The sequence below is a fragment of the Veillonella sp. T14073-2 genome (assembly GCF_002959875.1).
Classification (GTDB): Bacteria; Bacillota; Negativicutes; order Veillonellales; family Veillonellaceae; genus Veillonella; species Veillonella infantium.
This window is the reverse complement of record NZ_PPDC01000011.1, coordinates 1-57,671: the sequence shown is the minus strand read 5'-3', so window position 1 is coordinate 57,671 and position 57,671 is coordinate 1. Positions and strand designations below refer to the sequence as shown.

Genomic DNA, 57,671 nt, shown 5'->3' with positions numbered 1-57,671 from the left:
CCCAAATACCTGTTGGTTCGCCTTGTTGCAATACACGTGGACGATACATATTATCTGTCAATGTTCTCCAACCATTGATATTACTCATGATAGAAGAACGAGCGCCGCGCATATGAGGTGTATCAAAATCACCCATGATAACGTGAATATGACCGTTGTTCTCAGGTTTAGGCGTTGGAGCTGGAACCGGTTTCACCTCTGGTTTTGGAGTTGGTTGAGGTGTAGGTTTTACCTCAGGTTTTGGAGCCGGAGCTGGTGTAGGTTTTACCTCTGGTTTTGGTGCTGGAGCTGGCTCTGGTTTTACTTCTGGTTTTGGAGTTGGCTTAGGTTGAGGCTTAGGCTCAGGTTTTGGAGTCGGTTTTACCTCTGGCTCAGGTTGAGGTTTCGGAGCTGGTTTATTTTCACCATATACGTATTTACCTTGACCATCTTTATCTGCTTGCCAAGTAATGTCCCCTTCTTTAGCATGACCTGAAGTAATAACTGTAAAACGACCAGATTCAGAACCATCAGATGCAATAGCTACTGTGCCTTGAAGGTTTCTTTCACCATTTACATAGTTATGATAATACATCTTATGTGCCAAATTATCTAAGATCTTATTTACATTCTCTTCGGAAGACATGTCTAGACCTTTTTGAGTCGTGTACACATGAGCAGCCGCACCAGGAGCTGCACTTGTAATGTGGATATCACCACCCCAGAAAGAATCTGGTGTCACACCATTATAGGTTTTAGTTGGTGGTGTGTATTCTGGATCTTCCGTATCGGCATACTCACCATTCGCATCGTAGAAGAAGTTTACATGACCGACTAACTTATCAATGTGGATTTCATTGTGCTCATTTTGCACTACAGCATTTTCAAAACTACGATTTTTAGAACCTACCAAGCGATGTACACGGCTTGGTGTTGTCATTGTACTAAAGCCAGTACCATTTAACCCACCTTGATAAAGATGATCCCAATAGCCACGTTGACCAAGGTATACATTAATATGGTTTGGTTGTTTTGCATTTTTATCTGCTACATTAAGAGCAAAGCCAGTCCACATTACTTCATCACTATCTAAACCGATATTAATTACAGATGCATAATTAGGGTTGCCATCGATACGGACATCACCTTCAATAGACATATCATGTCCAGTAAAATTACCTGTATTACCATCTACGCCAAGATTTACAGTACCACCTTTAGAAATAACAACTGGATTACTGCTACGACCAACTTGAAGATCACCATTTTTAATATTCACAGTACTGCCATTTTGGCTAGTAATGATAGTATTACGTTCATCAATTAATCTACCGGTTACGTAATCTGCATTAATGGTACTCAAATTATCTGCATCAAGCCCATACATTGTACCTTGCGGTGTTCCCAAGTCTACAGTTTCACCCTTAGTCAAACTAAAAACAGGATATTCCGCCATTGCATACTGACCTACAGAGCTAGCAATCGTCAGGGCAATTGCTAAGGATAATTTCGCTTTACACATGCGTTTCATAAGAACCCTCTCTCTACACAATATAAACTATTATTAAATAATTTAATTATATTTAATATTTGCATTTTTGTAAATACGAGGAAAATTTACCACATATTGTATATAACAATATAAAAAGCAGTAACTATAGTTACTGCCAAGGTATACGTATATATATTTTTGTATATTTCTATTTATAGATTCTTATTGATTCGCTTATATGTTCGCCATATAATGGACTTAGGATAGCCAGTGAGGTCGGGCCTCTCTTCGTTAATGAAGGGAGGGTTGTCTATGAGTGATTATGAGTTAATCATGATAATTCTAGAGGCAATGACGGTTGTCATTGCCTTTGGTGCACTTGTGGCTCTTATTTGTCTTGGAAAAGACAAATAGCCCTTCGTTATCCCCTGGATAATTAGGTAACTGAAAGGCCATTTCATCAATTTTTTGTAACTGTGAGATGAGCCCGACGGAACCACTCGTTTGGCTATCTGTTTATATTATAGGGTTTATATCATATATCGTCAAATACAGATAAACAATACTAATATGTTGTATTATAAACCAAGAGGCAGCGATTATCTCGCTGCCTTTATTATTTCTATTATTTACGTACTAGACCTATTATATCTATTATTTACGCGCCACGCGCATGGCGGCCATCATGCCTGGGGATTTCCAGACGGATTGACCATTGTCTGAAACGAGTTTGTTGTTATAGTAGAATACATCTGCATTGTAATAATTACTATCGCTAGATGTTACCTTATAGCTAAGACCAGATGTCGTATATACTGTGAAATTAAGTACATCCCCTACTCTCTTTACAGAGTCTTGGTCTACATACCAGCTATTGCCGTTATAGGTCGTAGCATATACATCGGTACGAGCTTCTACGTCATGTGTATTAATACCGATTAACACGAGCAGAGTCGCTAACATATATAAGAATTTACGCATTAGAATTACCTCCGTTTTATCGTTCGAATACTTGTTTATTATACCAAAAAAACGGTGAAATTCACATTAAAATGGCACCTTCTGCGTCACTATTAACACAGCATAGAGCGGTAATAATGGTGAATTATAATATTGATACGTACTAAAGATAAGATCCCACATATACTGCATGACTAGCTTATTATCGTGCATATACACCATAAAATACAAAACAAATATGAGGGTGTTGTGACATATTTTATACATTTAACATATACTATACTTCAACTAATAAGTTAATTATTTCTATATAAAAGAAGGTATCAATTACAGTTGATACCTTCTTTTAATTCTACTATATACTTTATTAAAAATTATCCTAATATACTAATTCTCCATTAAATACGCGATATTCCTCACCGATTTTTGTTAAATCCTTTACAAATAATCTAGAAGCTTGATAGTCTAACTTCATAACTAATGTATATCCAACAGATTTAGCCTTATGTATTACTTCACCTAGGAAGTTAACAATGTTAAAGAATACCTCCTGAGGAGTACAATCTAAACATTTTAATAAAGAGTCATCTTCTTGTAATCTAATACTATATATAGTCTCTCGATCGTCTTCCAAAGTAAAGCTTAATAACACAGAAGATGTCTCTACATCATAATCCAAATGATATGTATTAAGACGACCACGCACTATAGTTTTGTCATCATCTAAAATATTTGTGATTTCAAGCTCTATTGGCTTATTCTTATCAACTGAAAGTACATATTTTCTCATAGCTAAATTCTCCCAAACCTATATATTAACTAATTTATCCCCAGAAATGAAAACTCCCAATATATTCATTCCATAATATTACTGTATAGATTATAACCAATTATGAGACAGAAAATCCATAAATAGAATATCAAATTTATTCGATTTAGTTTAAATATTAATTACAATATATATTTTGTACTTTCTAATACATTAACTCCCCATACTATTTATGCATCACTATGCTCATAAAATTTAATATAACAGATCAAAATCCCTACAAGTATTGGATATGCCAATAAAAATTCATTACTCATAAAGCATGCAATCTGCCCAAAGAATGCCACTAGTAGGTAGACTAATGTAGGATTATTAATATACTTTTTAATCTTATATGATTTGTACAATATATATATAATTGGAGTAATAAACAAAATTTCACCTATCAACCCAAACCAGGCCAATATAGCTGCAAATTCATTAAGCACTGGATATTCAAATGCTAGAAAGCCTTTTTGTAACACATCTTCCGTCCAACGTTTAACTTCGCCACTATCTTTAGCAAAATCAGGGAATTTATCAACCATATAGCTTGAGTGCAAGCCTCTACCAACGCCAAATGCTAAATGGTCTAGTCCAACGTTAAACATCGCAACTGTATTACCAAATCTAGCTGAATTAGATCTAGAACTAGTATTGCTAACCGACTTAACATTGCTATCAATATATTTATCTAAAGCTTTTTCTACAGATATAGCCTTAGGTGCTTCTTCGACAGCAGTCGTTTGAGAAATACTTGTCTTAATCATAGGACTTACTACAGAATCACCAACAATGGCGAAAGAATAGCTAAGAACACTGAGACCAATTGTAAATAGACACAGCTTCCACCAAGATTTGTATCTAAAGATTAGACTTAATACAATAAATGCTACGAGTTCGAATAGATAAACAACAACACCTGTGCGAGCTTTAGTTAAGAAAATCATGGAAACTAAGAGAAATGCTAATATAATATCAAGTTTATTTTTAGAATTCACATAATGAATACCTAATAATGGTGCCAAAAATACAGCAATCATACTAAAATAGGATGGTTCTAACGCAAGGCTTCTAAGTTGACCTGGCCATAATTCCGGAGGCCACCACCCACTTTGAACAACAGGATCATATAAGCTATTATTAATAGTTACTAATATACTAGCCAAGTAATCCGAACCACTCCATAGCCAAGAAACCTCTATAACAGAGTAGGCTATACATAGTATTGTTAATATCCTTGCAGCATTAACAATAGTATCAAGACCTTTTTTACAATCATCTTTATATAGATTAAAAATGATTAAGAATAGACCAATTAAGGGGAATATAAAGTTTCTAAACAGATACCAAACTAAAGACACCATTAGCTTTACTTGTAGGATAAATTCATTCCCTACAAACGAAGGAAATAGCGCATATAGTTTTTGGACAACAGATGTATTGATTAAATACGTGTAAATAACAGTATCATAAAAAGGAAAAGAGAATACCCCTAATATAGTACAAAAAACAATCCAAACGATAGATATAGCAAAATATGGTTTAAATGGAACCTCTGTTTTCTTGTTCCATATGCTATATACAATAAATAGTAAAATGGAAAAGAAAAGAAATATCATTGATAGATTATTACCCATTGAGAACAAAGTATACCGATCTGGTATCCGCATCAATGGTAATGAAATTATCATTGCACAAAGCAATAGCTCTTGAATTTTATAATATGCTGTATTAATCATATTAAGACAAACCTCACAAACTAGTTAATACATCTTACAAGAGTCGCTTCCATAATAAGCCTCCCATAACAATCATAATTAGAAATTCTGTTAGTAGCATTGTCATTGCTACGCCTTCTGCACCCCACATATAACACAATGGGAATATAGATAACAAACTAAAGAATGCTGCTAATACTAGAGTTCGACTATAAGCACTATTCATATTAAGGGGTAACATCGTTTCTTCACCAAATACAGTACTAATAGCAACAGCTAATGGAACAAATGACAAGATTCGTAATACATCAACTGTTAAATCATAATCAGCTCCGAACAATAGCTTAACGATAGTATCTGAGAATAAAAATAGAGATGTACAACCAACAAGGCCTACAACCAGATATAAGAATAATTGCTTTTTAATGAATCGTAATCCTTTAGGAATATCATCCTTCATCATCTTACTGATAAAGGGATATATGGCATCACTTACAGCATATATACCTCTGCGAACACAGGTAATTAATTTATCAGCAGCACTATAATAACCAACGATAACATTATTCGTAAGCATACCTAATACTACTACATTAGTTGCAGTATACAAGTTAACTGCCAACGAAGATACGAATATAGACCAGCCTTCTTTATAAGAATTAATAATCTCATCCATAGGTGGCAATTTGAATAATCCTGTATAGTGTTTTCTTAACCAAACTATTGAAAAAATACCTGCAATTAATGGAGTACAAGCTTGTAAAAATGCCGCAAGTATATAATCATCTGGAGATTTTACGAGTAAAAATATACCAAGCATTGTACAGATACGACCACTCATATTTAAGATAGTAATATACCGCATTTTCTGTATGCCCTGGAAAAACCATACAGGAAATAAAACATTGCCTATAATTCCACAGTACATAACCTGAAATAATACTATATCAATCATATTTCCTAGTAATATACGTTGCAAATTATAAATAGCAAAAAATACTATGGTAACAAATATTAATATACATACTTTTCCATAAAAATATTTGGCAAATAGAGATCCTATCTTCTGTTCTTCAGCCTGTGCTATTGCCTTTGGTGCTGTTAAGGAGTACCCAAAATCAACAAAAATTCGGAAATATTCCATAATACCTTGCATAAAGGCAATCATCCCGAAATGCAATGGTCCTAATACGCGAATCAAATATGGTACTAAGATAAATGCGAGTACATATTCTAAAGCACGCAGAGTCAGCAGAGAAAATATATTCTCTATTAATACGGAGTAACTCTTCCTCACATTACCCATCCTCTAACATTAATATCTATCAAACCTTACTAATCATGCTTTCATAATTAGAGAAAACCCCATAGTATTATCAATCTAAAAATATCAAGATAATCTCTATGGGTTTTAATCATATATAATATACAACCTTACAAATATATATAATTCATATTTAATAATACAATTTAACCAATACCCTCTTTATATATTGTTTGTATTTCCACAGTGGGTTATGGCTAGTATCAACTGTATGAGCTAATACATAGTGTTTATATTGTGTGAGTAAATCATTGTACTCTTTCTTACATTTATTTGCACAAACTCTACGAGACAATTCCACATAGGAATTTAAAAGATACAGTTGCAACTCATTCTTTACACTACTACAGTGATTCATAATATAATCACTCATATATATGTGGGACTCTACTGTATCTGTCATAAAACGTCTACTGAAATTAGCCATTATACTACCAGCGCGTTGTACATAATAATAAAGGGGTTCATTTACCGTTACTATAGTATTAGCATTTAAAAATAGCCTGAAAATAGTAAAATTATCCTCTTGAACTCTCCCCTTTGGAAAACGAACTAGTACTGTCCCATTGAATAACTCAGATTTAAAAAGTTTATTCCATACTACATTGAGATCGAATGGTTCCGTTTTTAATAGATAATATCTCAACATATCCATGCCTGTGAAAGTTCGTTTATCATCTTGAACAGACATAGTATGTATACTTATATCATCATCGCCTCTATAGATATAATAATTACAAGAAACCATATCAGCATTGCTACTATTCGCTACTGTAAATAATCTTTCACACATTGTATTTTCTATAAAATCATCACTATCAACGAATACAATATAGTCTCCTGTAACATGATCTAAACCATAATTACGAGCATCGGAAAGCCCACCATTTTCTTTGTGAAGAACCTTAATCCGTTTATCCTTCGCCGCATAAGAATCAGCAATAGAACCGCTGCGATCAGTTGCCCCATCATCAACTAAAATAATTTCTAAATTTTGATAGGTTTGATTAAGTATTGATTGAATACATTTATCAACATACTGTTCAACATTATAAATAGGAACAATAATAGAAATTAATGGCTCCATATACTTAATCCTTTCGATCTATCTTATATGCAACAATATTATGTCCACAACGTTGGTCCTCTGGAGGCATCTGCATATAATCATCATACATATTATCCAGGTATTCTCTCCAACAAGACATAACAGAGAATGATTGGTCTTCAAACTCAATGGTAGTCATCTTCTCAAAATCTTGTTTAGATAATCGTTCCTTTACACCTTCACCCCATGCAATTACACCAACATGCTCCGAGGTATTGTAATCATAGGATTTAGCCAATCGATCCATAATATCAATACAACGTTGTTTACCAAATAAACGACATAATGGTACAACAACTAATTTGCCTAAAGCATGGATGAGAGATTTTCCCTTAAATAGTTTAGCACTAGCTAATGTAAGTATTTTTTGATAAAAAATCGATTTATCATAAATCTCTTTCATAATGGACATATCTTCACTAAATCCATCAACAGGAAAAATATCTATCCACAAATACTTACTACGCAATGTATTAGAATATATATTTTCACAAGGGATATTTTTATTGATTATAGCCGCATAGGTTGCATCCAAACTATGATTGATAGGATTAGCAATTAGCTCTAATCCATCGTGATCGTAGTGCTCTTTTAACGTTAATAACCGTTCATAATCAGGTCTTGGCATGCAAACATCAATATCATCATCCCAAGGTATAAACCCTTTATGTCGAGCTGCACCTATTAATGTGCCATAACATAAACTATATTTTAAATTATATTTTTTGCAAAATTGGTCAAAATCCTTGAGAAGATTCAACTCTTCTAGCTGAACTTCTCGTAAAGATAATTGTTGCATACTCATCCAATCCCATACTAAATAACAGTAACATCTGTATCAGATACAAACTTATTGAGAACGCGTACCTCTTCAACTATATCTTGATGACTCATCAAGAAGCTTTCAGAGTCTTCTCTAATACATTTCAAAAACTCAACAATTTCGTATCGTAAACCTTCACCTTCAAATTTATAGAAGTACTTTTGATTCAAGTTTACATCTTCAAAGCGCATTTCAAAGAATTCTGTTTTCCACCAAGGTGCAGGTACATAGATATATCCTTTAGAACCAGATATGACTAAATCACCCTCAGCTTTAGCATTGATAGCCACTGTAGCAGAAGCCATCGCATCATCATAAAGGAAATTAATTTTCGATAAAATATCGACATCATCAACCTTATGGCTTATAAAATCAACGCGGTTATAATTAAAGCCTAAGAGTTTAAAGATAGCCAATAACGGATAGGATGCTAAAGATAAAATACTACCACCCGCTATTCTAACTTGATTAGCCAAATCATCACCCAAAACTTGTGTAAAATTAGCCTCTACATTAAAGATTTTACCAATTTTTCCACTACGAGCCATGGCAATTAACTTATTAAAAGCAGGGCTATACGCTGTTTTTAAGCCTTCCATTAATACTAAGTTGGAAGATTTCGCCAACTCTATCAAGCGTAATGTTTCATCAAGGTCACTACTAAATGGAAATTCTGTTAATACATGTTTTCTAGCTTGTAGTGCTTTTTCAATATACGCACCACGTTTAGATAAAGGCATGTTAATATATACCGCATCTACCTCATCTAGTAACTTTTCAGATGAACAAAATTGCTCTAAATCATTAAACTGATATGATTTATAGATAGTATCAGTCTCATCTGTCTCTGTGTACCCACCTATAATATCAATACCACTAACAAATTTAGACTCATCTAAAAATCTGTCCAAAATAACTTCATTACCAATAATACCTAATCTAACATTCTCGGAATTTCTGATTTGAGTACTAGAAATACCTTGTGTTCTTGGTAGATAAACTACCTTACAATACTCATTTAAATAATCAAAATAGCCTTCCCAATCAGATCCAACAGTAAATATATCTACATTAAAACGTTTGATATCATCTATTTTTTGGCCAAAATATTCTTCTACTACGATTTCATCTGCAAAACCTGTAGCACGCACATTATCAATGCGCGTCATTAAAGAATCACGAACATTAAATTTGCCTCTAGATTTATCAAAATAGTCGGATGTAACCCCAACAATAAGATAATCACCTAATGCTTTTGCATTCTTTAATAGATTATAATGTCCCTCATGAAACAAATCATATGTTCCATATGTTATCACTTTTACCATATTATTTACCTGTAATCTCTTTAATGACTGATTTCATTGTTTCTACGAGCATTTTATTATCCTCAATCGTTGTATCACCAATATGAGCAACGCGTAGTACAAAGTCTTCATTGACCCCACCCGTAGGATTTACAAAAATATCATATTTGTCCTTCAAAATTGTAAATACATCTTTAGCGATTGGTTGTTCAAAACGAATAGGTGTAACCGCATTACTGATAGTAAAAGTAGGAAGAGATACTGGTAGTTCTTTAATTCTATTTCTGAAATCTTTTGCCACACTATCAATACGAGATAAATAGTTTTCAAAACCTTCTTCTTCGATTAAATGTAATGCTTTATTCATTTCTAAGCATACTCCAACAGCAGGTGTGAATGGTGTTTGACCTCTTGTAAAGTTCTTTATATATTGGTTGAAATCAAAATAAAGATTCTTAATGTGATTATTTTTTACACGTTCCTCATATAATCTGTCACTAATTACAATAGGAGATATACCTGGTGCAATACAAAGTCCTTTTTGGGAACTCAAAATAGTAACATCAATATTATTACCAGCCATATCATAATGATCAATTAAAAACGAACTAATTGCATCAATCACTAAGTACGCTTGTTTCTTTTTAGCAAAGCTACTTAATAAATTAATATCATATAGCTGTGCTGTAGAAGTTTCATCAATATTAGCAATAACAAATGTAAATGATTGTTCTTCTACTGCATCAAAATGTTTAGCAGTCAACGCCTCGCCATCTTCTAGTTTAATCACAGTATGAGAAATCTCATGGAGTTCACATAAATCAACAAAACGTTGCCCAAAAGTACCACCATTAATAACTAGTACATGGTCAGTTTCATTCATACAATTCATAATAGTAGCTTCTAATGCGCCTGTACCAGAAGCTGTTAAGTAGATGGATTTATAGCTTTCTGGTGCATTCATAAACTTTTTGAGCAGTTTATCTGAGTCTAACATAACTTCAGAAAATTCTGCTGTTCTAAAATAAGGAACTTGTTGATGTCTTACATCAAGAATTTCCTTTCTCATTTGTGTTGGTCCTACTGTAAATAGTTTCATAATATAATCCCCTCTTATTGTTTCCAATATACTCTATAGTTATGATGCGGTACCTGGCGATCTTCAGGTGGTGCTTCCATATAATTATTGTACAAATGACTTAAATAGAAATCGCTATCTGTAAGTCCCCAAAACTCAGTATCCTCAAAAGGATATAAACTTCTATTATCAAACAAGGTCTTTTCATAGACCTCTCGTTTATTACCACTTGCACAGTCAACGAGAACACTTATATATTTCGCATCTGAAAATGGATACTGTTGTGCATCTTGGTTAATCTTTTTAATTAAACTTGTAGTTGGTAAAAAATGCATTAAGCTAATGGCACCAAATTTCAAGAATGTACGAACATAACCTTTTAGCTTAGCAAAGCTACCTTTAGAGTCTACGTAGCGATTACTAAATGTAAATTTCATAGACGATCCATGGAACAACAAATTTAAAAGTTGTTGGTGTCTAAAAAGTTTTTGTTGTGCCTGTGTATCATCTGGTAACCCATCCATAGGGAAAATATCTATAAATACACCTGCTTTATCAAAATTACGCCATAATGTATTATCAATCATAACTGTTTCTTGATCGAATACCTTTGCCATTGTATAGGTGTAACTATCATCGTTTTCAATAGAATATACTTGATATCTTGGATTATGGTCATTATATAGCTTAATAAAGCGATTATAATCATCCCGTGGCATCATAATATCAATATCATCATCCCATGGAATAAAGCCTTTATGTCTAACAGCCCCCAACATCGTTCCATAGGCTAATACATATCGAATATCATGTGTATCACAAAAATGTGCCACATCTTTTAAAATATCTAAAGCGACACGCTTAATTTCCGAAAAACCAATTTCTCGCATCAAAAAATTTCTCCATAATACAAATAGGTCTATTATTTAAAGAATTTTCTTTTTAAGAATAAGCCACCCTTTTTCAACCAATTTTGAGGCTCCATAAAGGATACATTTTGTTCTTTATAGTCGATGTTATTTGCTTCAATCCATACGTCAAGCAAGATTTCGCTTACAAAACCATAAATACGAGCTTCGTATGTATCGTAATTGGAAATATCGACGCGATGTTCGATTTCCTCCAAGATAGAGAACATCCACTGGCAGTATTGATCAAATAGGTCGCGACGCATGACAAACATGTTGAACATGTGCGCCCATGTGCGATTGCAAACCTTTGTGAAAGCAGCGCTATATTCTGGATATTTTTCAGCGATGATTTGCTCTGCCGCATCAAGACCGTCACTATGATGGGCATGATTATAGTGAGAACGGTTAGATTCAATATAATATTTACGCTTATCTGCTACCACAACAGGATACTCTGAAAGTAGTTTTTCCCATTCTGGACCTGTAAGAATTTGATTCTTTTTGTCCTCTACGGAACGCACCTCTTTGCGCGTAAAGTATCGTCTGTAATGAACGAGACCGATATAGTCCGCATCAAGGTTTTTCCAAGCCCAATAAAGGCCTGTTAATTCACAATAATTCGCATTTTTTGAGGATATATTATCTCCTGTATGATCGCCGGTATAACCAATATCAGCTTTACCTTCTCGCCCTACATGGATTGGCATGTACACGGAGTCCTCTGGCATCCAATATTGCTTATGTGTAGCTACTAAAATCTTAATATTCACTAGTACTCTCCTACATGATTGTTGTCTCTCAAGTCTATCTACTTACCATATGAAAACTTGGTTAGGCTAACTCCTTTTCTACTAATGCCAAGGCACTAGCAATAACCTTATCCATATCGTAATATTTATATTCCCCTAAACGACCACCAAAGATAACATTAGAAATCGTTTCAGCCTTTTTAACATATGTTGCGTAAAGATCTAAATTCTTTACATCATTCACTGGATAATAGGCCTCTTCGCCAATTTTCCAGTCCTTTGGATATTCCTTAGTTACATATGTAACAGGTTGTGTACCAAATTCAAAGTGTTTATGCTCAATGATACGAGTATACGGAATGTCACCTTCCGTATAGTTCACAACGGCCACACCTTGATGGTTTTCCTCTTCAAGACGTTCAGTTTCAAAGTGAAGACCACGATATTCCAATACACCTTCAGAGTAATCAAAATACTCATCAATAGGGCCTGTATAGATAATCTTATCTGCCAAGGCTTCATATTCATTGCGATGTTTGAGGAAATCTACACCTAGACGGACTTCAATCCCCTCTAACATGCGTTCAATCATCTTCGTATAACCGCCCATAGGAATGCCTTGGAAACGGTCATTAAAGTAATTGTTATCGTATGTATAACGGACAGGTAAACGTTTAATAATGAAAGCTGGTAATTCTGTACATTTACGGCCCCATTGTTTTTCTGTATACCCTTTGATGAGCTTTTCGTAAATATCTGTACCTACAAGACTAATAGCTTGCTCTTCTAGGTTCTTAGGTTCACTTGTAATAGCAGATCGTTGCTTGGTAATGATGTCCTGTGCCTCTTTAGGAGTTCGAATATTCCACATTTTGGAGAAGGTATTCATATTAAAAGGCAAATTGTACATTTCACCTTTATAGTTCGCTACAGGACTATTTACATAGTGATTGAACTCAGCAAATTGATTCACATAATCCCACACATGCTTTAAGGATGTATGGAAAATATGCGCACCATAGACGTGAATGTTAATATCGTCTTTGCTTTCACAGTACAAATTACCTGCTATATGATTACGGCGATCGATAACAAGTACAGATTTACCGCGCTTATGCGCCTCATGGGCAAATACAGCACCGAATGGACCAGCCCCAACTACTAAATAATCAAATTGTTTTTTCATATGTATATCCTTATTTTTTCATTCCAAGACATAGTAATCGTGAATAATGATTTTTTCTTAACATATAACCTATCAAGATAGATAGAATTGTAGATGCTAAGAAGCACACAATAAAAGCTTCATAATACAATCCTAATTTAGACCAAAGTACAATTCTGAATGGAATCTTAACGATATCACTAAAGATATAAACATCCATTGAGACAGTGCCTAAAAAGATTAGTAGTGTTTTATATAATCCGATTCTAGATGAGATTTGGTTAGCTATATAGTATGTAATAGTAATGCCAGAAACTGCTGTTACAAGAGTAAGTATTTTAAACACATTAATATCATGTAGTAATACATAATTACCTACACCAAAAACCACCATAGATATAAAAGCTATTCTTGCGGATTTCATATAATCCAATAGCGCATATTTCTTTATATATAATCCCAAGATAAAGAAGAATTGGAAGTACAATATCTCCGATACCATAGCTATAGAAAAGATATTTAATACATCAGATAGCATTCCAATAAGGAAAGATCCAATTAGTAAACCTAAATTTACACGCTTAACCAATACGGCAATCAAGATTGAAATGAAGAATAAACAATATAAGAACCATAGTTCCCCATCCGGATTAATACCTATTAATATTTTCCATATATCTTGCGGATTAATTTGCTGATTTGCAAATTTTGATAAAGCTAATTTGAAAGGAAAATATAATAAACCAATAGTGAAATAAGGAACCATTAACCGTATACTTTTATCTTTTACGAATTTCTGGAAGCCCTCTTTCAAAGGTATATGCATAAAATAGCCGGCTACAAAGAAAAATACAGGCATATGGAAGCTATAAATTATAGTCCGCATCAAATATAAAGGATAACTAGCAATGCCACTAGCACTTGCTTGGTCTGGAACAGAATGCCCTAAAACAACAAGCAAAATTGCAATTCCCTTCATAATATCAAAACTACTATCCCTCATAATACCGACTAATAAGCCCCTTTCGATTTAACGACAGCCAACACCGTTTTTAAAAGATATACAATATCAATCCACACGGACCAGTTATGAACATACCAAGAGTCCATTAATACACGCTCTTCATAGGTAGTATCGCTACGGCCACTCACTTGCCATACGCCGGTAATTCCTGGTGGCACAAGGTAAAAGTCATTGATGTAGTCACCGTATTTTACGATTTCATCACGCACGATAGGACGTGGACCTACGAGGCTCATATCCCCAACGAGAACATTCCACAATTGTGGCAATTCATCAAGGCTTGTTTTGCGAAGGAATTTACCAATACGAGTAACACGAGGATCATCCTTCAATTTGAAATCTCGTTCCCATTCCTCACGAGCTGCAGGGTTCTCTTTTAAATACATCTCTAATGCCTCTTGTGCATTCGGTACCATGGAGCGGAATTTATAGCATGGGAACTCTTTCCCACCTTGGCCAACGCGCTTATGACCAAATACGATTGGCCCTGGAGAGTCTAGATAAATCAGTACGGCTACAATGGCTAAAATTGGCAAAATTAAGATGCCCCCACATACAGTAGCTACAATATCAAATATGCGCTTCATAATACGGTTAGACTTACGAGCCAAGTTATTTTGTACACGTAATACAACGGCTTGCTCTTCCATCATGCCACGAGCCGTAATATTACTTGTGGGCAAACCAAATAATTCAGGCACAAAGGCTACTCGTTTTACTAGTAATTGCAATTGATTGATCAAAGATACCAACTTTTTAGGTTCTAGCCCAGGTGCACAAATAAGAACTGTTTGTACACCTGTATCTTTGATAACATCTTCAACATCGGAAAAAGCACCAAGACAAGGATATTCCTTAGCAATGGAAGAGGATTTAGGATTATCATCTACATAACCAATGATTTTATATGTAGCAATTGGCATACGATCTAAGGATTTCTTTACGAGCTCTGCTGTTTTACCTGCACCAACGAGAAGGACTGGTATAGTTAAGTATCCTGCCTTAGAAAGAATCTTACCTATAATAAAACGACCACTAAAGATAAAGAGCAACATAAATACATAAGCAAAGGCTACAAATAGACGAGATACATCATTAATTACATGTCCTGTGTACATGAGCACAATAGATACAACTACACCAATAGTGATGCTACGGAAAAGATTTTTCATAGTATCCCAATAAGGAGATACCACAGAATATGTATTATTAAGAAGTAATATAGACAAAAATACTAAAGGTATAATGCCATATACATAGATTTCATCTACCTTGAAATGTGGGCTGACCGGTAAAATTGGCAAATTTAACCGCAGATAGTAAGCTGCTAATGTTCCTAAAACAATAGAAACATAATCTGCTATAAGCACTATGATTTTGCTAAAAAGCAACTTGTTGTGATTGTTATATCCAGAACCATTCATACTAATACCCCAAACTATAAAAAAAGGTTGTTTTCTCAATACAATTTTCAAGAAAACAACCTCTAAAACATACGAATACAATGTACCAATATTTACTTATATTGTATCATATTCAATTATTTAAAACTATGAAAAAACATAGATTTTAACTACTTTTATTTAGTTTTATATTTTTACTAACTTTAATTAAACGAGAAATAAATTTCTCATAAAAAGTAATTAAATGCATTCTTAAATACCAATTTAAGGCTCATATAATTCTCAATTATCCCTCAATTGAAGCATGGTGGCTAACATAAAATACATAATGCGTATACCAGAGGAATTATCCAATGTATATTCAATCTGTCCAAAAATAAATACATAGGAAACTACAGCAATCATGGCACACAGACTATAGGGATCGCGCTTTTTAAACCAGGTCAAAAAATTATCTATGATAATAGTGCCATAGAAAATAAGAACACCAAGTAAACCTAGTATACCTACTTCACTTATAAGCTGAATAAAGTTGTTATGCGCATGATATAGATGTTGATTTTCCGATGGTAAACGATAGGATTCTTCATATTTAGTACGCCATTGACCTATACCGACGCCTATCACAGGATGATCCTTAAACATATTGATAGATGATGTCCATACTTCAAAGCGCCCTAAATTAGAACCATCTGTTGTCGTATTTGTAATAGACTCAAATCTAGCTACATATTGTGGCTGTGTACTGAATCCCCAAATGACACCACCTAATGCAGCAAGAACTGCTAATACATAGACAAAGCGTTTTATTAAATACGGTAAAGATACGATAGGAACCATAATCATATTAAATAACCATGATCCACGACTTTGGTTACCATACATGCCAAATCCAACACAGCCGAGAGCCCAAAGAGCTGAAACTTTCACATAGGTTGGAAATGCCTTATCTAATAATATTACACAGAATATAGGCACTAACATAACCATAATACCTGCAATGGTTAATACACTACTGCCAAAACCCCAGCCCCGTACAGCCATACCTGAATAATATTGATAAAAAGCTACTAAATTATCGATACCAAAGTCCACAAAAAATACGGCTAGCATGGTAAATAATGTTTTCTTATCCCGTATACAAAGGGCAATAATGAAAAATACAGGAATTCTCCATAGCCATACATTAATAAACTCTGGCAATCCAACAGATATATTATTTGTTAAAACCGCCGATGGCAATAACAATAACAACATGACTATCAATGATTTACTATATTTTTTTACATAAGATGGAACATATAAATCATGTTTATGTTTCCAAATATAGATAATACTTAATAGAATGGCAAGGACATAAAAAGCCTGACCTGCAGCCATAGATAGCCTAGTAAGGCAAACCATTAAGGTAATCATAATGGCTATCCATGATTCTAATGGTAACTTTGATAAAATTCCCAAGAAAATCCCCCTCAAACAGTAAGTCATACTGCTTACATAACAATATTTATACATTTATAATGGATTGAATCAATGCACGATGGCTGTAATCCTCGTTCGCATTCATTAATCCCTGGTTATATTGTTCCTTATTATATTGTAAATTCTCTACGAACCTTTGAATCCCCTGCCCAATAGAATTTACATTATCTAAATTTAATACTTCTCCAATGGAATATTGTTCTAATACCTCTGGATTAATTTCTGGAGATATGAGAACAGGCTTGTAAAAGCCTATAGCAGTAAATAGCATAGCCGCCCAATGATAGCGATAACGTTCCGCCCCATAAGGCAATAATAAAGCATCTACACTCAATAATGCTCTATCCCAATCTTTCCCAATCAGACTGGCATGGATGAACTGAATATTACTATATTTGCTGTATTGCTTAATGATGGACTCAAATAATTCCCCATCTTCTGGCTTTACCGTAGCCCCTTGCACGACGAGCTGTACCGAATCATCATAATTGAGCGATACAAAGGCATCGATGAAACGCTCAATATTTTTTTCTTTTCTAAATTGACCAAAGAAACCTAGTTTAATCGGCTTATCTACAGATATAGTGCGTTCTTCATTTGTGCCTATGCCATCAGTTGAATTCAAATGTTCAAGTCCTTGTTGATTAGCAGCACCTTGTGTAGTCGCATTCCCTTGTTTGCCACTTAATTCACTGGATGGCAAGAATACAGGCGGTAAGATTTTACGAACTCTTGGCAAATCAGGTCGCAACATATCATCCCGTAAGGAGATCACATCGAGATAGACATTTTTATAAGCATTAGCACGATGGGCTTGCTTAATAAAGCGATCCATTTCGCCCTTGCCAATACCGTGGAATATAACGTGCACTGCAGCCGGACTATCCTTTAACGGCGTATCGAGCAACGCTTTAATATAGCGATATGTCCCCGTCGGAATGATTAAAGCATCTATATTATGTTCTTTGATTTTTTGTGCTGCTGAAGTAAACCAACTACGACGACGGCGTTCTCGTAAAATGGATAAAAATGGCTTCTTCCATTTAGATGCGCCTGCGTAGGTCACAACCTCTCCACCTTCTAAGTATACTATATCTACGCCATAGTCCACTTTAAAAGGAAAGTTTTCCGGTACAAATAGTACAGGCTCATGACCTTGTTGTTTTAGTTCGTTAATGAGGATGCGATCAAATTCTACCTCATGACCAGCAGGCATGACGATACTTTCTAAAATTGCTACGCGCATACCACACCTCTAGGCCTTTATATATGGCTTAATATATTCTTGTATCATAGCCTCGTACTCATCTAATAAAGCATAGCGATTACGATATTGGCTACGTTTTTGTGATTTAATCTCTTCAATCGGTTTTCGTTCTTCTTCAAGAGGAATTGTAAAGTAGTTTGGATCGGACTCCAATACTGTACCCCCAATATCCTCCCATAAGGTATCTAAGATAGCTACCTTTGCTTTATTGCCCCGCACCATATGAGAGTTAGCATAGAATCCTTCATCAGATACGGCAAGGATAGACTCCACTTGCGCGGCACGCCCTATTTCGCGGATCAAGAAGGTAATGAAGTTCTTCGGACGGTATCCATACATTTTCTTCGTTATCTTCTTAGCTCGTTCAAGACCGTCTTTATAGCCTTGAATAGTACCAATAACGAGGGTGCGTTCCCCCTTAGGGCCCTTTGCAAAACGAATATTCGCGTGGTACACGCCCTTATCTTCGAGCAAGAGCATAACCGTTAGGAATCCTTCCTTCCGTTGACCTGGCTCGTAGTATAAATGAGCAGACATATCGAGCTCGTCAGAACTCCAAAGGGTAATTCCCCGTTTTTTATCGTAATAATCAAACTCTGCTTCGTCTACATACATGAGCTGAATGGCTTCATCCGTAAACACCTCTTGCAAGATGGTGAAATGCTGACAAAGTGCCTCTAAACGCCACTGAGGTGTAGAGTTTTTTATCAAAAACATACGGCTCATCAATTCATAGAGACTGGGATGTTTTTCCAACATCTTTGGATCTGCCGTATAGGATTTAAAAAAGTTTTCAAATTCAGTAACCGTTGAGTCATGACGACAAGAACGCAATGTATGTAAGAAGGTACGTCTCGTCTCACGCCATGTGCGCTTACCATATATAGTACGGCCTATGTGCCAATGTTTTCCAAAATTGCCTAACATAATGCTCCCCGATCTATTACAATTTTCCCTTAGATTTTAGTAAATAGTAAAACTTCACATATTTAGTCATCGTGTAAAAGTAGTGGTTTACAGATAAAATAAATCCCATCTTTCCATCAAGAATGCCACCTTGTAAGAAGTATACCTTGATGAAAGCCCACGTAGGACGGAAGATAATATCTTTAATGAAAGAACAGCCTTTACCATTATCTCGATATTTTTCAGCAGATAAGGTCGTATAGTTGTTGAATTTATTGAAGTATTGATGCCAATTATCGTACGTGTAATGGTACATCGGATGTTGTAATTTTTCTGTTGGATACGGCGTAATTATGGCAGGATGCACGTAGCCTTCTACATAACTGCCCTCTTTTGGCATGAGGCGAAGTACATAATCTGGGCGCAACACGCCGTGAGTGGCCTTATTATGATGGAATTTATTGCGACGTTGAATCCAGTACGCTTTATTTGGTTCGTTTACAACAATAGCTTGAATTTCTTTCGCTAGAGGCTCAGAAATGCGCTCATCCGCATCAAGGAACAAAATCCAATCAGATTTTGCTTGTTCAATGCCAAAGGTTTGTTGTGCCCCCCAGTCGCCATTCATAGCATGCTGAACAACGCGAGCACCCATTTCTTCGGCGATTTTTACTGTATCATCAGTACTGAAATCATCGATAACAAGTACTTCATCGGCAAACTGCACAGACTCAATGCAGTCATGAATATTATGTTCTTCATTTCTCGCTAGAATTATTACAGATACAGTTGCCATAGTTTCACCTTTCACTAACTAACGTACTTGTTTAGCTAAATACAAGAATTTTAATTATTATTTTATAACGAATGATATCTTCTTTGAGTTTTTATATTAAATGAAATCAATCTTATATTTTCAACAAAATAGAAATCTACCACTAACAATAATGTCATTAATTAAATCATCTCTTTATGGTTAATTAACCACATTGTTAGTAAAACCCAATCTCTTGCTTCATCAGCATGATTATCAATAGGGCGAATGGGCTCAATCGGTTTATAAGATGGTATGTTAGTTTCACCATAGTCCATACGAACATCTCCCATCATATGTGGAGTAATCCACTGATACGGCGTAACTAATGTATCTGGTTGTTCATCAAACAAGGACGGTACGATGGAATAATATTCGAAACCCTTTGGCGCAATGGCCTCAATAATAGTAGGCATGAGGCTCATATGCGTACCAATTGGCGCTGTAATCGTATCTTTAGTGAAAGCAGGATGCTGCAACAATCCTACGGTACAGAATGTGTCACGCAAGGTATAGTCTCGTTGAATTAAGGATGTATTATTCAAAGAGCCAAATAGATTAGAATGGTCACCAGTGACAACAAATAAACTATTTGGAAAAGCCTCTTTCATAGCATTTACAAAATTAAAAATTGCTTTATCGCTATAGCGATAGGTAGCCAATTCCTTATTGCGTCTCTTGTTAGATTTTAAATCATCTCCAAGGTTTGGCATGACCTGTTCAGGATCATAATCTAATAAGGAATCCTCCATCTTATAAGGGCCATGGTTCGATGTGGTGTAAATAAAATGGAATGTAGGATGTTCCAAGGATTTGATTTGCTGTTCAATATGTTCTAAAAATACATGATCATAAACGCCTACCCAAGTCTTAGGTGCATCGGGGCCACAAAAAACAGAAGCACTTTCAACGCGGTCAAATCCTTGAGCCTTACCAAAGTGATTAAAGTTACCGTACGATGCATTGCCTCCATACCAGTAAATCGTATCATAACCTAAGCGCTTCATTTGAGATGCCAAAGAAGTCGGAAATGGTTCATGCCAGAAGGCTTCCCGTTCATTGATTTCCATACCCGCATCATAGACGCCAGATAACAGACTCACAATGGATGGACGAGATACATTACCGGCAGGCAAGAAATTAGATACTTGCGCCGTATGTAGATTATCTTTAAAATCCCATAAACCAGGACATATATTGAGATTCTTATAAGGTTCATCAATAGACCACTGAGGGATACTTTCACCAACAATAAAGAAAATATGCTGTGGTTTATCAATACGAGGACCTGAAGCAACGCGCTTGAATGCATGAAGCGGTGTACTCAAATCCTGCCAAGTATCTTTATATTCCTTAGGAACAATACGGTGAATTGCGTCATCAATGTCCTCAGCAGATGCCGTATATTCATCACGAAGTGGATGTTTTAACACCGTTTCTAAGGCACATAGATCTGGCACCGTTGCACGAGCAAAGAATATATCTTCTTTTACCACTGTAGGAATCGTATCCCACTCAGGTTTATCATCATGAGATAATGTTCCACCATAGCGGAACCAATAAAATCCCAAAACAGAGGCAGCTACAAGCCCTATATTCCAAGCTATAGTAGGCCAAGTTCCTTCAATAGATGGATATGGTATAGATGGCAATGATAAAAAGAAATTTCCCATGTACCAGGATATACATGTAATAGGAATTAATCCTAGGATGACAAGCATTCCTCGATCTTGATTAAAGAATACATCAATTAAATTATGTTTTTCTGCATGATTTCCATAATGAACCATATAGTTATACGTATCATGGAAATGCTTGTAGAAAATCATTTTTCCTGCAAAGGCTGCATATAATACGCAAGAATAAATGGTTAATCCTACCAATCGTACAACATCTTCTATTTGATGATACCCATCAAAGAATAAGGCAGGGAGCGTCACCAATACTAAGGGTAGTAAGAATACATAAGCATCAAAATCCATGCCCCACCAGAAGCCGTAACGCAATGAACCCAATACAGATTTCCAGCGACCCTTCCATGTGGAATAAGGATTATACACAATCATGAATATGATTCTAAAGATGGTGCTTAAAATAGGAGCCCAAAGCATTAGTTTTATATTTTGTTGTAGAGATAGAAAAAATTGTTCACTCATTCATGCTTCCATATCTACTTAAAGAACAATAATTCTCCATAGCAATTTACTATACTAAATTACTAATTATAATTGCCCATTAGATTTGTTTAAATAATTTAGTAAATATTTTTTTATTTGATAACATCCCCGTGCTTAATACGCCATGCTGCTAGTTCACGCATGTTTTTAATCATATCACCATAGGCTTGAGGCATATTTGTGCCTTGGTCCATAAGTTTTCCACTGTTATCTAGATATAGTCTATGGTTAAAGACAAATTCCTCTTGTGTAAACAAGCTTGGTACCATGGCTTCATAGGTTTGACCAGGGCGTCCCACAAGTTCTGCCAATGTAGGAATGATTTGAATGCTCATACCGAAGGCATTAGGAGCAAGCCAATCTTTATGAATACCACGACCATAGAAGATAATTGGAATAGTAGACGCCACATTAGGACCTACTTCACGAGCAAAGGTAAAGCGTTCGCTATGGTCACCAGTAATAACGAAGAGTGCCGATGGATCTGCTTTTTCTTCCCTAGCGATATATTCGCCCATCACGTGGTCCGCATACCAAATATGACCCATTTCATTCAATTGCTTGTCAGTTTCTGCGATTGTATCAGGCAAATGGCCTTTTACCTTATTCACATCATAGCCTTCTTTAGCGACATTAACGCTATATGGAGGATGATTAGACGTAGTCATGATAACATTGAGAATTTTTTCCCCTCTATGTTGATCCATGTACGCGGAAATTGCTTTAAACATATCCTTATCGGCTACGCCCCACGCATTGCCGTCTTCACTAGGCATTTCGGAGGCATCGTGGAATTCATCGAAGCCTTGGGATAGAGCAAAGTTCTTAACATTTTGCCATGTACTAAAGCCGCCGTACCAGAATACTGTTTTATAGCCTAGCTTTTTCATAACAGAACCAATGCCTAAGCCATACGGTTGTTTGAAACTTTCACCTTCGTAATTAGGATATAGACCTGTGTCAGGCATACCTGTGAGTAAACCGTTGATAGCAGGCATGGTGCCCGTACCTTGAGCAAGAGCGAGCTGCGTGCTCATCGCTTGAGGACTAGCAGCGTATTTACGACCTTGTTCAACGAGGTACGCACCAGGTTCGTTGTATTCAGCGAGGAATGGCCACAAACCATAGGATTCACCGAGAACGATATTAATGGACTGCGGTTGCTCCGCTAAACGCTCTGTCGTAATAGTTCTTGTGAAAGAACCATCAAAATCCTTACCATTAAATGTGCCGCCAACAGCACTAATCTTTTCGCTCAATTCTTGAGGGGTTAAGTTGATAACCTCTAACTCCTCCGCGCGTTTTGCAATGCTTTTAACACGATAAAGAGCCTGCACATCGTCGAGGATGGTCTCGTTTAATAAATTAGAACTGAGGCGTGCCGCACTTTCCCAGTTGATAGAATTTGTATAGTTAAAAGCACCACCAAATCTAAAGAATAGACCTAATACACCAACAGCTACAGTCAATCCAATGCCTGTGATCCACTGCGTTTTCTTAGTCTTTGGATACCAAGTAGAACAAACTAATTGAGTATCAACGTAATCACTATATTTCTTTGTTCCCCACGCCAAAAATTTAACGAGGAAATAGCAAAGAGCTGCGCTCAATACTACGGCCCCAACGATATACATGAGTGCGTTATATTCGTTAATTGCCGTATTTACAATGGCACCGATATCATCGTTTTTACCATTGATAAGCATCGCATTGTAGGAGGAATTGAATATTTTATAGAACTGAATACGGCCTAAGAATAGGAAGGTCAACAGTACAGTCGCTATGGAGTAGAGGACTTGTTTAATGCGCAAGGAAGGCCATTTTGGTACAAAAGTATGTACCAATGTACCTCCTAAAAAGCCTAGTAAACACAAAGAACCGACGGTCTTGAGACTCAATCTAAAGCCTAGCCATAAGGACGTAAGAATATTCTCCATCGTCACAGAAGCTAGTTGTGATTGAAATACTGCAAGAAACACGATTCTAAATGCAGTCAATAAAGCAGAGAAAAAGATAAACACCTTAATCTCTGTTCGTATGCCTTCAAATAATCGTTGCCATCGGTTCATCATTAACCCCTACTGTTCTTTATATAACGTAACTACTCTATACTACCTAACTGTAATTATATTGGATATTTCTTACATTTAGGCCCCTTACATCGCTTGCATTTACCGCATCCACGGTCGATAGTTCCAGCACTTGCCGATTTCTTAGCACTAGTACTCTCCTTGGCTCTCTGTTCAGAGGCTTTACTATTCAATACGGAAACTATCGTTTTTGCTTTTTTTCGGATGTATCCTTTTCGGACTTTTTATCCTTTTTCTTGTCTTTCTTCTTATCTTTTTTACTGAAAGTATCTCCTAAAAAGACGGTTTTTAACTTGTCATTTAAGACCTTAAGCTTCTTTTCAGCCTTATCTTTCTTTTTCTTTAATTTTTCTTTGGATTTGGAATGTTTATCTTCTTTGGACTTTTTATCATCTTTGGATTTCTTATCGTCCTTGGATTTCTTATCTTCTTTGAATTTTTTATAATCCTTAGATTTTTTAGATGTATCGTCGGTTCCATTGATACGCGCCCATTCATCATCTACGCGTTTCAATTGTTTTTTAAGGAGCTTTTCCATCTTCTTATTGGCTTTATCTGAATCTAAGCCAGACTTACCGAATAATAAAGCATTTACTGCTGTATATGGATCAATAGAGGACATATCATTTTCATTTATATCATCTTTTTTACTAGATGCATCCTTATTTGTATAGGATATTTCTATATCTTTAGATTTTGAAAGTAATACCGAGTTTTCCGCATCAAATGGATTTTCTTCATCTAAATGATGGACTTCTAAGCTTTCCACGCCATCTAGTGGATTTACATCCATATGCTCTACAATGTCTTCATCAAGGTCCGATATCTCATGTTGGGAGCTTTCACCAGATCCTGTAAAAAGACCGCCCATAGAATGCAATTCACTCAATTTAATATGGTTCATGCCCACTGTAGAGTCATGCTGCGCAGGAATATCCGATAATTGGACCTGTTCCATAGCGTATACATCATTATTATGACTAGCACCCTTGCCAAGATAAGATCCATCAGAAATGATGATATTCTCTTTATCGTCGCCTAACACATTGCCAAACAAATCCTCTTCAAGAGAATCATAGGTATGCAACATGGACATCCGTTTTTGAACCTCTTCAATTTGATTCCACAAATCAACGAGAGAGGATGTATAGTATATGCGTTCCTTAACCTCTAAATAAGCTTGGTAAACAATAGCCAATTCAGACTCATTGAGTCCCTCTTCGGCACCAATTTCTTCAATCATTTGTTGAATTTGTTGATCTCGATCATATCGTTTAATTAAGGCCTTGCGAATACGTTCAATCAATGCTGTATCGATGATTTCCACGGGTACCTCCAGTCTTCAATACACTCAGCCCTATCCACTAACTTAGTGCATACGAATCAATGTATAGAACCATAAAAAATAATTTGATTTTATAATCTCTAATATATTATTATATCAGAATTTATCTGCTTTTTCCTTAATAATCTAGGTGAAAGTTTCTTAAAAATAGAATAAAACCTCAATTTGAATTATGTTCTAGTCGTACAAATTTAGAGCCCCTAAAACAAGCCTTCAACATTGAGGTTTCTTACATACTAAATAAAGTTAACTGAATACACTAAAATAAATTAACCGAATACACGAGAATTCGTTCCTTTGCATCCTTTTCTTCAAAGAGATCGCTACAATCGATAGGTTCTTCCTGTTCGAGTCGCACATGGTTATTTAAGAAGTTTTCTACCTCGTCATTTACGTAGTAGAAAAAAAGCTTAATCTCACGAGGATGATGGTATAAGGAATCAAAGATATTTCCTAGAACGCGCTTAATCGTATGGAGCGCAAAGGGATTAAAGAAAAAGCATCGATCTGCTTGAGCTGGTAATTCATAGAGCGCCGCATCACCATGCACAAAACTCACCCGATTCCGCGCTGCTGGGCTTTCACCATTGAGTAAAGCCTTTTCATATAATCGTTCATCGTATTCGATGCCGATGGAGTGACAGCCTGTTTGGTACGCCATAAAAATGCTAACACGGCCCTTGCCACTGCCATAATCGATGAGGGTATGTTTCTTGTGAATATGACCGCTGTTCTCCAACCGTTCTAGGACGCAATAATCTGTGGGCTCGTACGGATGATGCTCCGTATCAGACCGACTATCATCGCGGCCTGCTGTTTTTATTTGTAAAACCTGTTCCCATTCCTGTTCACTTGTCATAAATCTAATCCTATCATGAGGTCCAATTTATATGACCTAATAATTAATACTAATCTTAATTTATATATATACTATACCCTTATTAGAGCTATCTTTACAAATTAAGGGCAGTCATATATTATATTAATTAAGGAAATCAATAGTTCTAACATTTTAATGCATCCAAACAGAAAATAGGGTTGCAGCCCTGCTTTTTCTGTGCTAGTTACTGACGAAAGTATCTATCTAGCCACTTGCAGATGTAGTGACACAACAAAAGCACCTATAATAGGTGCTTTTGTTGTATTTAAACACGTATCGATGCTAATATGGTATACTAAAGAGTAATATTTCAATATTCTCATGTACAGAATGATATGTTATTAAAAAGGAGTATTTACTTACATGGAAAGTGATCTGACCTTAGATTTTATAATTATCATCGTATTAATCATTGCAAACGGCTTGTTCTCTATGACAGAGTTAGCCATCGTGAATGCGAAAAAACGTAAACTCGAAGAAATGGCAGAAGCAGGCAACGAGCGTGCTAAAAAGGCCTTTGAATTGTCTGAGAATCCAAACGCGATGTTCTCTACCATTCAAATCGGTATTACCCTCGTCGGCATTTTAACTGGTTTGTACTCTGGTGCGACCTTCTCTGGTCCTCTAGAGGAAGTATTAGTAGCTAATATTCCTAGTATCGAACCATATGCAGCTTCTTTGAGTTCTTTCCTCATCGTTGCAGTTATCACCTATTTATCCCTCGTTATTGGCGAGCTCGTGCCGAAACGTTTGGCTTTAAATAGTCCTGAAAGCATCGCCGTAGTAGTAGCAAAACCAATTTATTGGTTATCTGTAGCATTAAAACCTATTGTTAGCTTCCTCGGCGTTTCTACAGAATTCCTCTTAAAATTACTAGGCGTGACTGTGAAAGAAGAGGCTCCTGTTACAGAGTCTGAAATCAACAAGATGCTCACCGAAGGTGTTGCTATGGGTGCGTATGAAGAAGAGGAACCTATCCTCGTAGAAAATATCTTCCATTTAGCAGACATGAACGCTGGCGACATCATGACACCTCGTACGCAGCTCAAATGGATTGACCTTAATGGCACAGAGGATGAAATCATGGAAGTCCTCAAAAATGCTAACCATTACCGTATTCCTGTAGGTACCGATTCCTTGGACGAACTAAAGGGTCTCGTAACTGTATCTGACGTATTGGTACAGATCATGCAACGTCCTAGCGAACGCTCTATTCATGATATTATTGAATCTTGTTTGAAAGAACCATTACTCATTCCAGAATCCATTACGCTCATGAAATTGTTGAATGTACTCCGTACAGAAGGCGTTCATGAAACGATTGTTCTCGACGAGTACGGCGGATTCAGCGGTCTTGTAACATTACATGATATTATGGAAGAAATCGTAGGTCTCATGCCTTCTGGTGAAGAAGAAATCAAGGAAGAAGAAAATAAAATCGTCGAACGTGAAGACGGCTCCTGGCTTGTAGATGGCCTTCTTGACGTAGACGAATTTAAAGAATTCTTCCACATCGATGAAGAATTACCAGGCGAAGAAAAAGACTTGTATAAAACAATGGGCGGTCTATTAAACGTTCTCTTTGGCCGCATTCCAAAAGAATTAGACAAAGCAAAATGGAATGGATATACCTTTGAAGTTGTAGATATGGATAATACTCGTATCGATAAGATTCTTGTAACTTATGAAGAACCTATTGTAGTACAAGAAACAGAAGAAAAAGACTAATACCTACTAGCTTGTAGACTTATGAGCATTGTAGATTTATAAAGAGTGAGTTCTCCTATGGAGGACTCACTTTTTTTATATGTCCCTCTAGCCGTTTATATATAAATATAGTATTATTAAATTGTATAAAATTTATAATTAAATCTAATAGACTTAATAGAACTATTATCTACTATATATCTAATAGCTAAATTATATCTATTCTTATAAAATATAAAGTCCTATGAATACTACCTATATGTAGTTGTGTGTCATAGGGCTTATGTGTGGTAAAAGGAGAGATTCTATGAATCAAAAAGTCATAGCAACCATAGGCGCCCTCTTAATAGGGACTGCTATAATCAGTGGTTGCGGATCTGAAAAACAATCTGAGGATACTAGCCTCAAGGTGCGCACCATCACCATCGGTGAAGAATCTGGTACTACTAGTGCTGGCTATGCAGGCACTATCCATAATAAAACGGAAACAAACTTAGCCTTTCAAATTGGGGGGCGCGTCATCAACAAATTTGTAAATGTCGGTGATGCTGTACAAGCAGGCCAAGTAATTGCTCAAATCAATGGTTCTGATACGGCGGCGCAGGTGCAAAATGCTGAAGGGGCCGTAAAAGCGGCTCAATCAGCATTCGAGTTAGCAAAAACGAATGCCAACCGATACCGTGAGCTTTATGCACAACAAGCGATCAGTAAATTGCAGCTAGACCAAGCAGAAAACCAATTGAATGCGGCCTCTGCTCAACTACAACAAGCACAGGCAAGCCTCAATTTAAGCAGCAATCAAAATAGCTATACTAATTTGACCGCCCCTGATACAGGTATTATCACAGCTTTTAACATTGAAGCAGGCCAAGTTGTAGCAGCCGGTCAAAGCGTTGGCACCTTAGCGGCTGGTCACGACCCAGAAGCAGTCATTGCCCTTCCTGAACAAGAATTGACCAAGGTTCATGTGGGTAGCCCTGCTACTATTACATTCTGGGCTCTACCAGATATAACCGTGCAAGGTGTAGTACGAGAAATTTCACCGGTTCCTGATCCTGTAGCGAGAACGTATACCGTAAAAATTACCTTACAAAACCCTCCTAAAGAGGTACAACTAGGCATGACGGTCAATGTTAATTTGTCTACTACAGATAACACTAATATTTCTATTCCGTTAACGGCTCTTGTAAAAGACTCTAATGGCAATAATGCAGTGTATATTATTCGAGACAAAAAAGCTCATCTCGTACCTATTAAGACGGGTGAATTCGGTAAGAACTCCGTCATCGTCACATCTGGTTTAGCTAAGGGCGACATTGTCATCACCGCAGGTACCCAACAATTACAAGAAGGGACGGCGGTTAGTCAATGAAACAATTTAACTTAGCCGAATGGGCCCTCAAACACAAGTCCATTATCTACTACTTCATGGCTGTGCTACTCACCTTTGGTATCTTCTCATACAACCACATGGGACGTATGGAAGATCCAGACTTTACGATGCGCACCATGGTGGTCGGCGTTGCTTGGCCTGGGGCTTCCCCACAAGAAATGTCGGATCAGGTAACGGACAAATTAGAAGAAAAACTGCGTGACCTTCCGGGCGTCGATTATACAAAATCTTTCACAGATGGCAGCAAATCAGTCATTTATATTAATCTGAAAGAAAATCTACCATCTGACAAAATCCGTCCCGCTTGGGAAGAAGCGCGGAATATGATTAACGACGAATGGAAATCTCTCCCACAAGGCGTTCAAGGGCCGACTATCAACGACAGATTCGATGATGTATACGGAATTATCTACGCCATTAGTGGCGATGAATTCTCGTACGAAGAAAAAAGGCAACAAGCAGAAGACTTAAAACGTCAGCTTTTATCTGTTCCAAATGTAAAAAAAATCAGCCTCATTGGGGTTCAACAACAAACCCTTAATGTAACGATTAATAAAGATAAACTGGCATCCTATAAAATTAGTACACAACAGCTGTTAACAGCTATCAAACAACAAAGTATGATGGTACCAGCTGGTATGATTACAACGGATACAAATAATGTATATCTCCGAGTAAACGGTCTATTCGATAGTCCCCAAGCCGTACAAGATATGCCAATTCGCATCAATAATCAAACCTTGCGTCTAGGCGACATGGCTGATGTAACTATGACCTATCAAGATCCTAAGGATCCACAGTTCTACTTTGAAGGCAAACCAGCCATTGGCATTGCTATCTCTATGGATGCAGGGGGAAATAATATCGAATTCGGCGAAGCTATCGATAAAAAACTGGCGGAATTAAAGAAAACCATTCCTGTAGGCCTCGAACTCAGTCAAGTATCGAATCAGCCTCACATTGTTAAAGAATCCATTGGCGATTTCTCTCAATCCTTATTTGAAGCCATCGCCATCGTATTGCTCGTCAGCTTTGCCTCCCTTGGCTTGCGAACAGGTGTGGTAGTAGCCCTCACCATTCCTGTCGTTGTTTCTACTACATTCATCTTGATGTATGAAAGCGGCATTTACTTGCACAAGGTTAGCCTGGGTGCCCTCATCTTGGCACTGGGCCTTCTCGTAGATGATGCCATTATCGTTGTAGAAATGATGAGCGTTAAGCTCGAAGAAGGTTGGGGTCACTTTAGATCTGCTACCTTCGCTTACCAATCGACAGCATTCCCTATGCTATCCGGTACACTTATTACCTGTGCTGGCTTCTTGCCATTAGCATTAGCACAAGGTATGGTAGCAGAGTTTACAAAATCTCTATCTATCGTTGTATTTATGGCTCTCATCCTGTCTTGGTTCGCCTCTGTTCTCGTCAGCCCTGTTCTTGGCTATAAAATCATCGAAAACAAGGCTCCAAAACCTGAATCCGAATGGACCAAACGAGACCGTATTATGCACAATCTCAGTGTTACATTCTATGATAAATTTGAAAGACTGTTACATTGGGCCTTAGGTCATCATAAGGTAGTATTACTCATCACCTTAGGTACCTTTGTGCTATCACTACTTTCACTACCATTGATCAAGCAGGAATTTTTCCCATCATCAACGCGTAATGAAATCATCGTATCCATGCAATTTCCTCAAAGTTCATCCATCGAGTATACTGCAAACCAAGCAAAAATCATCGATGAACATTTACAAGGTAACGAACATATTTCAACCTTTACATCCTATATAGGACAAGGTTCTCCACGTTTCGTCCTCACCTTGGAACCTGAATTGCAACGAAATAACTTCTTGCAGTACGTTATCGTTACAAAATCCTTAGAGGATCGAGATAAACTATATGGTGAATTAACTTCATATTTAAATGAAGAATTCCCTTCAGCACTCGTAAATACTCAATTTGTACAAATTGGCCCACCATCTAAATATCCAGTGATGCTCCGCGTTTCTGGACCTGATCAAAAGGTGGTAAAAGAAATCGCCAATAAAGTAAAAGACAAGATGCAAGGCGATAAGGATTTACACAACATAGCCTTTGACTGGCCAGATACGGAACCAGTAGCTAACATTCATATCGATCCTAACAAGGCTCGCTTACTAGGCATCGATAGCTATGCTGTATCCTTAGACTTACAAAGTCTATTATCTGGTACAAAAGCTGGTGAATATTACGAAGGGAACCAAACTATCCCTGTTACATTCCGTTTAGGAGATAATGAGCAACATAATTTAAGTGCTCTTTCCTCCTTACCAATTCAAACAGGCAATGGTTCCTACGTACCGCTTAGCCAAATTGCAACCATCACCATGACACAAGAGGATGGTATCATCTGGCACCGAAATATGATGCCAACTATCAGCATTCACGCCAATGTAAAAGCCGGTGTATTAGGCAATGCGAAAACAAAAGAGATTTATAAATCCTTACAAGATATTCGCGATTCCTTGCCTACAGGCTATACCATTGAACTTGATGGTGCCGCTGAAAAGAGCGTAACAGCCGTACAAAATCTAGTAAAACCAATGCCAATTATGCTCTTTGTGATCATGACAATCCTCATGTTCCAATTGAAGCGTATTCCTCTCATGATTATGGCTTTGCTCACAGCCCCATTAGGCCTCATCGGTGTCGTATTAGCTCTGAATATTACGAGAACGCCGTTAGGCTTTATGGCTATTCTAGGTATCATCGCTCTTTCGGGTATGATCATTCGTAACTCCATCATCTTGTTAGACCAAATTGAAATCCACAAGGCAGAAGGCCAAAAACCACTTGAAGCGATTATCAACTCCGCTACACTTCGTTTCCGCCCTATCATGCTCACTGCTATCGCAGCGATTTTAGGCATGATTCCTCTTATGGGATCTGTATTCTGGAGTCCACTAGCTATCGCCTTTAGCGGCGGCTTACTAGTGGCAACGGTACTAACACTTATCGTATTACCAGTCATGTATGCAACATGGTATAAGATAAAATAAAAAAATCCTCCTAGTAAAGGTTTTATGCTTCTATTAGGAGGATTTTTTTTGTACAAGCACATATAAAAACAGTAGGGCTGCCACCCTGCTGTTTTTTTAGTCACAAAATATATTGCAACTTACTTATTTCCCTTAGAATTATATTAACAATAATATCTGACGTAGTCTATTACTTATTAAACTACAACAGCTGTGCCATTGCATGTAATCATAAGCATGCCGTTTTGTGCACCTACAGTGCTATATTGGAAGGATACGCCAATAATAGCATTAGCACCCAATTTAGAAGCGCGTTGAGACATTTCATCAAGAGCGGCTTTTCGCGCACTCATCAAAGAATCTTCATAGCTACCGCTACGGCCACCAACGATATCGCGAATACCAGACATAAAATCTTTCACAAAGTTACGGCCTTCTACGACCTCACCAAATACGATACCTTTATACTCTTGAACAGGTTTATTTTCAATATGCATAGTTGTAGTAATAATCATGATTATCTCCTCATATTATAAAAATAATTATCATATATATCATACAGTAAAAATAATATAAATACAAAAAAAATCCTACTTAATTTACTTTCACAGAAAAGCTCATTAAGTAGGATTTTATTATAGTATTGATTAACTAATGATTGAATCAACTATTATCGATCAAAGTCGCGGTCTAGGTTAACTTCTTTCAACGGCACAACTTTAGTTTTGTTGATATATTTGTAACCTAGGTAAACTGCGAAGAAGATTGGTAATCCGATGTACGCAACGGATACGCCATACCAGTCGATTGTATCGCCTGTGAAAGCGGAGTAGTTTTGGCCAGCAATGATGATGACGCAAAGAATGAACGCCAAGATTGGGCCAACTGGGAACAACCACGCTTTATAAGGTAATTCACTAAGATCTCTACCTTGTGCAATGAAAGCACGGCGGAAACGATAGTGAGAAACAGCGATACCAACCCATGCAATGAAGCCGCAAAGACCGGAAATATTAACAATCCAAGTGTATGCAGTACCTTCGCCGATGAAGCTTGTAAGGAATGCAAATAAACCGATTGCTGTTGTTAAGATTAACGCTGGCACTGGAACACCACGTTTATTAAGCTTACCGAAGATTTTTGGTGCTTGTCCTTCTTTAGCAAGTGCGTACAGCATACGCGTAGAAGAATAAAGACCAGAGTTACCAGCACTGAGTACTGCAGTTAAGATGATAGCATTGATGAAACTAGCAGCAAAGGCAAAACCAAAGCGGTCAAATACGAGTGTGAATGGAGAAATAGATACATTCTCTACACTAGAATTCAACAGATTTGGATCAGTGTACGGAATTAAGAAACCGATAACTATGAAAGCACCAATATAGAACAATAAGATACGCCAGAAGATTGTATTAATCGCTTTTGGCACGTTCTTTTCAGGGTCTTCTGCTTCACCAGCGGCTACGCCGATAAGCTCAGTACCTTGGAAGGAGAAACCAGCCACCATGAAGATAGCGAGGATAGATTCCCAACCACCTACGAATGGTGCTTCCCCTACTGTCCAGTTCGCAAATCCTGGAGATGTACCTCCAATGCCGAAGATGAGCATAAAGCCACAGAACAGGAATACGAATACAGTAATAACCTTGATGCTAGAGAATACATATTCACTTTCACCAAAGGAGCGAGTCGATAAATAGTTCAAGCCGAATAAAACGAGCAAGAACAGAGCAGACCATACAATGGCAGGCACATCAGGGAACCAATATTTCATGATGAGTGCCCCTGCTAAAACTTCAGCAGCCAATGTAATAGCCCAGTTAAACCAGTAGTTCCAACCTAATGCAAAACCAAAGGCAGGGTCTACATAGCGTTTTGCATAGGTCCCGAAGGAACCAGGAATCGGCAAGTATGTAGCCATTTCCCCAAGAGATGTCATGAGGAAGTACACCATGATACCGATTAGGCCATAAGCTACAAGCGCACCACCAGGGCCCGCTGTACTTACCACTTCACCACCGGCAACGAATAAGCCAGTACCGATAGCACCGCCAAGAGCGATCATATTCATATGACGCGCTTTTAGGGAACGTTTTAAATGTTGATCTTTATTAGAGGTAAACTCTACATTATTATTTTGATTTTCAGCCATGGGTCACCTCTTATAAATCTAGATTACGCACATATTTTGCATTATCTTCAATAAATTTACGACGAGGTTCTACCTTATCGCCCATGAGAACTGTAAAGATTTTATCAGCTTCGATGGAATCCTCTAAGCTAACTTGTAAAATCGTACGATTTTCAGGGTTCATTGTAGTTTCCCATAATTGCTCAGGGTTCATTTCACCTAAACCTTTGTAACGTTGAATTGTAATTCCATCACGGCCTACTTCATCAAGCTTAGCTGTAAGCTCTGCATCAGAGTATACATACCAGTGGGATTTACCCTTCTTGATTTGGTACAACGGTGGTTGAGCAATGTAGATATGACCTTCCTCTACCAATGGTTTCATATAGCGGTAGAAGAATGTTAATAACAAGGTACGGATATGAGCGCCGTCAACGTCCGCATCTGTCATGATGATAATCTTGTTATAACGGGATTTTGTAATATCGAACTCTTCCCCAATGCCAGTACCGAATGCGGTAATCATGGAACGAATTTCGTTATTAGCCAAAATCTTATCAAGGCGTGCTTTTTCTACGTTAAGGATCTTACCACGCAACGGCAAAATCGCTTGGTAACGACGGTCGCGACCTTGTTTTGCAGAACCGCCCGCAGAGTCACCTTCGACTAGATAAATTTCAGTCATAGATGTATCTTTTTCGGAGCAATCTGCCAATTTACCAGGAAGGCTAGATACTTCCAATGCATTTTTACGGCGAGTTAAGTCGCGAGCTTTACGAGCTGCCTCACGAGCACGGCTTGCCATAGTTGCTTTTTCGATGATTTTCTTCGCATCTTGCGGATGTTCTTCGAAGAATGTTCTAAGACCTTCAGATACGATAACATCTGTAATACCTTTTACTTCGCTATTGCCAAGTTTAGTTTTTGTTTGGCCTTCAAATTGAGGTTCCAATACTTTTACAGATACAACAGCTGTCAAACCTTCACGTACGTCTTCACCGGAAAGGTTGGACTCATTTTCCTTGATCAAGCCAGATTTACGGCCATAATCATTAAGGGTACGAGTCAAAGCAGCACGGAAACCAGAAAGGTGAGTACCACCGTCAACAGTGTTGATATTATTTACGAAGGACAACAAGTTTTCGCTATAGCTATCGTTATATTGCAATGCTACGTCTACTACTACGTCGTCTTTTGTATTTTCGATATCGATAACAGTAGGATTTACTACTTCTTTATTTTCGTTTAAGAAGGCAATGAAAGAACTTAAACCACCTTCGTAGTGGAAGCTTTCAACACGAGGTTCATCTTGGCGCAAATCGCTCAATGTAATGCGAAGACCTTTATTAAGGAATGCCAATTCTTGTAAACGAATTTTCAATGTATCAAAGTTGAATACTGTAGTTTCAAAGATTTCAGCATCTGGCTTGAAGATAACTGTAGTACCAGTACCTTCTGCTTTGCCGATTTCATGTAACTCGGAAGTCTTATGACCACGAGCGAATGTAATCTCTTGAATAATACCATTTTGAGCTACTTGAACCTTAGTCCATTCACTCAACGCATTTACTACAGAAATACCTACGCCGTGAAGACCACCAGAAACCTTGTAGCCGCCACCGCCGAATTTACCGCCAGCATGCAATTTCGTTAATACTAACTCTACCGCAGACATACCGGATTCATGCATCCCTGTAGGAATACCACGACCATCATCGACAACAGTGATGCTGTTATCTTCATTAATGGATACTTCGATATGTGTAGCGTAACCTGCGAGCGCTTCGTCTACAGAGTTATCTACTACTTCATAAACGAGGTGATGTAAACCGCGAATGGACGTACTACCAATGTACATACCAGGGCGTTTACGTACCGCGTCAAGACCCTCAAGAACCTGTATATTCTGAGCGCCATAATTTTCTTCAGGCATGAAACAAACTCCTCCTAACAATCTATCACACTGTACTGGATTGAAATTTGGTACAACACATGTACAGAATAAATCTTATCTCTTTATTATACTATAAAACTCATCAATTCGTCTCATTAAAGTCTTAATGCTAATACCAGATCCATAAACGCAATCATCAGTGACCACATAGGTCTTGATTTGCTCCTCTGGTACCATGGCGATATACTCTAGCGTTTCATAGTGATGAATAGGACTTTTATGGGACTTTCCGCCCTTAGCGTGCACCATGGTAATGATGGATTCAATAGGCACGGAAACGGTATCCCCAATATGAACGTACATAGGAATGCCCCCTCTACTTTTCTAATGTCCCATTAAGGGCATCAATTTTGCGCTGTTCTTCTTCAGCCAAGAACTTAGACCGATATTTGTTACATAAATTAATAACATGCTGATCTGTTAACTCATCAGGCTTCTTATGAGTGATGAGCATGGCCACCATATACATATGACGGCGATTGATAGATCCTTTGTAAATTTTATCTAAGTAAAAGTATATGGATTCCCGCATCGCTTCTGCAAAATCTGGGAAGGTACACTGTATAAATTGCTGACAATCGCTGTATTTAAAGTACGGATACTTTCTAATGACCGCCTTAATGTCCTTAATATGAGCGCGATGCAATTCATATTCGCAGGTCGGACAGATTTCTTTTTTAGATTCCATGTGCATGCCACATCGCTTACAACGATGATAGCCATGCTGCTCTAAATAGATTTCCCGCTTTCGAGCCGTAATTTGTACTTTTCTGAAAGCAGTTCGTAATTCTTCGTTATCCGTTTGTTCTAAAGATTTATCGATGGCGTCTACGTCTTCTTTTGAAAGCACGATATCTGCAAAATTAATCTTTTTAGATTCCCCTATTTTGTCAGGAAGAGATATAGACGTATTGTTCTCTGCTTTCACATAGCTCTGACGTTTCATAATAAAGCGAATATCTGTGATGACCTCTTGGCGGTAATACTTGTTAATCGCCTCAATAATACGTCGTTTTTGCATCTGTAGTTCCTGCATCCACATGGAATTATCTGCGCTAATCACCATATCTGGAGGCTTGATAGACACAATTTTCGTATGGTCTGCAATGACATCGCCCACTACATGACGCCACTTGTGAACAAGGGTATTTAATTTATATTGTTCCAGTAAATTCAGTTCTGCTAAGGCCTTTGGTAAACAAAGATCAAGGCTGTCCATACTGAACCTTACCCCCTTCACAAGAAATAAATTGAACAGATTTCAAATCTTTAAAATCGTGAATATCTGTAGTAGTAATAAATGTTTGAATACGTTTATGAATAAACTGCAATAAATTCGCTCGTCTCGACTCATCAAGTTCGCTCAATACATCATCCAATAACAGAACTGGATATTCCCCAACCTCGGACTTGATAAACTCAAGCTCACTCAACTTTAAGGATAATACAGCAGTTCGTTGCTGCCCTTGGGATCCAAATTTCTTTAAATCCATCGCATCAGAAAAGAATCGTAAATCATCGCGGTGAGGACCTACGCTGGTTGTCATCCGATGACGATCCTGCGGCAAAGCTGCTTTGATGCGCTCGTAAAAGCCTTCCTTTGTATACTCTAATGAACCATTGTCCATATAAGGCTGTTCATAACCGATGGTCAAATTCTCAAGACCACCCGTCAATTTACGATTCATCAAATCGATGAGAAGATTGATTTTCTTCAAGCTTTCTAAGCGTTTCTTTACGATAAAGCTCGCCATATCGGCTAATTGCAAATCCCATTCTTCAAGAGGTATGTTTTGCTTCCCTCTATATTCTTTAAGGATCGCATTGCGCTGCTGTAATAACCGATTATACTGCATTAACTGATGATAATAGGTAGCACTCGTCTGAGAGATTTCCATATCAAGAAAACGTCTACGTCCTGACGGAGTCCCCTTGATGAGTTGTAAATCTTCAGGACAGAAGATAACTGTATTTAATGTACCAATCAGTTCTTTTTGAGATATTTTAGTATCGTTTAAACGAATATCCTTAGGACCTTGGCGGAATAACTTAATATTTACCTTTTGTGGCGTATCCTTTTTCTCGAACTTTACTACAATGCCTGCTTCCTCAGCATTGAACATGAGCATATCTGACGTATCGTTGGTCCGATGACTTTTACCAATGGTACCTACATAGATGGATTCGAGGATATTCGTCTTACCAGCCCCATTGGTGCCGTGCAAAACGATAATCTCCGGATTAAACTGAATCGTTACATCCTTGTAATTACGAAACTGGAATAATTGCAGTGAGTCAATTCTCACCGATTATGCCTCCTCTTGAGTAATTACGAGATCTACATCGAGACCTTCACAAGAAATCACGTCCCCAACATGGCATTTCTTGCGTTTTTCTGTGACAACTTGGCCATTCAAAGTAAGGATGCCTTCATCGATAAAAGATTTAATTTGACCACCCGTTTCGATAATGCCTTCTAACTTCAACAACTGATCAATTTGAATGTACTCCGTATGAATGGGTACCTGCTGTTGCTCTTTCATAACGTCCTCCTATAGTGGACAATTTATAACTATATGGGAATTAGGTAACGATGACTTTTAATCATCATTACCTAATAAAAATATGTATATTAATTCATAAAATTATACGGCGTAGTAATTATATTATCAATAAACCAATTGTAGACATCAATATCTAAGATTTTTAATTATTTAGCACCAGAGTACAGGTCGCTCGCTGAGCATTTTCCTTCAGAAAATTGCACGCTCCGACCAAAGTGATGTGTGGATGGAACCCAAAGCACAGTTCTTCACTGTGGATTTTCTTAGATAACTTTGTTATCTAGAAAATCTTACGTTCAGAACAAAGCGATGCAGTGTCTCTGTCGTCGCAAGCTCCTCCATTGACTACTGCCCTGCTTTTACTTTTAAGCGTTCGTACGAACTGGTGTTACTACGTATGTATAGTTCGGATTATTGTCTTGGCGAATGACAACAGGACCATTTTGTTTTAAGAACAAGTGGATGTTGTCGCCTGTGCTATGGCGCAAGATGTCAGAGATGTAGCGACCATTGAAGGAGATTGTGAAAGGTGTTCCTTTAAATTCAACAGCTACGTCTTCTTTTGCCATACCGATTTCAGTATTTTGAGTAGACAATGTTACATTGCTTTCAGCCCAATCATAACGAATCACGTTATAGCTGATATCTTTAGCTAATAAGGATACGCGGTCAACAGCACCAGCGAATTCGCGGCGGTCAATAACAGCGCTAGAGTCGAATTGGGAAGGAATAACCTTTTCATATTCAGGATATGTGCCTTCAATTAAACGAGAAATAATGTAAATCGATTCAAAGTTGAATACGATTTGTGTGCGATTCCAAATGATGTTGATCATCGCTGGATTATCTGTTGGTAACAAACGAGATACTTCAGCCAACGTTTTTGTAGGAATGATAGCGCGCATTGGCGTAGTTGCTGGTTCATCGATAGTAATTTTCTTAACAGCCATGCGGTGTGTATCAGTAGCAACCATTGTTACTTCGTTTTCTTTAATTTCAAGAAGAGCACCAGTAAATACAGGACGATCTTCATCTGTTGCAGCTGCGTAGTTTGTTAAATCGATAAGTTCTTTCATAGCAAAGCTATCGATGTTTACATGATCTTGGTCGTGAATTTGTTCAACTAAAGAGAAATCATCTGGATGCAATGTTACTAAGTTAAATTCGGAAGAGCCGGATGTGATTGTTAAAGAATTTCCATCTTCTGGTTTGTAAAGCTCGATTGTATCGCCAGGTAATTTGCGAATTAATTCTTGGAAATAACGGGAACCTACAACTAATGTGCCAGGTTCTTTGATATCTCCATCGATGGTTAAACGAATACCGAGTTCAAAGTCGTTACCTTGCAATTCTACTTGGCCATTTTTTGTTGTCATGTAGATAGCACCTGGTAAGTTGGAACTTGTTTTATTTTGAGATACCTTTTGCAATACGTTGATTGCTTTTTGGAGATTTGCTTTTGGGAATGTAATATGCATATGTTACTCCTTTATGATTTGATTTGTAGATTATTAGTTTGTTTTACATTAGATATATTGTTTGTATGTACGATTTCCATATAGTGTAGAAGCACTAATAACTAATTCTTGTTTGTAATTTTCTATGTCTGCTATCGTAGATGCTCTATAGATATTCTGCGATAGATCTGTTTCTACTGGTTTTTTGATTGTTTGTTAGTTTTAGTAGTAGTAATAGTAGGGGCCTGTTCATATGTGTAAAAGTGAATTGGCGCTACTAACTGTGCGATTTCTCGGTTGTGTATAACTATGTTGATAGTTTGTAACCACTTATCCACATACTCACAGCGGAGTACGGTTTTTAGGATATCCACAAAGTTACGCACAATATATCCACAGAGTTATCCACAGGTTGTTAATTTCTGTTTAATTTCAGAAATCATGTTCTTAGTTTCTTCGTTTTGTTCAATTTCCTTCGTAATTTTATCGTACGCATGGAGAATTGTCGTATGGTCACGAGAGAAGGCTGCTGCGATTTGCGGATAACTTTCATTGATCATATCGCGGCATAGATACATGGCGATTTGCCGTGGGAATGCGAACTGTGCCTTACGCTTCTTGCCGAGTAAGTCTTGTTTTTTTATATTGAAATAAGAACTTACAAAATTTTGGATGCTTTCCATAGTGACCATGTTCACCTCTTCGGTTTGAACGAGGCCAGCCAAGGCTTGTTTAGTGTATTCTAGGTCGATAGATTCAAGACGTTGATCGATGGATGCGGTGCCGATTAATTTGGTGAAAGCACCTTGCAACACCCGGACATTTTCACTAAATTGTAACGCCACGTAGTTGATGGAGTCGTTATCGATGCGGATAACACGGTTCTTTTTATATTCTCGTTCCAGCAAAGATCTAAAGATGGCGATGCGCGTTTCTAAATCTGGATTTTCCATGGTAGCAATGTAGCCAGCTTGGAAACGAGAACGGAGACGGTCTTCGAATTGCTCCATATCGTTTGGCATCGTATCAGAGGTGAGGACGATTTGCTTGTTGTTATTTAATAACTCATTGAACGTATTAAATAGCTCAGTTTTCGTACTTTCACGACTTTCAAGGAACTGAATATCGTCAATCATGAGTACATCGATATTGCGGAATGTGTTACGGAATAATTTACCTTGGTTACGTTGCAATGTTTCGACGAAAATGTTCATAAAGTTTTCGCTCGTAATGGACATAACCTTCATGTGTGGATGATTTTCCTTGATGGCATTGCCGATGGCGTGCATCAAATGCGTTTTACCTAGACCTGATGGACCATAGATAAATAGCGGATTATAGTCGCCGCCTGGGAACTCAGCTACATTTTGAGCCGCCCCAAATGGAATGCGGTTCGCGTTGCCTGTAACGTAGTTATCAAAACGGTACGCTGGATTAAGGTTAGATAAGGATAAATCTACAGGTACATTATCAGATTGTAATGTAGGTGTTGTAGTTTCAACTGTTTTACTAGGCGCTACCATTGGCTCATCTGGAATATTTACAGGCGCTGGTGTGCGGTCGATATAAACAGGCTCCTGATACACTGGTGTGTAGAACTCATCTTGTTGAGCTTTTTCCTCTACCACAGGCGGTAATGGCATCGGTGGAGCCACTACAGGTGCATCATCGATGAGACTTTCATCAACAAAGGTAGTATCTACACTCTCTTGATTGAAATCGAATAACACCATATCCCGATGGGAACCGATAACCGTAGTAATAGCATCCTGCAAAGCCTTGCTGATCTGTGGCTGCTGATCGATTAAGTTTTTAACAAATGTTTGCATGACCCCTATATGGATCGAATGACTGTCGAGAGACATGGGAATCAACGATGACGTGACGCGCAAGTACAACGCGTCAGGCAAATGTTGCATGTTCTTTTTCGCCTCTTGCAATATATGTTCCCATATATTATTCAAATCAAATGATTGCATGACGTGCCTCTTGTGTATAACTATTGCGATAAATGTGTATAACTTTAGGAATAATGTGTATAACTATTGTGAAAGCTGTGGAAAAACCTGTTATTCCTGTGAATAACTTGTGCACAACCTGTGAATAAGTGAAAATAAAATTCTCTTCCAACCAGATAATAACTGACTTTATAGATTACACAGGTCAAAAGAGAAAAAATGTGGATAACCTTAAAAGTTATCCATCAAAAACTTATAAAAATATATACTTTTTCCTAATTTCAGTTATGATTGTACCAAAAAATCACTAGTTTGTCATTTATTCTGTGGATAACTTTTGATTATCTGAAGGAGAAGTGTTAATAACTCAGTAGTTACCTCATCTTTTGTTCATCAATTACTTTTGGGGGAGGACTGAAAACTACTTTTATTGAATTACAATTTGTATATGAACTATATTTAACTAAGTAACGATGAGTTATAAATCTAATTTTTATCCATCTATTTTTACATTTGTTTCTAGATTACTTTTAGGAAGGGATTGATACTAATTTTCTCGCTCCATTCTGACGCAAGTCGCTTAAAAATTAGTATCAATCCCCTTTCTAACAATAATAGATAACCATGTTAATAAATAATAATTGTGGAAAAGTAATCTAGAAACTATCCAATCATCGTTACTAAACAATAAACTTCTGTTAATAAAACAAATTGTAATTTTATATGGCGTAGAGGGAAAAGGGAGAAAACCACATCTATTCTTCCCCTCTTTCTAACTAGAGATCAAAAGGTAAATTTGTCTTATATAAAAATATTAGAATGTGAGTTCTTGTGTTGCTATATATTGATGTTACGTTTACATCGTGTAGTGGTGTGTAAGTTGACATTAGGATTTACTTAGGGAGGGAATATAGGGTCCTTTTGAGCGACTTTACGCATCGTATGGAGCGATGAAGGGGCCCTTTCTCCTTCTGGAAACGTAACATCATTCCCATCTCCTCCCCCAGAGGTTGAAAGGTAAGATTTGTTAAATCTTAGATCCGTATTCTGAAAGACTTTTAGATTTGCTATAAAAACTGATACTACTTTTTATACTGGTGGTAGGTGATATAGTAGTCATTAAAATGTGTTAGGAGCAGGAATAGATGTGGATTTTTGACTGAAACGTGTCGTATGGAGGGAGAAAACTATATCTATTCCCTTCCCCCTCAAGTAGAGATCAAAAGGTAAATTTGCCCAAATATAAAAAGATTAGAATGTGAGTTCTTGTGTTGCTATAAATTGATGTTACGTTTACATCGTGTAGTGGTGTGTAAGGTGAGATTAGGGTTTACTTAGGAAGGGAATATAGGGTTCTTTTGAGCGACTTTACGCGTCGTATGGAGCGATAAAGGAGCCCTATATTCCTCCCCCTGGAAACGTAACATCATTCTCATCTCCTCCCCCAGCGGTTAAAAGGTAAAATTTGTTAATCTTAGATCCGTATTCTGAAAGACTTTTAGATTTGCTATAAAAACTGATACTACTTTTTATACTGGTAGTAGGTGTTATAGTAGTCATTAAAATGTGTTAGGAGCAGGAATAGATGTGGATTTTTGACCGACTTACGTGTCGTATGGAGGGAGAAAACCACATCTATTCCTCCCCCTATAAAAGTAGTATCAGTTTTAAGTTCTATCGGATTTAAGTAAAATCTATATAAAAGTCTTTCAGAATAGCCCTAAAATATTGACAAATTTACGTTTTAACTCTATAATTACCCTGTTATGGTATAAGTAAAACAATACAAATGACGAGGAGGTGTTTTACTAATGAAACGTACTTACCAACCAAATACTCTTTGGAGAAAACGTACCCATGGTTTCCGTGAACGCATGAAAACTATCGGTGGCCGTCTCGTTTTAAAAAGAAGACGTGCAAAAGGCAGAAAACGCTTATCTGCATAATATAATAGCTGTTAGGCAGGAGAAAAAACTTGGCGCTGCTGCCAAGTTTTTCTATTCTTAGGACTTAAGGACAATGCATATGGATTATTGCCTGGAAAAAGCAAGACGACTGACGCACAATAATGAATATCGCCTTGTGTATAAGCACGGAAAATACGAAGTAGGACGTATGTGTGTACTCTATCGTATGCCCGTGGCGAAGCAATCTACGCGCATTGGTTTTGTAACCGGCAAAAAGGTTGGTTGTGCTGTTGAGCGCAACCGAGCTAGACGGCTCATGAAAGAGGTGTATCGCCTCAATCAACATTCCATTCGCGAAGGGTATCATATCGTAATTGTTGGACGTGGCCCTCTGAAAAACGCTACCTACGAAAAAGCGGAAAAGGAGATTTTGTATCTCTTGCGAAAAAGCAAATTATTGGTACAAAATGATAAATAGGACCACAAGTTAGAGGCTTTGGTCCTTTTTTGTGTATATGGAGGTTTCCATGAAACGCTGTATAACTACGCTTTTACGACTTTTAATTAGGTTCTATCAGCTTGCCATATCTCCCTTAAAACCTGGATGTTGCCGTTATTATCCGACATGTTCCACATATACTCTACAGGCCATCGAAAAATATGGTCCTTTGAAAGGTAGCTGGATGGGTTTAAAACGCATTCTTCGCTGCCATCCTTTTCACAAGGGTGGCTACGATCCAGTTCCTTAACCTACGAGGGTTAGGCTGATTTGCGTTCTGTGAAAGTTACTTTCACAAAAAACATCTAGCACAGTTTTGGAAATACCTGAGCATCTGTATGGATGAAATTTAGACCATACCATAACGATATATAGATGCGCAAAGGACAGTTTCGGACTGTAAGAAAAAGGAGAAACAATGGAATTCTTAAGTAGTATATTCCACCCTATCGTTGAATTGATGACTACATTGGTAACCTATGCGTTCCAATTAACTCAAATGGTAGGCTATCCAAGCTACGGTGTGGCTATTATCCTTTTAACAATCGTTATTAAAGCGGTTTTGGCACCACTTACTGTAAAACAAATCAAATCCATGAAGGCTATGCAAGAGTTACAGCCTCGCATGAAAGAATTGCAAGATAAATACAAAAACGATCCTGCAAAACTTCAAGCGGAAATGGGTGCATTGTACAAAGAAATGGGTGTTAACCCATTGGCTGGTTGTTTGCCTCTATTGGTGCAAATGCCATTCTTGATCGCTATCTTCTATGCTTTACAAGGCTATCCATACGATCAAAACTATGTACAATTCTTATGGCTTCCTAGTCTTGGCGAACCAGATCCAATGTACATTTTGCCAGTATTGAGTGCATTATCTACATGGATTATGTCCAAGCAAACTAGTAGCGGTGCAACTGGTGCTGCTGCGCAACAACAAAAGATTATGACAATCTTTATGCCTTTATTCATTGGTTACATCTCCCTTAACTTCCCATCTGGCTTAGTTATTTACTGGATCGTATCCAATGTATTCCAATTTGTGCAACAACATTTCATTTACAAAAGCTTAGAAGCTAAGAAATAGGAGACACTATGGAATTTATCGATGTATCTGCTAAAACCATTGAAGATGCCATTGCCAAAGGCGTAGCTCAATTGGCTGAAGATGGCCAAGAATTGGTAGAAACTAAAGTCTTGGAACAACCTTCTAATGGCTTCTTGGGCATTGGTCGTAAACCAGCAGTTGTTCGCTTATTCTTCACATCTGTAGCTAAAACTGCTACGCAAGAAGAAGTAGCTCATGTAGAAGAACAATCTGTAGCTGTTGCTTCCAAGCCAGTAGCAACAAGTGAAACAGAAGTACAAGATACAGCAGTTGAAGCTTCTGAAGGTGATGTTGTAGAAAAACCTTCTAAAAAGGAACTTTCAAAAGAAGATCAACAAGAAATTGCTGAAAAAGGTAAACAATTCCTCGATGATATGTTTACACAAATGGGCCTCACTGTAGTTATCGAAAAAATGATGACTAAAGATAAGATTACATTCCAAGTACACGGCGAAGATTTAGGTATTTTGATCGGTAAACATGGTCAAACATTGGATGCTATTCAATACTTAACAAATCTCGTGGCACACAAGGATGTATCTGGCCATTGCCACATCGTTGTAGATGTGGAAAATTACCGTTCTCGTCGAGAAGAAACATTGGTGAATCTCGCGAAACGCTTGGCTTCTAAGGTGAAACGCAACCGTCAAAAGGTTTCCTTAGAACCGATGAATGCTTTTGAACGTAAAATCATTCACACTGCCCTTCAAGGGGATAAAAACGTTGTTACTAACAGTGAAGGGGACGAACCGTTCCGTCACGTTGTGATTACGTACAAAAAATAATATAATGGTGCAGCTTTCAAGTGACTGATATTCTCGGTTGCTTGAGGGCTGCCCCCTTTATTCTTTAGGTTATGGTGAAAGCTAACCTAAGTTAATCTTCGCATGCAAAGATTAGTTTAGTTTAACTTTCACAGGCGAAGACATGAATATTGGATATATCCAAACAATATATTGTAAGCAGTAAATCAAAACGACGAACCTTGATTTTATATGACTTATGAAATGCATAATAGATAATCGAAATACGGAGATATTTATGTATATAGATGATACAATAGCGGCCATTGCGACGCCGCCCGGCATTGGCGGGGTTGGTATTATTCGTGTTAGCGGCAAGGATAGTTTTCCTATTGTAAATAGCCTGTTCAAGAGCGCTGGCACCGTTCCTTTGATGGACCGCCAAAATAGAACGATTCAATATGGAACCATTGTGGATCCTGCAACGAACAAGACCATCGATGAGGTTCTTGTATTATTAATGAAAGGCCCTCATTCCTACACGGCGGAAGATGTGGTAGAAATTCAGTGTCACGGCGGTATTGTGCCGGTTCGACAAATCTTGAAATTGCTTGTAAATCACGATGTGCGCATGGCAGAGGCTGGCGAATTTACGAAGCGTGCCTTTATGAACGGACGTATCGACCTCACCCAAGCGGAGGCGATCATTGATATTATTGAAGCGAAAACAGAGGACTCCCTCTCCCTCGCTGTATCGCAGCTGGACGGCACAGTTTCGTCCTTTGTAAAAGATGTGCGTGAACAGCTCATCGCCATGATTGCTCATTTAGAGGTAACCATCGACTATCCAGAAGAGGATATCGAGGACGTAACGAGCCAAGAGGTTCGTGAGCAGCTAGAGCCTATTTTGAAAGCTATGGATGAACTCTTGTCTACAGCGAACACAGGTCGCCTTATTCGCGACGGTATTACGACGGTTATTGTAGGTCGTCCAAATGCAGGTAAATCGAGCCTTATGAACGCTCTTTTGCGCGAAAACCGCGCTATTGTAACGGATATTCCAGGGACGACACGGGACAGTATTGAAGAATATATGACCGTAGAAGGCATTTCTCTGCGCCTCATCGATACAGCAGGTATTCGGGACACACAAGATACGGTAGAAGCCCTCGGTGTGGAACGTGCTCGTGATTATATCAACAAAGCGGACATAGTGCTCTGTGTGATCGATGGGTCTACTCCATTAACCCCTGAAGAAATCGAAATTTTGACCTCTGTTAGCGGTTTGAACACCATCGTGTTACTTAATAAGTCCGATGTAGCACAAGTCGTTACAGACGAAACTATTAAAGAACACGGTAATTTTACAGCTATTGAACGAATCAGTGCCAAAGAAGGCGAAGGCTCTGCCGTTCTCTCTAAATGGGTACAAGAACTCGTCTACGGCGGTCGCGTAAAACAAGACAACAGTGCTATGATCAGTAACGTGCGCCACATCAGCCTTATGGAACAAGCAAAGGCACAAGTAGAACAAGCCCTCTCCTCCATCGACATGGGCATGCCAGTAGACTTTGTTGCTACCGACCTGCGCAGCGCCTGGGAACTACTTGGGGACATCACGGGTGATACAATCCGAGAATCCATGATTGATGAATTGTTTAGTCGTTTTTGCCTTGGTAAATAACTCAAAGAAAATTCACGGTGAGGAACTGGACTCTGGGATATTTTGCCTCACAGTTTTGAGTAAAATAAACTTTCAATATAAGTAATATATAAGGAAATTCATATGTACACAGTAGATAATTATGATGTCATCGTCATCGGTGGCGGTCATGCTGGTTGTGAGGCGGCTCTCGCCACTGCCCGCATGGGTCATCGCACGTTGATGGCGACCATCAGTTTAGATAATATTGCGCTTATGCCATGTAATCCTGCCGTTGGCGGTCCTGGTAAAAGTCATCTTGTTTATGAGCTTGATGCCTTAGGCGGTCAAATGGGGATCAACGCGGATGCTACGGCTATCCAAATGCGTATGCTTAACATGGGTAAAGGCCCTGCAGTGCATTCTTTGCGCTGCCAATCGGATAAAATCAAATACCAACATTTGATGAAACAAACCATTGAAAATACAGAGAACCTCAATGTTAAGCAAATCATGGTAACTGAGCTTAAGGTTGAGGACGGCAAAGTAACGGGTATCGTTACAGAACTTGGCGAATTCTATGGTGCTAAGGCTGTTATTCTTTGTACAGGTACCTACTTGAAAGGTAAAATCCTCATCGGCGATATCGATTATGTAGGTGGCCCAAATGGTCAACGCGTAGCAGAACATTTCTCTCAATCTTTACTCGACAATGGTATTGAGTTGATGCGCTTTAAGACTGGTACGCCAGCCCGTGTAGATAAACGCACACTTAACCTTGAAAATATGGAGGTTCAAGAAGGCGATACACATCATCACTCCTTCTCCTTTATGGATGAATGGATCAATCGCAATGAAGACGTATGTTGGTTGACCTATACTAACAAAGAAACGCATGAAATCATTACAAGTAATATTCACCGTGCCCCAATGTATAGCGGTAAAATCGAAGGTGTAGGCCCTCGTTACTGCCCTTCCATCGAAGATAAAGTAGTGCGCTTTGCCGACAAGGAACGTCATCAATTATTTGTGGAACCAGAAGGTACGAGCACAAACGAAATGTACGTACAAGGCATGAGTACATCCCTTCCTATGGACGTACAATATGCGTTCTTGCGTACCATTCCTGGTCTTGAAAACGTTGAAATCATGCGCCCTGCGTACGCTATCGAATACGATTGCTTGAACCCTACGCAATTGACGCCAGCGCTTCAAGTGAAACATATTGAAGGCCTCTACTCTGCTGGTCAAGCCAATGGTACATCTGGCTATGAAGAAGCAGCTGCTCAAGGCTTAATGGCTGGTATTAATGCTGCTTTATGGCTTGAAGGTAAAGAACCGTTTATCCTTGCTCGTTCCGAAGCCTATATCGGTGTTCTCATCGATGATCTCGTAACAAAAGGTACAAACGAACCATACCGTATGATGACAAGCCGCAGTGAATATCGTCTATTGCTTCGTCAAGATAATGCAGATATGCGTCTTACTGAAAAAGGCCGTGAAATTGGTCTTGTAAAAGACGATCGTTGGGCTAAATTTACAGCTAAGAAAGCTGCTATCGAAGAAGCAATGGATATGTTGCGAAATACACCTGTTAATCCATCTAAGGAAACGCAAGCCTTGCTTGAAAGTTTAGGCACAGCACCGATTAGAACGGGCATTCACGCCTACGATTTGGTGAAACGTAATGAACTTTCCTATGCTATCGTAGCCGATGCATTTGGTTTGAAACGCTATACACCTGACGTTGAAGAAGCTGTCGATATCTCCATTACGTACGAAGGTTATATCAAAAAGCAAATGGACCAAGTCGACAAGGTTCGCAAATTAGAAGAAAAAATTCTTCCAAAAGAATGGGATTACACACAAATTAAGGGCATCTCCCTTGAAGCTCAACAAAAGCTCAATAAAATCCGCCCTCACTCCATTGGCCAAGCAAGCCGTATCTCTGGCGTATCCCCTGCGGACGTATCTGTTCTGTTGATTCAACTAGAACAATACAATAGAAGTAAGTAAAATATGTGATTGCATACAAAAAGCTAGCTAATGTGATTTAGCTAGCTTTTTTAGTAACTATTTATAGTTTTAATTAGCTTAATGGTTTAGACCAATCTTCAACTTCTAATTGCCTTACTCTTTCAAACTCTTTTGTATTATTAGTAACAATGGTAAGACCCTTTGACTTTGCGTGGCTTGCAATGAGCAGATCCATAGGACCAATAATTTTTCCTTGTGATTGTAAATCTGCTTTTATTTTTCCATATTCCTCAGCAGCGTGGCTGTCAAAATCAACAATTTGGATAGGCGATAATAAAAGTGTTAAAGCTAATCTATTTTTATCTTTTGATTGGCTTTTTTCTACACCATGCATTAACTCAGCATATGTAATTGATGATATACATATATCTGAAGGACGATGCTTTAAAATTTTTTGTAGTACAACTTCTGGCTCTTGCTTAATGGCATAAATACATATATTTGTATCTAACATATACTTCATAAGGCTTCACGCTCCTGATGATCGATATCTTCCCGTCCGTTACACATAAAATCATCTGTAAATAATGATAAACCAGCTACAAATCCTGCCCACTCATCATCTTTTGGCATAAGTAAAACTACATTTCCAATTTTGTTGATGATTACTTCATCACCATTAAACCGAAATTCTTTTGGTAATCGTACAGCCTGGCTGCGGCCATTTTCGAATAGCTTTGCTGTGGTCATACATATCACCTCCTTGTTAATAAAAGTATATACCTTGATATATATTTTAACAAGGTATAATTTTGTATACATATAATAATGGAATTTCTGTGTATATTTATATGTATATTTATAAAACACATATTATTCTATGGTTAAAATATGTACACTAGAGAAATACATTAGATGTACATTCAGAATAGACAAAATAATCTGTAAGTGAAGAAAAATTCATGGTGATAAATTAGAAATAAACTATAAAATTTGGTTGCTGAAAAGTTGAATGATAAAATTGTAAAAAGATGGACCGATTTCTCAATTAATTATTTTTAATGATAATACAGGTGTAACATCTTTACCCCCTAACCTATTTTGTTTGCGCAGATCATATATTTTGATTTGTAAATGAGAATAAGTTGAGAATATGCTATAATATAAAGAAATAACACTTAAATATTTCGCTTATATGGTCGTTTTATTAGTTTTTATATATAAACTTATATAAAATAGATCAAATAAGCCGTAGAGCTTAAATTTTTGAGTTTTATAGCATTTGCAATTAGAGCTACCATTTTACTATCTCATATATTGTTAATTACCTAGATTTGTTTATATGATGAGCAATATGACATGAGTTGTATTGCATAAATGTGGATAGCTTTTACTTTTATATAAATATCGAATAATTTATTAGGAGTACTTATGAAAGAGAAATACGATGTGCCTATCGCACCGGAGTCTGAATTTGTTTCATACATGATGGAGCAAATGACTAAATTTGGTCTGCCCTGTACGGAAGAACAAGCAAAAGACTTTTATGTGTATTACGCGCGCATGATTGAAACAAATAAATACCTTAATCTTACGGGCATCACAGATATGAAAGAGGTTGTAGTTAAGCACATGATCGACTCCCTCTCCTGCTATGACCCAAATATTATTAAATCTGGCATGTCTATCATCGATGTAGGTACTGGTGCTGGTTTCCCTGGCATTCCATTGGCAATCTATGACCGTAGCCTCAAGGTTACTCTCTTTGATTCTTTGAAAAAACGTCTTACCTTCCTTGAGTCTGTTATGGATGAGCTAAAATTGACGAATTGTGCGACCTTACATGGTCGTGCAGAGGATCTTAGCCATCAAGATTATCGTGAAAGCTTCGATATTGCTACGAGCCGTGCAGTGGCACGTTTACCTATTCTCTTGGAATGGACTGTGCCATACGTAAAAGAAGATGGCTACGTAATTGCCTTAAAAGGCGCTATCTACGAAGAAGAAGTGGGCGAATCTAACAAAGCGCTTAGTACATTGAAAGCTAAGATTGAAGAGGTTCGTACTGTTACTCTACCGACCTTGGATGATAAACGAGCAATCCTGTACATCAAAAAAACAGGTAAAACACCAAAACAATACCCACGTAAGCCAAAAGAAATTAAAGATAAACCGTTAGTGTAATCTTTAATGATTAATATAGTTACTAAAAAGAACACCTTTCCCTACTCACTATGGAGGCTGTGGGAAAAGGTGTTCTTTTATAATTTTACAATGATTTATACGTGGTCAATGATATGTAATGTTGTATCGATATCGTTTAAAGGCATAATATGTACGCCTGCAGCGATTTTTTTGATTTGTTCCAAGGTTTCGATAGCGATTTCTGTACCCGCTTCTTTACCGCCCTTTTCTACACGGTCTAGGATTTCTTGTGTAATATTGATCCCAGGCACTTTTTCATGTAAATATGTAGCCATTTTGAAGCTTTTAAGTGGAATTAAACCGAGCATAATAGGTACATCAAACTCAGACATTTTATCGATGTAGCGTTTTGCTTGCTCTAAATCGTAAATTGGTTGTGTTTGCACGAAGTGCGCACCATTTTTAATTTTAGCTGCCAATTTTTGACGTTCAATTTCTAAGTCTGGCGCACCAGGATTGCCAGTAGCACCGATGTAGAAGTTTGTAGGCTCATCTAAATCATTACCTGCCAAGTCCTTACCAGCATTTAATGTTTTAGCGATATTGAGCAAGCCCATACAGTCTACTTCAAATACGGATTGTGCAAATGGGTGGTCCCCATTATCTGGTTTGTCACCAGTAAGGGTTAAGATGTTATTTACGCCAAGTGCTGCAGCGCCTAGTAATTCGGATTGTAAGCCTATGATGTTACGATCGCGGCATGTAAGGTGGAAGATAGTTTCGATGTCTTTATTATGTTGTAACAAATAGGACAAGGAAATTGGGCTCATACGCATCTTGGACATAGGGCTGTCAGCGATGTTAATAGCATCTACTTTTCCTTTCAAACGGGCTGCTTGATCAAATACCTTTTGAGCAGAACTGCTCTTTGGTGGGTCTAATTCAACAGTGATGGTGAATTTCCCTTGTTGATGTTTCTCTCTTAATGTCATCATGTACCTCTTTATTACAAATTATTTCTCTAAAGTTTCAAAGAAATCGTTGGCATGGTTAACTGCAGCGATGCCGTCTTTAGCGTAGATATCTGCGCCCGCTTGATCTGCGTATTCTTGAGATACTACGGCACCACCAACCATGACCTTAGTATTAAGGCCTGCAGCGCGGATAGCAGCCACAGTATTGTCGATTTGAGGCATTGTTGTAGTCATCAAGGAACAGATACCAACGAGAGCCGCCTTGTTGTCCTTAATAGCTTGAACGATGACTTCTGGATCAACGTCTTTGCCGAGGTCGACGATTTTATAACCATTGTTTTCAAGCAAGGCCGCTACGATATTTTTACCTAAATCGTGGATGTCGCCTTTAACTGTTGCTACAACGACTGTACCTTTATCTAAACTTTCACTAGCAGGAATGATTTCTTTAATGGTGTTGAAAGCAGCCTGCATTGTTTCGGCAGCAAGCATTACTTGTGGCAAGAATAATTTACCAGAACCGAACTTGTCCCCTACTACGTTCATCGCTTCAGATAAACCTTTTTTAGTAAGATCTAATGGATCAATGCCATCTGCTAATGCTTTTTTTACAAGATCTATAATCGCCTCTTTTTCCCCTTGCTCTACGCAAGCACGGATATTAGCGAGTGGATCATTGCTGTCGAAAGATTTCTTTTCAGGACCTTTTGGAGCAGCGTTACCAGGAGCACTTGTTTCATCTTCATAACCGTATTCTTTGATGAATTGAGCGGAACCTGGGTCCCAGCCTAATAATGTAGTGCTAGAAACAAACGCTTTTTTCGCTGGATAGTTTAGAGGATTCATAATTGGTGTAGTTAAGCCACATGCTAAAGCCATTGTTAAGAATTGGCCGTTCAAGTAAGGGCGTTGTGGCATACCAAAAGAAATATTAGACAAGCCCATTACTGTTGGGAAGCCAAATTTCTCTTTATATAACTGTAATGTACGCAATGTTTGACGTGCACTATCTTCACCGCTAGCAAGTGTTAACACCAATGGGTCGAGTAATAGGTCATGTGGTTGAAGACCATAGCCATAAGCGCGATTTACGATGCTTTCAGCTAACGCAACGCGGTCCTCTGCTTTTTCAGGTAAGTCGCCGCTACAGATAGGCAAGCAAAGCAATGCTGCACCATAACGTTTAGCCAATGGCATAACGTGAGTGATGGACTCTTCTTCCCCATTTACAGAGTTGATAAGAGCACGACCTGGGTAGTTTTTAAGGGCTACTTCCATAGCTGCTGGATCCAATGTATCGATGGACAATGGAGTTTCAACGAGCATGGATAATTCAAAGATAGCACGCTCCATCAATGGAGTTTGGTCCATGCCTGCTACGCCCATGTTTACGTCGAGGATATCAGCACCTGCTTCTACTTGGTCTAACGCATCGCGTTTTACACGGATGAAAGAGCCATCGCGTAATTCTTGAGCAAGCACTTTACGGCCTGTAGGATTGATACGTTCACCGATGATAAGAGGTTTTGTATGATGACCTAATTCTAACAATTTAGTACGGCTCGTAATGATTGTTTTAGGTTCAATATGAGCACGTTCTTTAGGTGTATGTGCTTTTACAGCGTCAGAAATAGATTGGATATGAGCTGGTGTTGTACCACAGCAACCACCTACATAGCTTGCACCTGCATCTACGATTGGAAGCATCAATGGACCCATTTCTTCTGCTGTAAGTGGGAATACAGTTTGTTTGTTAATTAATTGAGGCATGCCTGCATTTGGTTGACAGCTAATTGGCAAGTTGGTAACGCTAGCGATTTCCTCAATAAGTGGTGTAATTTGTTCAGGTCCAAGGGAACAGTTGATACCGATGATATCTGCACCCATTGATTCTACGATAGTAGTTGCAACTGCTGGCGGTGTACCTGTAATAGTACGGCCGTCTTCACTGAAAGAAAACTGACAGATAATTTGTACATCTTCTTTTGTCTTCCCTGCTGCTTCACGAGCATCAAGAGATGCTAATAAAGCGGCACGCATTTCTTGTACGTCGATAATGGTTTCAATGATAATAAAATCTACGCCACCTTCGATCAATGCATCTGCTTGTTCACGATATGTGTCATAAATAGAGTCAAAGCTCATATTACCTAATGGTTGTAAGAAACGACCTGTAGGTCCCATAGAACCAGCTACACGAGCAGATGGTTTAACCTCTGCAATAGCTTCTTTTGCTACCTTTACGGCTGCAATATTAATCTCTCTTACTCGATCTTGTAAGTCATAATCTTCTAACTTAAGACCACAAGCACCGAATGTGTTAGTAGTAATTACATCACTACCATGTTGTAAGTATTGAGCGTGAATATTCTTTACTACTTCTGGTTTTTCTACGTTAAATAATTCTGGACAATAGCCCTCTTCTAAGCCTGCAGCTTGAAGCATTGTGCCCATAGCACCGTCAAATATATACATAAACATCTTCCTTTATCATCCTAAATTTTGAAATGTTTCACGTGAAACATTATTCTGTTGGTTGGCCTTTCATAGCGATACCAGAGGCTTCAGCTGTTGTTTTACTACAGCTCTCTTCTCCTTCGTTATTAGTGGTTACCGATGCCTTTTCTGGCAATTTACGAGATGCACAATCCTTTTGGGAACAAGATGTGCAACCACGCTTTGTATTGATATCTTCATTAGCTGGCATTAAGCCAATAATAGCTGTTACCGACTTACGTGGGAACAATAAATAGTTCTCCGTTACTTGCAAACCAATCATCTCTGTTTTGATGATTTTAGCTAATTGTGGCTGAATTTCTAGTGGCCAGTTACCGTAACCAGGACTAAATCGCCATGTTGGTTTATAACCTTGTTTTTTAGCGATTGTATTAATAACTTCATTTACTTGATCAGCTACCTGCTCTACTGCTGTTGTAGCAGCTGCATCAAGCAATAAACCTACAGTATAATTACCTTGTTTAAAAAGTTGTTCACTGCGGATTTCTACATCTTCACCTACTGTTACGCCTAATACATAGACCTTTGTAGATTTTTCTAAGTGTTTTTCGATGATTGAACCTTCAATTTTAAGCGGTGGATTGCTTAAAATTGTTTTTGTCTCTGCATCATAATCATATTCTTGATATACACCTTTAGGTGTAGCTAATAATTGGATTTCCTTACATGCTTCGTCTACATATTGTTGTGGGAAATCCTCAGCGTGACGAAGTCCTGCGTATCGTTTTACTTCTGCTTTATCGATGGCAGGAAGCATTCCGTTATAGATGGGCATGGAAACGCCTCCTCTTCAAAAATAAAAAGCTCTGCGTATCCGTAGAGCGTGTGCGCTTACTATAATTTATATATTTAGATCATGTAATATAATCAATTTAACTATATTAAAGATAATCAATCTAATTACTATCTAGTTAATAGTATATAGATATGATGAAAGCCTGTCAAAGCATATGGGGCCTGTATTCTCATATAATTTAGTGGTGTGTTGATATAACTTAAAGCTATATCAGAATATATTTTAATCTTAAAAGTTATTATTAGTGATATTCTAAATATTTTAGCTCATTATATTAACTTAATAATTTTACTGTTTTATATTTATATTAAATTGTTTCACGTGAAACAGTCTTATTACTTTGTCTATAAATTTTGCTCAATATATTAA

The 57,671-nt window shown here is 37.7% G+C and carries 47 protein-coding genes (1 of these 47 running past the window's edge); 11 read left to right on the top strand and 36 right to left on the bottom strand.

What is annotated here, in order from left to right; translation table 11 throughout:
- From VCHSUH04_RS08975 to VCHSUH04_RS08870, 22 genes are all read right to left on the bottom strand, one after another.
- Positions 1–1,510 carry the 5' portion of an autotransporter domain-containing protein gene (locus tag VCHSUH04_RS08975; RefSeq protein ID WP_105086278.1) on the bottom strand. The gene continues 764 nt to the left of window position 1, outside the view, so 1,510 of the gene's 2,274 nt are visible here — the first part of the coding sequence; the start codon lies at positions 1,508–1,510; its stop codon lies beyond the left edge, outside the window.
- 615 nt (positions 1,511–2,125) lie between these two features.
- Positions 2,126–2,452, bottom strand: a complete 327-nt coding sequence (locus tag VCHSUH04_RS08970; protein ID WP_105086277.1) for a Tat pathway signal protein — start codon at positions 2,450–2,452, stop codon at positions 2,126–2,128.
- Positions 2,453–2,810: 358 nt separating this feature from the next.
- Positions 2,811–3,221, bottom strand: coding sequence for a hypothetical protein (locus tag VCHSUH04_RS08965; protein ID WP_105086276.1), 411 nt, complete (start codon positions 3,219–3,221; stop codon positions 2,811–2,813).
- Between the two features lie 209 nt (positions 3,222–3,430).
- The gene (locus VCHSUH04_RS08960; protein ID WP_105086275.1) at positions 3,431–4,981 is read right to left on the bottom strand and encodes an O-antigen ligase family protein; all 1,551 of its coding nucleotides are present in this window, start codon (positions 4,979–4,981) and stop codon (positions 3,431–3,433) included.
- Between the two features lie 34 nt (positions 4,982–5,015).
- A complete protein-coding gene (locus tag VCHSUH04_RS08955; RefSeq protein WP_105086274.1) occupies positions 5,016–6,266 on the bottom strand; it encodes a flippase in 1,251 nt (416 codons plus the stop codon).
- Positions 6,267–6,417: 151 nt separating this feature from the next.
- Entirely contained in the window at positions 6,418–7,371 is a 954-nt protein-coding gene (locus VCHSUH04_RS08950; protein ID WP_105086273.1) for a glycosyltransferase, read from the bottom strand.
- 4 nt (positions 7,372–7,375) lie between these two features.
- On the bottom strand, positions 7,376–8,197 hold the full coding sequence (locus tag VCHSUH04_RS08945; protein WP_105086272.1) for a phosphorylcholine transferase LicD: 822 nt from the start codon (positions 8,195–8,197) through the stop codon (positions 7,376–7,378).
- 11 nt (positions 8,198–8,208) lie between these two features.
- Positions 8,209–9,543: an adenylyltransferase/cytidyltransferase family protein gene (locus VCHSUH04_RS08940; RefSeq protein ID WP_105086271.1), complete on the bottom strand. Its 1,335-nt coding sequence runs from the start codon at positions 9,541–9,543 to the stop codon at positions 8,209–8,211.
- Position 9,544: 1 nt separating this feature from the next.
- Entirely contained in the window at positions 9,545–10,621 is a 1,077-nt protein-coding gene (locus tag VCHSUH04_RS08935; RefSeq protein WP_105086270.1) for an alanine--glyoxylate aminotransferase family protein, read from the bottom strand.
- A 14-nt stretch (positions 10,622–10,635) separates the two neighbouring features.
- On the bottom strand, positions 10,636–11,490 hold the full coding sequence (locus VCHSUH04_RS08930; protein WP_105086269.1) for a phosphorylcholine transferase LicD: 855 nt from the start codon (positions 11,488–11,490) through the stop codon (positions 10,636–10,638).
- Between the two features lie 32 nt (positions 11,491–11,522).
- On the bottom strand, positions 11,523–12,281 hold the full coding sequence (locus VCHSUH04_RS08925; protein WP_105086268.1) for a DUF4422 domain-containing protein: 759 nt from the start codon (positions 12,279–12,281) through the stop codon (positions 11,523–11,525).
- A 61-nt stretch (positions 12,282–12,342) separates the two neighbouring features.
- Complete coding sequence (glf, locus tag VCHSUH04_RS08920; RefSeq protein ID WP_105086267.1) at positions 12,343–13,446, bottom strand: UDP-galactopyranose mutase; 1,104 nt, start codon at positions 13,444–13,446, stop codon at positions 12,343–12,345.
- Positions 13,447–13,456: 10 nt separating this feature from the next.
- On the bottom strand, positions 13,457–14,404 hold the full coding sequence (locus VCHSUH04_RS08915; protein ID WP_233188352.1) for an acyltransferase family protein: 948 nt from the start codon (positions 14,402–14,404) through the stop codon (positions 13,457–13,459).
- A gap of 32 nt (positions 14,405–14,436) precedes the next feature.
- Complete coding sequence (wbaP, locus tag VCHSUH04_RS08910; RefSeq protein WP_105086289.1) at positions 14,437–15,873, bottom strand: undecaprenyl-phosphate galactose phosphotransferase WbaP; 1,437 nt, start codon at positions 15,871–15,873, stop codon at positions 14,437–14,439.
- A 261-nt stretch (positions 15,874–16,134) separates the two neighbouring features.
- Positions 16,135–17,313 carry an O-antigen ligase gene (locus VCHSUH04_RS08905; RefSeq protein WP_105086265.1) on the bottom strand — a complete coding sequence of 393 codons (1,179 nt, stop codon included), beginning with the start codon at positions 17,311–17,313 and terminating at the stop codon, positions 16,135–16,137.
- 46 nt (positions 17,314–17,359) lie between these two features.
- Positions 17,360–18,580 (bottom strand): glycosyltransferase, encoded by a 1,221-nt coding sequence (locus VCHSUH04_RS08900; RefSeq protein WP_105086264.1) that lies wholly within the window; start codon positions 18,578–18,580, stop codon positions 17,360–17,362.
- A 9-nt stretch (positions 18,581–18,589) separates the two neighbouring features.
- The gene (locus VCHSUH04_RS08895; protein ID WP_105086263.1) at positions 18,590–19,528 is read right to left on the bottom strand and encodes a DUF535 family protein; all 939 of its coding nucleotides are present in this window, start codon (positions 19,526–19,528) and stop codon (positions 18,590–18,592) included.
- Positions 19,529–19,544: 16 nt separating this feature from the next.
- The gene (locus tag VCHSUH04_RS08890) at positions 19,545–20,303 is read right to left on the bottom strand and encodes a glycosyltransferase family 2 protein (RefSeq protein WP_105086262.1); all 759 of its coding nucleotides are present in this window, start codon (positions 20,301–20,303) and stop codon (positions 19,545–19,547) included.
- Between the two features lie 161 nt (positions 20,304–20,464).
- Positions 20,465–22,477, bottom strand: a complete 2,013-nt coding sequence (locus VCHSUH04_RS08885; protein WP_105086261.1) for an LTA synthase family protein — start codon at positions 22,475–22,477, stop codon at positions 20,465–20,467.
- Positions 22,478–22,590: 113 nt separating this feature from the next.
- The gene (locus VCHSUH04_RS08880) at positions 22,591–24,570 is read right to left on the bottom strand and encodes an LTA synthase family protein (protein ID WP_105086260.1); all 1,980 of its coding nucleotides are present in this window, start codon (positions 24,568–24,570) and stop codon (positions 22,591–22,593) included.
- Between the two features lie 199 nt (positions 24,571–24,769).
- Positions 24,770–25,915 carry a transcriptional regulator gene (locus VCHSUH04_RS08875; protein ID WP_105086259.1) on the bottom strand — a complete coding sequence of 382 codons (1,146 nt, stop codon included), beginning with the start codon at positions 25,913–25,915 and terminating at the stop codon, positions 24,770–24,772.
- Positions 25,916–26,192: 277 nt separating this feature from the next.
- Positions 26,193–26,792, bottom strand: a complete 600-nt coding sequence (locus tag VCHSUH04_RS08870) for a class I SAM-dependent methyltransferase (RefSeq protein ID WP_105086258.1) — start codon at positions 26,790–26,792, stop codon at positions 26,193–26,195.
- A 384-nt stretch (positions 26,793–27,176) separates the two neighbouring features.
- Here VCHSUH04_RS08870 and VCHSUH04_RS08865 point away from each other — a divergent pair, with 384 nt between their 5' ends.
- From VCHSUH04_RS08865 to VCHSUH04_RS08855, 3 genes are all read left to right on the top strand, one after another.
- Entirely contained in the window at positions 27,177–28,541 is a 1,365-nt protein-coding gene (locus tag VCHSUH04_RS08865) for a hemolysin family protein (RefSeq protein ID WP_105086257.1), read from the top strand.
- 286 nt (positions 28,542–28,827) lie between these two features.
- Positions 28,828–29,892 carry an efflux RND transporter periplasmic adaptor subunit gene (locus VCHSUH04_RS08860; RefSeq protein WP_105086256.1) on the top strand — a complete coding sequence of 355 codons (1,065 nt, stop codon included), beginning with the start codon at positions 28,828–28,830 and terminating at the stop codon, positions 29,890–29,892.
- Complete coding sequence (locus tag VCHSUH04_RS08855; protein WP_105086255.1) at positions 29,889–32,951, top strand: efflux RND transporter permease subunit; 3,063 nt, start codon at positions 29,889–29,891, stop codon at positions 32,949–32,951. The genes VCHSUH04_RS08860 and VCHSUH04_RS08855 overlap by 4 nt, the downstream gene beginning before the upstream one ends.
- Before the next feature lie 176 nt (positions 32,952–33,127).
- Here the strand turns inward: VCHSUH04_RS08855 and VCHSUH04_RS08850 are convergent, their stop codons facing one another.
- The 9 genes from VCHSUH04_RS08850 to dnaA all read right to left on the bottom strand — a co-directional run bounded on the left by VCHSUH04_RS08850 (position 33,128) and on the right by dnaA (position 43,015).
- A complete protein-coding gene (locus VCHSUH04_RS08850) occupies positions 33,128–33,445 on the bottom strand; it encodes a YbjQ family protein (protein WP_105086254.1) in 318 nt (105 codons plus the stop codon).
- A 155-nt stretch (positions 33,446–33,600) separates the two neighbouring features.
- Positions 33,601–35,082, bottom strand: coding sequence for an amino acid permease (locus VCHSUH04_RS08845; RefSeq protein ID WP_105086253.1), 1,482 nt, complete (start codon positions 35,080–35,082; stop codon positions 33,601–33,603).
- A 10-nt stretch (positions 35,083–35,092) separates the two neighbouring features.
- Entirely contained in the window at positions 35,093–36,994 is a 1,902-nt protein-coding gene (gene gyrB, locus VCHSUH04_RS08840; protein ID WP_105086252.1) for a DNA topoisomerase (ATP-hydrolyzing) subunit B, read from the bottom strand.
- A gap of 75 nt (positions 36,995–37,069) precedes the next feature.
- Positions 37,070–37,318 carry a DUF370 domain-containing protein gene (locus VCHSUH04_RS08835; RefSeq protein ID WP_105086251.1) on the bottom strand — a complete coding sequence of 83 codons (249 nt, stop codon included), beginning with the start codon at positions 37,316–37,318 and terminating at the stop codon, positions 37,070–37,072.
- A gap of 13 nt (positions 37,319–37,331) precedes the next feature.
- Positions 37,332–38,234: a DUF721 domain-containing protein gene (locus VCHSUH04_RS08830; RefSeq protein WP_105086250.1), complete on the bottom strand. Its 903-nt coding sequence runs from the start codon at positions 38,232–38,234 to the stop codon at positions 37,332–37,334.
- A complete protein-coding gene (gene recF, locus VCHSUH04_RS08825; protein ID WP_005384817.1) occupies positions 38,221–39,321 on the bottom strand; it encodes a DNA replication/repair protein RecF in 1,101 nt (366 codons plus the stop codon). Before recF ends, VCHSUH04_RS08830 begins: the two co-directional genes overlap by 14 nt.
- A 3-nt stretch (positions 39,322–39,324) precedes the next feature.
- The gene (locus tag VCHSUH04_RS08820) at positions 39,325–39,558 is read right to left on the bottom strand and encodes an RNA-binding S4 domain-containing protein (RefSeq protein ID WP_105086249.1); all 234 of its coding nucleotides are present in this window, start codon (positions 39,556–39,558) and stop codon (positions 39,325–39,327) included.
- Positions 39,559–39,944: 386 nt separating this feature from the next.
- The gene (dnaN, locus tag VCHSUH04_RS08815; RefSeq protein ID WP_054747902.1) at positions 39,945–41,057 is read right to left on the bottom strand and encodes a DNA polymerase III subunit beta; all 1,113 of its coding nucleotides are present in this window, start codon (positions 41,055–41,057) and stop codon (positions 39,945–39,947) included.
- 380 nt (positions 41,058–41,437) lie between these two features.
- Complete coding sequence (gene dnaA / locus VCHSUH04_RS08810; protein ID WP_105086248.1) at positions 41,438–43,015, bottom strand: chromosomal replication initiator protein DnaA; 1,578 nt, start codon at positions 43,013–43,015, stop codon at positions 41,438–41,440.
- 1,790 nt (positions 43,016–44,805) lie between these two features.
- Between dnaA and rpmH the strand changes: the two genes are divergently transcribed.
- The 7 genes from rpmH to mnmG all read left to right on the top strand — a co-directional run bounded on the left by rpmH (position 44,806) and on the right by mnmG (position 50,909).
- Positions 44,806–44,940, top strand: coding sequence for a 50S ribosomal protein L34 (gene rpmH / locus VCHSUH04_RS08805; protein ID WP_004692946.1), 135 nt, complete (start codon positions 44,806–44,808; stop codon positions 44,938–44,940).
- Positions 44,941–45,019: 79 nt separating this feature from the next.
- Positions 45,020–45,379, top strand: coding sequence for a ribonuclease P protein component (gene rnpA / locus VCHSUH04_RS08800; RefSeq protein ID WP_105086247.1), 360 nt, complete (start codon positions 45,020–45,022; stop codon positions 45,377–45,379).
- A gap of 49 nt (positions 45,380–45,428) precedes the next feature.
- Positions 45,429–45,650 carry a membrane protein insertion efficiency factor YidD gene (yidD, locus tag VCHSUH04_RS08795; protein WP_072270728.1) on the top strand — a complete coding sequence of 74 codons (222 nt, stop codon included), beginning with the start codon at positions 45,429–45,431 and terminating at the stop codon, positions 45,648–45,650.
- A 168-nt stretch (positions 45,651–45,818) separates the two neighbouring features.
- Positions 45,819–46,487: a YidC/Oxa1 family membrane protein insertase gene (locus tag VCHSUH04_RS08790; protein WP_024066050.1), complete on the top strand. Its 669-nt coding sequence runs from the start codon at positions 45,819–45,821 to the stop codon at positions 46,485–46,487.
- Positions 46,488–46,495: 8 nt separating this feature from the next.
- On the top strand, positions 46,496–47,293 hold the full coding sequence (gene jag / locus VCHSUH04_RS08785) for an RNA-binding cell elongation regulator Jag/EloR (RefSeq protein ID WP_105086246.1): 798 nt from the start codon (positions 46,496–46,498) through the stop codon (positions 47,291–47,293).
- 256 nt (positions 47,294–47,549) lie between these two features.
- The gene (gene mnmE / locus VCHSUH04_RS08780) at positions 47,550–48,935 is read left to right on the top strand and encodes a tRNA uridine-5-carboxymethylaminomethyl(34) synthesis GTPase MnmE (protein WP_105086245.1); all 1,386 of its coding nucleotides are present in this window, start codon (positions 47,550–47,552) and stop codon (positions 48,933–48,935) included.
- A 102-nt stretch (positions 48,936–49,037) separates the two neighbouring features.
- A complete protein-coding gene (gene mnmG, locus VCHSUH04_RS08775; protein ID WP_105086244.1) occupies positions 49,038–50,909 on the top strand; it encodes a tRNA uridine-5-carboxymethylaminomethyl(34) synthesis enzyme MnmG in 1,872 nt (623 codons plus the stop codon).
- Positions 50,910–50,982: 73 nt separating this feature from the next.
- On the opposite strand, the gene VCHSUH04_RS08770 is transcribed toward mnmG, so the two are convergent.
- Complete coding sequence (locus tag VCHSUH04_RS08770; RefSeq protein ID WP_105086243.1) at positions 50,983–51,393, bottom strand: type II toxin-antitoxin system VapC family toxin; 411 nt, start codon at positions 51,391–51,393, stop codon at positions 50,983–50,985.
- Positions 51,390–51,620, bottom strand: coding sequence for an AbrB/MazE/SpoVT family DNA-binding domain-containing protein (locus VCHSUH04_RS08765; protein ID WP_005384838.1), 231 nt, complete (start codon positions 51,618–51,620; stop codon positions 51,390–51,392). Before VCHSUH04_RS08765 ends, VCHSUH04_RS08770 begins: the two co-directional genes overlap by 4 nt.
- A 681-nt stretch (positions 51,621–52,301) precedes the next feature.
- On the opposite strand from VCHSUH04_RS08765, the gene rsmG reads away from it, so the two are divergent.
- The gene (rsmG, locus tag VCHSUH04_RS08760; RefSeq protein ID WP_105086242.1) at positions 52,302–53,054 is read left to right on the top strand and encodes a 16S rRNA (guanine(527)-N(7))-methyltransferase RsmG; all 753 of its coding nucleotides are present in this window, start codon (positions 52,302–52,304) and stop codon (positions 53,052–53,054) included.
- 95 nt (positions 53,055–53,149) lie between these two features.
- On the opposite strand, the gene VCHSUH04_RS08755 is transcribed toward rsmG, so the two are convergent.
- The 3 genes from VCHSUH04_RS08755 to VCHSUH04_RS08745 are packed head-to-tail and all read right to left on the bottom strand — an operon-like array spanning position 53,150 to position 57,281.
- Positions 53,150–54,007: a methylenetetrahydrofolate reductase gene (locus tag VCHSUH04_RS08755; protein ID WP_105086241.1), complete on the bottom strand. Its 858-nt coding sequence runs from the start codon at positions 54,005–54,007 to the stop codon at positions 53,150–53,152.
- Between the two features lie 21 nt (positions 54,008–54,028).
- Positions 54,029–56,464, bottom strand: a complete 2,436-nt coding sequence (locus VCHSUH04_RS08750) for a homocysteine S-methyltransferase family protein (protein WP_105086240.1) — start codon at positions 56,462–56,464, stop codon at positions 54,029–54,031.
- Between the two features lie 49 nt (positions 56,465–56,513).
- Complete coding sequence (locus VCHSUH04_RS08745) at positions 56,514–57,281, bottom strand: methionine synthase (protein WP_105086239.1); 768 nt, start codon at positions 57,279–57,281, stop codon at positions 56,514–56,516.
- Positions 57,282–57,671 lie beyond the last annotated feature (390 nt).

Bases quoted from the DNA above. Each gene is read 5' to 3' on its own strand.
- dnaN (WP_054747902.1), bottom strand. From the start codon at position 41,057: ATGCATATTACATTCCCAAAAGCAAATCTCCAAAAAGCAATCAACGTA.
- VCHSUH04_RS08765 (WP_005384838.1), bottom strand. From the start codon at position 51,620: ATGACCACAGCAAAGCTATTCGAAAATGGCCGCAGCCAGGCTGTACGA.
- VCHSUH04_RS08890 (WP_105086262.1), bottom strand. From the start codon at position 20,303: ATGGCAACTGTATCTGTAATAATTCTAGCGAGAAATGAAGAACATAAT.
- yidD (WP_072270728.1), top strand. From the start codon at position 45,429: ATGAAACGCTGTATAACTACGCTTTTACGACTTTTAATTAGGTTCTAT.
- VCHSUH04_RS08915 (WP_233188352.1), bottom strand. From the start codon at position 14,404: ATGAAGGGAATTGCAATTTTGCTTGTTGTTTTAGGGCATTCTGTTCCA.
- rnpA (WP_105086247.1), top strand. From the start codon at position 45,020: ATGGATTATTGCCTGGAAAAAGCAAGACGACTGACGCACAATAATGAA.
- VCHSUH04_RS08900 (WP_105086264.1), bottom strand. From the start codon at position 18,580: ATGCGCGTAGCAATTTTAGAAAGTATCGTCATGCCTGCTGGTCATGAG.
- mnmG (WP_105086244.1), top strand. From the start codon at position 49,038: ATGTACACAGTAGATAATTATGATGTCATCGTCATCGGTGGCGGTCAT.
- VCHSUH04_RS08950 (WP_105086273.1), bottom strand. From the start codon at position 7,371: ATGGAGCCATTAATTTCTATTATTGTTCCTATTTATAATGTTGAACAG.
- rsmG (WP_105086242.1), top strand. From the start codon at position 52,302: ATGAAAGAGAAATACGATGTGCCTATCGCACCGGAGTCTGAATTTGTT.
- VCHSUH04_RS08930 (WP_105086269.1), bottom strand. From the start codon at position 11,490: ATGCGAGAAATTGGTTTTTCGGAAATTAAGCGTGTCGCTTTAGATATT.
- mnmE (WP_105086245.1), top strand. From the start codon at position 47,550: ATGTATATAGATGATACAATAGCGGCCATTGCGACGCCGCCCGGCATT.
- rpmH (WP_004692946.1), top strand. From the start codon at position 44,806: ATGAAACGTACTTACCAACCAAATACTCTTTGGAGAAAACGTACCCAT.
- VCHSUH04_RS08880 (WP_105086260.1), bottom strand. From the start codon at position 24,570: ATGATGAACCGATGGCAACGATTATTTGAAGGCATACGAACAGAGATT.
- VCHSUH04_RS08850 (WP_105086254.1), bottom strand. From the start codon at position 33,445: ATGATTATTACTACAACTATGCATATTGAAAATAAACCTGTTCAAGAG.
- VCHSUH04_RS08835 (WP_105086251.1), bottom strand. From the start codon at position 37,318: ATGTACGTTCATATTGGGGATACCGTTTCCGTGCCTATTGAATCCATC.
- dnaA (WP_105086248.1), bottom strand. From the start codon at position 43,015: ATGCAATCATTTGATTTGAATAATATATGGGAACATATATTGCAAGAG.
- VCHSUH04_RS08885 (WP_105086261.1), bottom strand. From the start codon at position 22,477: ATGAGTGAACAATTTTTTCTATCTCTACAACAAAATATAAAACTAATG.
- glf (WP_105086267.1), bottom strand. From the start codon at position 13,446: ATGAAAAAACAATTTGATTATTTAGTAGTTGGGGCTGGTCCATTCGGT.
- wbaP (WP_105086289.1), bottom strand. From the start codon at position 15,873: ATGAATGGTTCTGGATATAACAATCACAACAAGTTGCTTTTTAGCAAA.
- VCHSUH04_RS08860 (WP_105086256.1), top strand. From the start codon at position 28,828: ATGAATCAAAAAGTCATAGCAACCATAGGCGCCCTCTTAATAGGGACT.
- VCHSUH04_RS08745 (WP_105086239.1), bottom strand. From the start codon at position 57,281: ATGCCCATCTATAACGGAATGCTTCCTGCCATCGATAAAGCAGAAGTA.
- VCHSUH04_RS08855 (WP_105086255.1), top strand. From the start codon at position 29,889: ATGAAACAATTTAACTTAGCCGAATGGGCCCTCAAACACAAGTCCATT.
- VCHSUH04_RS08945 (WP_105086272.1), bottom strand. From the start codon at position 8,197: ATGAGTATGCAACAATTATCTTTACGAGAAGTTCAGCTAGAAGAGTTG.
- VCHSUH04_RS08970 (WP_105086277.1), bottom strand. From the start codon at position 2,452: ATGCGTAAATTCTTATATATGTTAGCGACTCTGCTCGTGTTAATCGGT.
- VCHSUH04_RS08870 (WP_105086258.1), bottom strand. From the start codon at position 26,792: ATGACAAGTGAACAGGAATGGGAACAGGTTTTACAAATAAAAACAGCA.
- VCHSUH04_RS08895 (WP_105086263.1), bottom strand. From the start codon at position 19,528: ATGTTAGGCAATTTTGGAAAACATTGGCACATAGGCCGTACTATATAT.
- VCHSUH04_RS08750 (WP_105086240.1), bottom strand. From the start codon at position 56,464: ATGTATATATTTGACGGTGCTATGGGCACAATGCTTCAAGCTGCAGGC.
- VCHSUH04_RS08790 (WP_024066050.1), top strand. From the start codon at position 45,819: ATGGAATTCTTAAGTAGTATATTCCACCCTATCGTTGAATTGATGACT.
- VCHSUH04_RS08965 (WP_105086276.1), bottom strand. From the start codon at position 3,221: ATGAGAAAATATGTACTTTCAGTTGATAAGAATAAGCCAATAGAGCTT.
- VCHSUH04_RS08770 (WP_105086243.1), bottom strand. From the start codon at position 51,393: ATGAAGTATATGTTAGATACAAATATATGTATTTATGCCATTAAGCAA.
- VCHSUH04_RS08755 (WP_105086241.1), bottom strand. From the start codon at position 54,007: ATGACATTAAGAGAGAAACATCAACAAGGGAAATTCACCATCACTGTT.
- VCHSUH04_RS08820 (WP_105086249.1), bottom strand. From the start codon at position 39,558: ATGAAAGAGCAACAGCAGGTACCCATTCATACGGAGTACATTCAAATT.
- VCHSUH04_RS08960 (WP_105086275.1), bottom strand. From the start codon at position 4,981: ATGATTAATACAGCATATTATAAAATTCAAGAGCTATTGCTTTGTGCA.
- gyrB (WP_105086252.1), bottom strand. From the start codon at position 36,994: ATGCCTGAAGAAAATTATGGCGCTCAGAATATACAGGTTCTTGAGGGT.
- VCHSUH04_RS08940 (WP_105086271.1), bottom strand. From the start codon at position 9,543: ATGGTAAAAGTGATAACATATGGAACATATGATTTGTTTCATGAGGGA.
- VCHSUH04_RS08845 (WP_105086253.1), bottom strand. From the start codon at position 35,082: ATGGCTGAAAATCAAAATAATAATGTAGAGTTTACCTCTAATAAAGAT.
- jag (WP_105086246.1), top strand. From the start codon at position 46,496: ATGGAATTTATCGATGTATCTGCTAAAACCATTGAAGATGCCATTGCC.
- VCHSUH04_RS08955 (WP_105086274.1), bottom strand. From the start codon at position 6,266: ATGGGTAATGTGAGGAAGAGTTACTCCGTATTAATAGAGAATATATTT.
- VCHSUH04_RS08935 (WP_105086270.1), bottom strand. From the start codon at position 10,621: ATGAAACTATTTACAGTAGGACCAACACAAATGAGAAAGGAAATTCTT.
- VCHSUH04_RS08830 (WP_105086250.1), bottom strand. From the start codon at position 38,234: ATGGACAGCCTTGATCTTTGTTTACCAAAGGCCTTAGCAGAACTGAAT.
- VCHSUH04_RS08865 (WP_105086257.1), top strand. From the start codon at position 27,177: ATGGAAAGTGATCTGACCTTAGATTTTATAATTATCATCGTATTAATC.